Raw genomic sequence first — 56,137 nt, 5'->3', positions numbered from 1 at the left:
GGTGGTGATGCCGAGGCGGCGGACTTCTTCCGGCAACCGTGGCTCGGCCTGGCCGACACGGTTCTGGACAAGCTGCTGTGCCTGATCGGGGTCGGTGCCGAGCTTGAAGGTGACGGTCAGCGTCATCAAACCGTCGGTCGTCGCCTGGCTGCTCATGTAGAGCATGTCCTCGACGCCGTTGATCGATTCCTCCAGTGGCGTCGCCACGGTCTCGGCAATGACTTTCGGGTTGGCGCCGGGATAGTTGGCGCGAACGACGATCTGCGGCGGCACGACATCGGGATATTCCGAGATCGGCAGGATCGTCATCGCGATCAGGCCGCCAAGGAAGATGATAAAGGACAGAACGCCCGCGAAAACCGGGCGATCGATAAAGAACCTGGAGATATTCATGGCGTGATCCGCCCTTGTGCTGAGATGCCGGAGAAAGGCTTAGTTGGTTATCGAGGCTTGCTGCTGAGGATCGGCAGCCGGCTTCATGGAGACCATTTCAGGTGCCACGAGCGCGCCGGGACGGATGCGTTGCAGGCCGTTGACGACGATGCGTTCCTGAGCTTTCAGGCCCGCCGTCACCACCCGCAGGCCATCGGATTTCATGCCGACGGTGATCTCGCGGTATTCGGTGGTGTTGTCCGGCTTGACGACCATGACGTATTTCTTGTTCTGGTCGGTGCCGATGGCGCGTTCATGAACCAGCACAGCGTCTTCGGACTTTGCCTGGCCCATGCTCAGACGGGCAAACTGTCCCGGCATCAAAGCGCCATTGGCATTGTCGAACACGGCGCGGACACGGATCGTGCCGCTCTGGGGATCGACGCTGTTGTCCACCAACTGAAGCTTGCCGCTGACGTCCGACGATCCGGCAACATCCATTCGGACCGGCACGCGGTCGATGAAGTTGCGGGCGTTTACGCCCTCCGGCAATTCGGCGAGTATGGTTGAGACGATCCGCTCGTCGGCCTCGAAGCTCGCATAGATCGGGCTCAGGGAAACCAGCCGGGTCAGGATCGGCGAGGACGGACCGGCGGCGATCAGGTTGCCTGCGGTGATCTCGATCTTGCCGACGCGGCCGGTGATCGGGGCGCGGATTTCGGTGTATCCGAGATTGAGCGCTGCCGATTGCAGCACGGCGCGGGCGGCGCCGACGTCTGCTTCTGCGCTTGCCAGGCCATTCATGCGCTGATCGACTTCGCTTTGCGACACTGCATTGGAGGCCAGCAATTGCCTGCCGCGCTTCAGCTCGACGCGCGCCAGCGAAGCGCGTGCTTCGGCTGCGGTCACGCTGGCTTGGGCGCGGGCGACCTCGGCCTGGTATGGGGCGGGGTCGATGGTGACGAGCAGGTCGCCCTTATCGACGATGGCGCCTTCCTGGAAGTGAACCGACTGGATGGCGCCGGCAACGCGGGAACGCAACTCGACATGATCGACGGCTTCCAGGCGGCCAGAGAACTCACTCCACTGGGTTACGGACTTCGCTTCGACGACCGCGACGGAAACAGGTATGGCAACGGGCGCTGCGGTCGAGGCATCAGCCGCGTTGCCGCTTCCCGCCGGGCTTCCCAGCAGATCGAAATAGATCGTCGGCGAAATGGTGGCGACCGCGAGCACAAGGCCGGTGGTGAGAAGCTTGGTTTTGAAAGTTCCGAATGACATGGCGGTTATCCTGAATTTCTGCCCCGGGTGTGGGCTGCCTTGTGTCCAACGTGGGAGGCGAAGGATTTGGGCGAGGGTTGCATTGACGTTCAATACCGTTCGGTATAGAAATAAGTTCTGAAGCCGATCACTGTCAATCGAATTATATACCGATCGGTATAAAAAAATTCGGGAGGGCCCACCCCATGGGACGGCCAAGAGAGTTTGATGTCGATGATGCCCTTGAAACGGCGATGGAGCTGTTCTGGCGAAAGGGCTACGAAGGCACGTCTCTGACTGACCTGACCGAAGGCATGGGCATTACCAAGCCGAGCCTCTATGGCGTCTTCGGCAATAAGGAAGGCCTCTTCCTCAAGGCCTTGGAGCGCTACGAGCGCACCAAGATGAACTTTTTCCATGAGGCTCTGAAGGAACCGAAGGCACGCGATGTTGCCGGGAAAATCCTCAGAGGCTTTGCCGATTCCCAGACCGCGGCAACTGGTCCGAGCGGTTGTATGGGGATCAATGGTGCGCTCGCCTGCAGCGAGGCCGCCGCCGAAATCCAAAAATGTCTGATTGAAAACCGCCAACGCGGCGAGCGTGATCTGGGCAGACGGTTCGAGCGTGCAGCGAGCGAGGGTGACCTTCCGGCCGGGCACGAGCCTTACGATCTTGCCCGCTATATCATGACCATCTCGCAGGGAACCGCCATTCAGGCGGCTTCTGGTGCTGACCGGCCGGCGCTCTACCGCGTCATCGATATGGCGCTGCAGTTTTGGCCCAAAACCGTCGAGCAGAACTGAATCAAGCGGTTACCGAGGTTCCATATACAACATGGTCGGTGTTTCGGCGACATCGTCACTCGTCCGTCATCTTCCCGCTGCGTGATTCCAGCCGATACCGGTTGCCGGGATAGACCAGCCGGGCAAAAGAGACGACGCGTTTCGACGACCACGTGCGGCGGCGAATGAGCAGGCAAGGCTCGGTGCGAAGGATAACCAGCAGCTTACATTCCCATGGCTGCGGCATGGCGGCTTCAACGATATGCTCGGAGCCGCTTAACGGGGCTTCCGCTGTCAAATAAGCATTCGGCGTCTGCGCCGTAAAGTCCTGTTCCAGGTAACCTGGTGCTGCTTCCGGGTTGACGAAGCGGTCTTCGATCTGGACCGGAACGCCGTTTTCGCTGTGGACGATCAACGAATGAAACACCGGTGCACCGATCGACAGACCGAGCGCATCGGCAACGTCCGGTGCGGCTGTTTCCTGCGCCAGAACCACCACGGACGCCTGATGCGTATGGCCCCGCTCGTCGATCTCCTCGGCGATGTTGCGCACCTCGAACAGTTCGGAATAGCCCTTGCGCTCGGCCACGAAGGAGCCGACGCCCTGAATGCGTACCAGTTCACCTTCGCTCGCCAGTTCCCGCAGCGCCCGGTTGGCCGTCATCTTGCTGACGCCGAGTTCGGCAACCAGTTCGTTCTCCGAGGGCACCCGGTGTTTCGGCGGCCATTCGCCGCTCTGGATGCGGTCAAGGATCATCTGCTTGACACCGGCATAGAGCGGCGAGCCGTCATTGTCGCTGGTGTCCCACTTTAACGGAGCGTTCTGGTCGTTGCTTCGTTTCATATGCTTATTCCTTGGGCGGAATTAATTTTGCATTCAAATGCAGCCGCCCACTTGCATACCATAAAAATTAGCATATGGTACCATATACAACATGGATGTTCAGAGGCATTTTTCAACCTCGTTCTCCATCAGTTATTGTAAAGCCGGCGCAGATCGGTGGGCGTTGTTGAAGATAAACCTCAGAGGAACGTGAACATGAACCTGTCAAAATTTCTGATGGCTGGTGCCGTCGCATTCGCAACCCTTGCCGCTCCGATGGCTCAGGCCAAGGACTGGAAGACCGTTACCATCACGCTTGAAGGCGCCTATGCGCCGTGGAACCTGACCAATCCGGACGGCACGCTCGGCGGTTTCGAGCCGGAACTGGCCAAGTATCTCTGCGACCACATGAAGGTCGAGTGCACGCTGGTTGCCTCCGACTGGGATGGCATGATCCCGGCGCTAAACGCCGGCAAGTTCGATGTGATCATGGATGCCTTGTCGATTACCGAAGAACGCAAGAAGATCATCGACTTCACCATTCCTTATGCCCATACGCACGCCGCTTTTGCGACGCTGAAGGATAGCCCGCTGGCAAATGCTGCCGGCACCGGCACGGTCGTGAAGCTCGATCCGGGTGCGACTGGCGTCAAGGAAGTCGAAGCGATGAAGGCAGCCTTTGCCGGCAAGACAATCGGCATCCAGGCGGCCACCGTCTATTCCAAGTTCATCTATGACAATTTCGGCGATGTCGCCACCGTTCGCGAGTATAAGACTGGCGCCGAGCGCGACCTCGATCTCGAAAGCGGACGTATCGACCTCGTTTTCGACGATGCCGTCTATCTGATTTCTGCCTTTGAAAAGTCCAACGGAACGCTCGGCTTCACCGGGCCCGAAATCGGCGGCACGATCTTCGGCAGCGGCGAAGGCCTTGGCATCCGTCAGGCCGATACCGATCTGCGCGACATGTTCAACAAGGCGATCGAGGCAGCCCTTGCCGACGGCACGATCAAGACCCTGTCGATGAAGTGGTTCAAGACCGACGTCACCCCCTGATCCCAAGTTTGCCCGCCGCTTGCTATTTTGCCTGTGGCGAGCACACTTGCTGCGGCAGGCCGCTCTTTAAAGAGGTGCGGCCTTCCATATCCACTTGAAGATCGGGAATCCGGCCTTGCCGGGAACAACGGGACGCCTGCGGCATGGCTTTACTTCAAATGATCGGATTTGGCCCCACCGGCTGGGGTGGGTTGCTGCTTGTGGCAGCCCTGATGACGCTCTGCGTCACCGCCGTGGCTCTGTTGATCGGCGCTATCCTGGGTACGCTCGTTGCTTGGGCGAAGCTCTCGGGCAGCCGGGTCATGAGAACGATCGGCGGCATCTACACCACGGTGTTCCGTGGCGTTCCCGAGTTGCTGATCATCTACCTCGTCTATTTCGGCGGCTCGAGCGCCGTCACGGCCATTGGGACGGCGATGGGCTATGAGGGCTTTCTTGGCCTTCCGTCCTTTGCAGCCGGCGCGCTTGCCGTCGGCATCATCTCCGGCGCCTACCAGGCCGAGGTGTTCCGCGGCGCTTACCTGGCCATTCCCAAAGGGGAGCTAGAGGCGGCGCAGGCGATCGGCATGAACCGCGGTTTGCGTTTCCGCCGCATCATCGGGCCGCAGGTGTTTCGTTTCGCCATTCCGGGGATCGGCAATGTCTGGCAGCTCAGCCTCAAGGATTCGGCGTTGGTCTCTGTCACCGGCCTTGCCGACCTGATGCGCACCAGCCAGGTCGCAGCCGGATCGACGCGGCAGCACTTCCTGTTCTTTATTGTCGGCGGTTGCCTCTATCTGATCATGACCAGCTTCTCCGACCGGATTTTCAACAGCGCCGAAAAGCGCGCCAATCGCAGCATGCCGACCAGCCTCGGCCAGGCCTGATCAAGGAGACGCGCGATGGACATCGCCTTCATGTTCGAGACCATGAAAACGCTGCTGGCCGCTCTGCCGATGACGCTGGCGCTGTTTTCCCTTTCCGTCTTCTTCGGCGGCATACTGGCGCTTCTGATCGTCTGGATGCGCGTCAGCGGCAATGCCGCCGCCCGCAACTTTGCCAAGGGCTACATTTTCATCTTTCGCGGCTCGCCGCTGCTGATCCAGATGTTCCTGATCTTCTACGGTCTCGGCCAATTCGGTTTCATTCGTTACAGCTTCCTGTGGCCGGCTTTGCGCGAGCCGTTCGTCTGTGCCGTTCTGTCGCTGGCGCTCTGCACGGCCGGTTATTCCGCCGAAATCTTCCGCTTTGGCCTTCGGGCCATTCCGGCCAAGGAGATCGAGGCGGCGCGGTCCATCGGCATGTCCGGGTTTCTTCTGACGCGCCGCATCCTCGCACCGATCGCCTTTCGTCACGCGCTTCCAGCCTATTCTACCGAGGTGGTGATGATGGTGAAATCGACGGCGCTCGCCAGCCTTGTGACCGTCTGGGAAGTGACCGGCGTCGCCCAGCGGCTGATCGCCCAGACCTATCGCACGATGGAAGTCTTTCTGTGTGCTGCCATCATCTACCTGCTTCTGAATTTCATCATCCTGCAGGCGATGGCGCTGCTTGAATACAAGCTGACCCCGCATCGCCGCGCTGCTCCTCTTTTCCCGGTTCCGCAACGATGAACGCCGCGACCCCCAACCAGACTGGAACGACCATGGCAGGTACGACCCGGCTTTCCGTCCGCAACATCCGCAAGAGTTTTGGCACGCATGAAGTGCTGCGCGGCATCTCACTCGAGGCCCGCGACGGCGATGTAATCTCGCTGCTTGGCGCCAGCGGCTCCGGCAAGTCGACCTTCCTGCGCTGTATCAATCTCCTGGAAATTGCCGATCACGGCGAGATTTCCGTCGATGGTGAGCTGATCCAGATGCAGCAGCGCGGCGGCAAGAATGTCCCGGCCAACCGCCGTCAGGTGGACCGGATCCGTTCCGAACTCGGCATGGTGTTCCAGTCGTTCAATCTCTGGTCCCATATGACGATCCTCGAAAATGTCATCGAGGGGCCGGTACATGTGCTGAAGCGCCCGCGTGCCGAATGTATAGCGGAAGCGGAGGTGCTTTTGGAAAAAGTCGGCATCGCGGAAAAGCGCCATGCCTATCCCGCGCATCTGTCAGGTGGCCAGCAGCAGCGTGCGGCCATTGCCCGCTCGCTGGCGATGAGGCCGAAAGTGATGCTGTTCGACGAGCCGACCTCGGCGCTCGATCCGGAACTTGTCGGCGAAGTGCTGCGCGTCATGCGTTCACTGGCCGAAGAGGGCATGACCATGCTGGTCGTCACCCATGAAATGAGCTTTGCCCGCAACGTCTCCAACCGGGTAATCTTCATGAAATCCGGCGAGATCGACAGCGACGGCGCGCCGGAAGACTTGTTCGGCTCAGGCGGTTCGCCCAGCTTCCGTCAATTCATCGGCAATTTCGGAGGCTGATCGTGCAGGACATCATACTCGACGCGGCGCTCGATTGGCGCGCCGTGGCGGCGGTTGCCGATGGGGCAACGCTTTCGCTCTCTACCGCTGCCAAACAGCGGGTCGAAACGGCGAGCCGCATCGTATCGGCGATCGTCGAAAGCGGCGTGCGGGCCTATGGGGTGAATACCGGCGTCGGCGCGCTGGCCGATACGGTGGTCGACCGCCCGTCGCAGAGCCGTTTGTCGCGCAATATCATTTTAAGCCATGCCTGCGGTGTTGGTCCACTGCTGCAGGCGCGGGAGGTCCGTTCCATCATCGCAGCGCAGATCGCCAATTTTTCCCACGGCCATTCTGGCGTGCGCCCGGCGATCGTCGATCTGCTGCAGATCTTTCTGCGCGAAGACTGCATTCCCGAAGTGCCGTCCAAGGGCTCGGCCGGGTATCTCAGCCACAATGCCCATATTGCGCTGGTGCTGATCGGCGAAGGCAGGGTACGGCTGAAAGGTAAGCCGGTGACCGGTGCCCAGGCATTGGAGACGCTTGGCATCACGCCGCTGGTTCTGCAGGCAAAGGAAGGCTTGAGCCTTGTCAACGGCACGGCCTGCTCCACGGGGCTTGGCGCTGTGGCTCTGGCACGGGCGGAGCGGCTGCTGGATTGGGCCGATGCCATCGCAGCGCTGACCATTGAAGCGCTCGGCTGCCAGATGACCGCATTCGACGCTGATGTGCTGGCCCTTCGCAAGTCGATAGGGATCGAGAAGGTCGGCAGGACTTTGCGCACGCGCCTCGCCGGTAGTGGATTGATTGAAGCAGCGAGAGGTGCGCGGACGCAGGATGCCCTGAGCCTGCGTTCGGTCCCGCATGCCCATGGCGCGGGATGGGACGTATTCGATTTTGCAAGCATGGTGGTCAATCAGGAGCTGGCTTCCGTCACCGACAATCCGGCGGTGTCCGGCACGCCGGACGCGCCGGTGGTTTCCTCCGAGGCGCATGCCGTGGCGCCGGCGCTCGGACAGGCGCTGGACAGTCTCGCCATTGCGATTGCCCAGATATCGATGATGAGCGAGCGCCGCATCGATCGCCTCGTCAATCCGCTGGTCAGCGATCTTCCCGCTTTCTTGGCCGTCGATCCGGGCGCCGGGTCCGGCTTCATGATCGCGCAATATACAGCGGCGGCCCTTGCTGCGGAAAACCGACGTCTCGGTGCTCCGGCAAGCCTTGATGGCGGCATCACCTCGGCGCTGCAGGAGGATTTCCTCGGGCATCCGACGGCTACCGCCAACAAGCTGCTGGCGGTGATCGACAATGCCGAGCTAATTCTTGGTATTGAGTTTGCCGCCGCCGCACAGGCGCAGGATTTCAAATCCAGTGTCGCGGCGCGGGCTAAAGGAACCGATCTGCTCTATCGCCATATCCGCGCCGATATGCCAACCTATGCCGACGACCGGTCGCTCGGCTGGGATCTGGAAAAGGCCCGCGATCTGCTGCGCGCATCGCCGCCTCCACATATCTGAAACTTCCGAAAGGATACTGCCATGACCGCCCATTTCGACGTTGCCGTTGTCGGCCTTGGCGCCATGGGCAGTGCTGCCATCGCGCATCTGGCCGCTCGTGGCGTAAAAGTGATCGGCATCGATGCCTATTATCCGGCGCATGCGCTCAGTTCGTCGCATGGCGATAGCCGCCTGATACGGCTCGGTTATTTCGAAGACCCATCCTATGTGCCGCTGCTGCAGCGCGCCTATGCCAAATGGCGGGCGCTGGAAGCGCGGCTGCGCGAGGATATCCTGACAATCACCGGCGTGCTGCAGATCGGCAAGCCCGACAGCAAGATCGTCAGCGGCACGAAGAAGAGCTGCGCGCTGCACAATCTGCCGCTGGAAACGCTTGATCCCAAGGAGATGCGCCGCCGCTTCCCGGTGTTTTCGCTGGATGCAGACGAGATCGCGCTGCTCGATCCGCAGGGCGGTTATCTGCGGCCGGAAGCGGCCGTGAGGGGGCATCTGAAACTTGCAGCCGCCGATGGCGCGGCGTTGCATTTCGGCGAGAAGGTGACGGCGATCGAGCCGGGCGAGGGCGGGGTTGTCATCGTTTCGGATACCGGACGCTATCACGCCAGCAAGGTGATCGTCGCGACGGGCTCGTGGATCGGCGAACTGGTGCCTGATCTGCGCGATCATGCGGTCCCGATTAAGCAGGTGGTCTCCTGGTACCAGCCGGCCGATGGTTTCGTGACCATGCCGCAGCGTATGCCGGTGTTCATTCGCGACGAGGGCGAGAACGGCTCGTTCTTCGGCTTTCCGGCGATCGGCGTCGACGGCGTCAAGGTCGGCCGTCATGCGCATTTCCGCGAACCGATCGATCCGAACCAACCCAATCCGGCCGTCAATGACAAGGACACGGATCTGCTCGACAGCTTCCTCAAGCGCCGGCTGCCGGCCGCTGCCGGGCTTCGCGTGCGCTCCACTACCTGCCGTTATACGATGCTGCCGAGTGAAGATTTTCTGCTCGACCTTTTGCCGGGCGACAAGCGCATCGTCGTGGCATCCCCCTGCTCCGGTCACGGGTTCAAGTTCACCAGCGTCGTCGGCGAAATCCTTGCCGATCTGGCGCTGGAAGGCGGCACGGACCTGCCGATTGGCGCTTTTTCGTTTGCGGCGATGGACCGGTTTCTGGCTGCGCGGGCGGCATAATATGACGTACACGTTTGAACCCGCAGCAGAAACCTTCCTTGGCCTGCCAGCTGCGGCCGAGGTCCGGCCGGGTTCCGTTGCGATTTTCGGTGCCGTGCATGGAACGGCCTACCCCTACACCATTTACGGCGCTTCCGTCACAGCATCGCCAGACGCCGTCCGCCGGGCGATCACGGCAGCCTCCGTGCATATCGACCATTGGGATTTCGATTTCGACGGTCCGTTGTTGAACGACGGCACTCTGGATGTGGTTGATCTTGGCGATGTCGCCACCAAACATGATGACAACCCTGGCAATCGCAAAGCGATCGAGGCGGCGACGCGGGATATCCGCTTGGCGGGCGCCATTCCGATCCTGATCGGTGGTGACGATTCGGCAGCGATCCCCTTCATGCGCGGCCTCGCCGATGTCGATAATCTTCATATCCTGCAGATCGATGCGCATATCGACTGGCGCGACCGGATTGGCGACGAGACGCTCGGCTATTCCAGTACGATGCGGCGTGCCTCCGAACTGCCGTTTGTGCGCTCCATGACCCAGGTCGGCATTCGCGCCGTGGGTAGCGCGCGCCGCGAAGAGGTTGAGACGGCAAAGGCGTGGGGTTCGCGGCTGGTGACGGTGCGCCAGGTGCGAGCAAGCGGCGTGGCCGAGATCGCTGATGCCATCCCGCGTGATGGTGCATTGCTCATCCATATAGATGTCGATGCGCTCGATCCGTCGATCTGCCCGGGCGTCAATGCAACGTCGCCCGGAGGTCTATGGCTCGAGGAAGTCACTGATCTCATCGCCTCGGCAATGACTGGCCGCACACTCGCCGGCTTCTCGATCGTCGAGTTCCAGCCGAAAGCCGATGTCAACGATATGACCGCGACGGTTGTTGGCCGGTTGATCTGTCACGTGCTTGGCAATCTGGCTCGAAAGAATGGCCGTTAGACGGGGCTGATGCGGATCAGGTAGGCTTCCACCGGCATATCGGAACTGATGCGGCAAAATCCTTCGATGATGGCGCAGTCGAGTCGGACCAGTTCCTCGGCGTGCCCACCGCTATCGATACGCAGATTGCCAAGTGATAGAAGCATCGTCACGCCGCCTTCGGCATCGAGAGGATGGTCACCTTCGAACACGCGCCGTTCCACCCGGTGTGCCCACTGGCCCCGTCGGGTCATCACGTTGAGATCGACGATCGTGCCCGATACCAACCTTGCCGAGGTCGCTACATCGGCCGGAAACGCGAGTGGTTCCGACGCCCGGGTCAACACGACAGGCTCCTGTCCGGCGATATCCAGTTCCATGCCTTGGCCTTCAAGGATCGACAGGGTCCGGTCGATGCCGGTGAAGACGGAAAACGGCCCGTCAGTTGCCACCGTTGCCATGCTGACGCGCCAGCCGAAGCTGGTGAGATCGGCCTCCGGCGGAAACACCGCAATCTCCACCGTCTCGCCGCCGCCGTTTTTCCACGGCATGCGGCGATGGTTTTTCGAGCGAAGAACGTGCATGGCCATAATCCTTGAAGCTCGGTTCCCGTTGTCTGGCGTGCTCAGCCAAATCCGGCGTCTTCCATCGGCAAAGACAGCAGAGGAAGCGCTATCCTTCTACAGGGCTTCCTGGACATCGTAAAACGCCGAGGTCCGGGATTGTTTTTTAGTTCCCCAGAATACCCGGTAACCTTAGCCCCTTTTCCTTGGCGCAGTCGATGGCGATGTCATAGCCCGCATCGGCGTGGCGCATGACGCCGGTGGCCGGGTCGTTCCAGAGCACGCGCTCCAGACGGCGGGCCGCATCGTCGGTGCCGTCGGCGCAGATGACGACGCCGGAATGCTGCGAGAAGCCCATGCCGACGCCGCCGCCATGGTGCAGCGACACCCAGGTAGCGCCCGATGCGGTGTTGAGCAGCGCGTTCAAGAGCGGCCAGTCGGAAACGGCGTCGGAACCGTCCTTCATCGCTTCGGTCTCGCGGTTCGGCGAGGCGACGGAGCCTGAGTCAAGGTGATCGCGGCCTATGACGACCGGGGCGGAGAGTTCGCCGGTCCTGACCATCTCGTTGAAGGCGAGGCCGAGGCGGTGGCGATCGCCGAGACCGACCCAGCAAATGCGCGCTGGTAGACCCTGGAAGGCGATGCGCTCGGCAGCCATGTCGAGCCAGTTGTGCAGGTGCTTGTTGCCGGGTGTCAGTTCCTTCACCTTGGCATCCGTCTTGCGGATATCTTCCGGATCGCCTGAGAGGGCTGCCCAGCGGAACGGGCCGATGCCGCGGCAAAACAGCGGGCGGATATAGGCCGGCACGAAGCCCGGAAAAGCGAAGGCGTTTTCGAGGCCCTCATCCTTGGCGACCTGGCGGATATTGTTGCCATAGTCGAAGGTCGGGACGCCCATGTCCTGGAAGGCGATCATCGCTTCGACATGTTCGCGCATCGAGGCGCGGGCGGCCTTTTCGACGGCCTTCGGATCGCTTTCACGCTTTTCCTTCCACTCTCCCATCGTCCAGCCCTTCGGCAGATAGCCATTGATCGGGTCGTGGGCCGAGGTCTGGTCAGTGACCATGTCAGGGCGGATGCCGCGGCGGACCATTTCCGGCAGGATTTCGGCGCAGTTGCCGAGCAGGCCGACTGACTTGGCTTCGCCGGCAGCGGTCCAGCGAGCGATCATCTCCATCGCCTCATCCAGCGTTTCGGCCTTTTCGTCGACATAGCGGGTGCGCAGGCGGAAATCGATCGAGTCGGGATTGCATTCGACCGCAAGGCAGCAGGCGCCGGCCATGACGGCAGCGAGCGGCTGGGCACCGCCCATCCCGCCGAGACCGCCGGTCAGCACCCATTTGCCCTTGAGATTGTCGTCGTAATGCTGGCGCCCGGCCTCGACGAAGGTCTCGTAAGTGCCCTGAACGATGCCTTGCGTGCCGATATAGATCCACGAGCCGGCCGTCATCTGGCCGTACATGGCAAGGCCCTTCTTATCCAACTCGTTGAAATGATCCCAGGTCGCCCAGTGTGGCACGAGGTTGGAGTTGGCGATCAGAACGCGCGGCGCATCCTTGTGGGTGCGAAACACGCCGACCGGCTTGCCCGACTGCACCATCAAGGTTTCGTCTTCGTTGAGGTCGCGCAGCGTTTCGACGATCTTGTCGAAATCGGCCCAGGTGCGGGCGGCGCGGCCGATGCCGCCATAGACCACCAGCTCATGCGGGTTCTCGGCTACTTCCGGGTCGAGGTTGTTCATCAGCATGCGAAGCGGCGCTTCGGTCATCCAGGACTTTGCCGTCAGTTCGGTGCCACGGGCGGCGCGGACGTCGCGGATGTTGTGACGAGGATTGGTCATTTTGTTCCCCTTTTGGTGTGTGACAGTGTCAGCGCCGTTGTTTCGATGCGCGTGAGAATCTCTTTGAGGTGAATGCGAAGTTTGGCCGCCTTGGCCTTGTCATAGGCGAAGGGTGGGGCTTCAGTGCTCAGATGCGTGGACTGTGCCAGCTCCATCTGGATCGTTTGAACGCCGTTTTCCTGATCGCTGTAATGGCGTGTCGTCCATCCGCCCTTGAAGCGGCCGTTGAGGATGCTGGTATAGCCTTCTGCTTTCAAAACGACATCGACGGTTGCGTCCTGAATGGCCGGATCGCAGGTCTTGCCCATATCAGTGCCGACGTTGAAGTCAGGCAATGTGCCTTCGAACAGGAAGGGGATGTCCGACCGGATCGAATGGCAGTCATAAAGCACGGCGATGCCGTGGATCGCCTTCACCCGCTCGATTTCGGCCGATAGCGCCGCGTGATAAGGTGCGTGGAAATCGGCGAGGCGGGCGGCAATGTCGGCTTCGTTCGGCTCCTCGCCATCCTTCCAGATCGGGACGCCGTCGAAATCCGTTTCCGGAATGAGCCCGGTCGTGTTCTGGCCGGGATAAAGGCTGACGCCTTCCGGATCACGGTTGGCGTCGAGGACGTAGCGATGGAAGGTGGCGCGCACCGTCGTCACATCAGGCAGCAGGCCATCGTAGAGGTGATGGATGTGCCAGTCGGTATCGGTCAGCAGCCGGCCGGTGTCGTTGAGCCGCTCCCAGATCGCCGGCGGAACATCGGTGCCGGTGTGGGGAAAGCCGAGGATGATCGGCGATGTGCCCTGTTTGACTTCGAAGACGTTCATATCAGGCCTCCAGGACCGGAAGGATACCGGTGGACACGGCGGCGTTCAAAGCGCCTGTCGCGATAAGATCACTGGCTGCCTTGAGGTCGGTTGCCATGTAGCGGTCGACTTCCAGCGTCGCGACGACGGAGCGGATCGCGCCGATGGCATTGGTCAGCTCCGGGCTGGTGACAAGCGGGGCGCGGAAGTCGATGCCCTGAGCGGCCGTCAGCGCCTCGATACCGATGATGGCGAAGAGGTTATCGGTCATCTGCAGCAGGCGGCGGGCGCCGTGGCAGGCCATCGAGACATGGTCTTCCTGGTTGGCCGAGGTCGGGGTCGAATCAACCGAGGCCGGATGTGACATCTGCTTGTTTTCCGACATCAGCGCTGCCGACGTGACTTCGGCGATCATCAGGCCGGAGTTGAGGCCCGGCTTCTTGGCGAGGAACGCCGGCAGGCCGTAGGAAAGGGCCGGATCGACCAGCAGCGCGATGCGGCGCTGGGAGATGGCGCCGATTTCGCAGATGGCGAGCGCGATCTGGTCTGCGGCGAAAGCCACCGGCTCGGCGTGGAAATTGCCGCCGGAGACGACGGAATTGTCTGACAGAACCAGCGGATTGTCGGTCACCGCGTTGGCTTCGATTTCGAGCGTGCGGGCGACGGAGCGCAAGAGATCGAGGCAGGCGCCATCGACCTGCGGCTGGCAGCGGATGCAATAGGGATCCTGAACCCGCTCGTCACCTTCAATATGGCTTTCGCGGATCACCGAGCCCTTGAGCAGGCTGCGCAGGGCGGCAGCGGCGTCGATCTGGCCCTTGTGGCCACGCAGGGTATGGATATCGGGATGGAACGGCGCCGAGGAGCCCATGGCGGCGTCCGTGGACAGTGCGCCGGTGATCAGTGCCGATTGCGCGGCGCGGTGGGCGCGGAAGAGGCCGGCGAGGGCCAATGCGGTCGAGACTTGCGTCCCGTTGATCAGCGCCAGGCCTTCCTTCGCGGCCAGCACAACCGGCTTCAGGCCGGCACCTTCCAGAGCGGTGCGGCCGTCGAGCTGTTCGCCGTTGAAGAAGGCTTCGCCTTCGCCCATCATCACTGCTGCCATATGGGCGAGCGGAGCCAGATCGCCGGACGCGCCGACGGAGCCCTTTTCCGGGATGACCGGGATGACGCCTTTTTCGAGCATGCCCTCGATCAGGCGAACGAGTTCGAGCCGCGTGCCGGAGGCGCCACGACCGAGCGAAACCAGCTTCAGCGCCATGATCAGACGGACGATGTTTTCAGCCAGCGGCTGTCCGACGCCGCAGCAATGCGACAGGATCAGGTTGCGCTGCAGGGTGGCGACATCGGCGGCATCGATCTTGATGCTCGCCAGTTTTCCGAAGCCGGTGTTGATGCCATAGACCGGCGCGTTGCCGGCGGCGATCTCGGCGATGCGGGCGGCAGCTTTTTCGATGCCCTTGTCGAAAGAGGGATCAAGCCGGGCAGATTCGCCGGTCCAGTAGATGGTTTCGAGGGTCGAAAGCGGGACAGAGCCCGGCTGAAGAATAAGAGTCATAATTCAGTCCTCACCAATGCGCGGAGCCAGGCTCACGCGTCTCCAATTTCAATGTCCGTTGCGGACGCGCGCATGCAGCGGATTAAAACCCATGCGGTAGACAAGTTCAGCCGGTCGCTCGATGTTCCAGATGGCGAAATCGGCCCATTTTCCGGGTTCGAGCGTCCCCACTTCGTCGACGAGCCCGAGCGCCCGTGCCGCCTCCCGGGTCACGCCGGCGATGCACTCGGTAACCGTCATGCCAAACAGCGTTGCTGCCATGTTCATGGTCAGGAGCAGCGAGGTCAGTGGCGAGGTGCCCGGATTGTTGTCGGTGGCGATCGCCATGGCGACGCCTGCCTTGCGGAACAGGTCGACAGGCGGCTTCTTCGTCTCGCGGATGAAATAGAACGCGCCGGGCAGGATGACGGCAACGGTGCCGCTCTTTGCCATCGCCTCTGCGCCGGCTTCATCGGTATATTCGAGATGATCGGCCGACAGCGCGCCATATTCGGCGGCAAGTGCTGCGCCATGCAGATTGGAAAGCTGGTCGGCATGCAGCTTGACCGGCAGGCCGTGGGCTTTGGCCGCATCGAATACCAGTCGCATTTCGTCGGTCGAAAAGGCGATGCCTTCGCAGAAGCCATCGACCGCATCCGCCAGACCTTCAGCGGCGATTGCCGGTAGAATCTCATTGATGACCTTGGCGATGTAACCGGCCTTATCGCCCTTGAATTCCGGCGGCAGCGCATGGGCGCCGAGGAATGTGGTGTGAACAGTGACATCGCGCTCTTCGCTCAGCCGGCGCGCGGCGCGAAGCGCCTTGGCTTCATTTTCCAGGTCGAGGCCATAGCCGGATTTGATTTCGACGGTGGTGACGCCCTCGGCCATCAGCGCGTCCAGACGGGGAAGCGTCTGTTCCACAAGCTCGTCTTCGCTGGCTTCGCGCAGCGAGCGGACAGAGGAAACGATGCCGCCGCCAGCGCGAGCGACTTCTTCATACGTGGCCCCGGCCAGCCGCATTTCGAATTCGTTGGCGCGGTCGCCAGCATGGACCAGATGCGTGTGGCAGTCGATCAGGCCGGGGGTGATCCAGCGGCCGCCGCAATCGATGATCTCGGCGGCATTCTCGATCGGGAAGGGCAGGTTTGCTTGGTCGCCGGCGTAGAGGATGCGGCCGTCTTTAACGGCGATGACGCCGTTTTCGACGAGGCCGAGACCCGGCAAGGCGGGGTTCAGGGTCGCCAGCCGGGCGTTGCGCCAGAGGCGATCGCAGGCGGTTGGCCGGGGGCTGCCGGGTGCCGATTTTATGGAAGACATCGTTTTCTAGCCTTTCCTTTTCGTGCTATTATGTATAGACATAAAGAAAATGAGCGCAAGTGGTTTTTTGACCGAAGCAGTCAGGAAGGGATGAGGCCTTGACCAGCATTCATGTGAAATCGGCTCTGACGCCGGCGGGTTGGCAGAAGGATGTGCGGCTGACCATCAAGGATGGCCGGATCGCTTCCGTCGAGGCGGGCGCGGAGGGGCAGGAAGGCGACGAGCGCCATGATATCCTGGTTCCGGGCATGCCGAACCTGCACAGCCACGCCTTTCAGCGCGGCATGGCGGGCCTTGCGGAAACACGCGGTCCCGGCGCCGACAGCTTCTGGAGCTGGCGCAATGTGATGTACCGGTTTGCCCTGACGATGACGCCGGATCATGCCGAAGCCGTTGCCAGCCAGCTCTATATGGAAATGCTGGAGGCGGGTTTTTCGCGCGTCGGCGAATTCCACTATCTGCACCACGATATCGATGGCCGCGCTTATGCCGATATTGCCGAAATGGCGCAGCGGATCGTCTCGGCCGCTTCCCAGACAGGGATCGGCTTGACACTTCTCCCGGTTTTTTACGCCCATTCGACCTTCGGCGGCGCGGCACCGAACGAAGATCAGCGCAGGTTCATCAATAATATCGAGAGCTTCGAGCGGTTGCTCGAGGGTTGCCGTTCTGCAGTCAAGGATTTGCCGGATGGCCGCGTTGGCGTCGCGCCGCACAGCCTGCGGGCGGTGACGCCGGACGAGCTGTCCGCCGTCGTCGCGATGGCAAAGGACGGGCCGATCCACATCCATGTGGCCGAGCAGGTCAAGGAAGTGGAGGATTGCATTGCCTGGTCCGGGGCGCGGCCGGTCGAATGGTTGCTCGACAATGCCGGGCTCGATGGCCGCTGGTGCCTCATCCATGCGACCCACATGACCGATGATGAAACTCGCTGGATGGCTGAGAGCAAGGCGATTGCCGGCCTTTGCCCGATCACCGAGGCCAATCTCGGCGACGGCACGTTCAATGCGGTCGTCTTCGGCGAAGCGGGCGGCAAGTTCGGCATCGGTTCGGATTCCAACGTGCTGATCGGTCTTCCGGATGAACTGCGCCAGCTTGAATATTCGCAGCGCCTGGCCCACCGCTCCCGCAACGTTCTGGCTGCTCCCGGCCAATCGACCGGACGCGCGCTGTTTGACGGGGCTATCGACGGTGGCGGAATTGCGCTGGCCTCAAAGACCGGGATCGCCGCTGGCAATCCGGCCGATTTCGTCACCCTACGGGCGCCGGATGGGGATCTTGCCGAAGACGCGGTGCTGGATTCCTGGCTGTTTGCCAATGGCACGAAGCCGGACAATGTCTGGGTGGCGGGCCGCAAGCAGGTCGAAGGCGGTCGCCATCACAGGCGTGATGAGATATCGGCCAAATTCCGCAGCGTCATGCGCGAACTGTTGGCCTGAAGGTTCCGGTTCGCTACCACGTCTTTTCCAGACAAGCGGCGCTGAAAAGTTTCTGCTAGGACCGAACGGGATGTGTTGAAGGTGAGAACGTGGTGAAATTGCAGGATATCGATCAGGCCGTTGATGGGTCACTTGCCGAAAGTGCAGGCGACCTGTCGCTGCATCAGCGCATCCTCGGCGATATCGAGGACCGCATTCTGTCTGGCGAATGGCAGCCCGGTTTCCGCATTCCCTTCGAAGTCGATCTGGCCGACCAATATAAATGTTCGCGAATGACCGTGAACAAGGCGCTGACGCAACTGGCAAAAACCGGGTTGATCGAGCGACGGCGCAAGTCCGGCAGTTATGTCACGCAGCCGCGGGCGCAATCGGCGGTGCTGGAAATTCGCGACATCAAGCTGGAAGTCCAGTCGCTCGGCCTTGCCTATGGCTACCGCCTGCTGAGCAAAACCCGCCGCCGCAGTACCACTGATGACAAACACAGGCTCGGTCTAAACGCTACAGCTTCAATTCTGGAGGTGAACTGCACGCATTTCGGCGGCACAAGGCCGTTTTGCTTCGAGCAACGCCTGATCAATCTGACGGCTGTGCCGGATGCGGCAGCGGAAACCTTCGATGTCGAGGCGCCGGGGCCCTGGCTTTTGAACCGCGTGCCCTGGAGTGCTGCCGAACACACGATCCGGGCCATCGCTGCCGATGAGGTAATTGCAACGGCCCTGGCAGTTCCGAGCGGAACGCCGTGCCTGACAGTCGAGCGTCGGACATCGAGCAACGGCTCCTATGTCACCCACGTTCGCCTGATCTATCCGGGTGAGCGGCACGCGCTCATTGCCAATTTCACCCCATCGCAACCCAAATAGACAGAATGAAAAAGGGCAGCGCCGGATAGCCAGCGCCGCCCCCTTCCATTGGTATCTTACTTCTTTGGCTTTGCGCCGGAGAGCTTGGGAACTTCCTTCTGGGTCGTCGCGGCGAAAGGGGTTGCTGTCTTGACAGCTTCCTTGTCCTTCTTCGGCTTCCTGACTTCCTTGTTGCTCTTTGCCTGTCCCTTGGCCATGTGCTGTCCTTCCTCGTTCGATCTATGGAGGGTGAGCACGGCGGCTCTACCCTTTGGCGTCTTCCAGATTATCTTCCGTCGTTACCCGTTCGTAGGTCTCGCCTTCGGTGCGAATCCGATATTGCGGCGAACCATCCCGGATGGGCAATGTTGCGAGAATGCGAAAAATCGTTTCGTCGCGCAATGACAAACCGACGGTACTTTTCATCCGGACCTTTTGTCCGATGGAAAAGCGGTGCAGCCGGGACTTGGGCTGTCCTCTGGGCGGGGCGGAGTTGGTAGGCATGGCCGTTCTCCTTGACGTCAAAAATGGAAATGAAAAAAGCGGAGCCTGGCCCCGTCTTGGTCATATCCGCTTTTTTCAAAGAGCGTCTGCCGGGTCGGGAGTTGCCAGTCCATCCGTGGTCAATTCCTGCCGAGTGCCGGCCGGAAACGTTCATATCGCGTATAATAGACGTGCCCGAGCCCCATGGCGATACCAGGGGCGGGACAATCGAAAATTTGGATTGAGATTGGCGGGCCGGGATCACCCGGCACCGCGAGTAGCCAAGCTTTGGCCAAAGAACGATTACGGATGAGGTTAGCGTCAAGCCGTTGCCGTTATCTGCTCATTTGCCTGTACTGGCATCAACGCCAAATTCGAGGCTCATCTGGATTAGTTCATCCCAGAGGCTTCCGGCAAAACCGCGCAGCACAAGAAGCTCAAAGCTTTCCGGTCCCGTCCGGGAAATCAGCGCCGAGATATGGCCGATCAGGGTCATCGCCGAATGGCCAACCGGGAAATTCGAAAGAGCGAGATCGACCGCCGTACCCTTGGCAAGGACCGCTTCGATGGACATGCCGCTGATGCCGATCCGGACGCGGCCGTGGCCTTGATCGGAAATGGACGCCTTACCATCCATAAGCGGTGTCTTGCCGAGAATCTCCGCTGCGGAGAGGGGAGCATCGCCGATGACGAACCATTGTCCGGGGCCATAGGGCCGCACGGCATGCGGGGTGCCATCGCCAATTCGCGGGATCAGGTCTGTCAGATCGCCGCTTCCGCGGGAGCTGAGAACGTGCAGCACGTGACCTTCCGGCAGAGCCGTCAGCGTGATCCGGCTGTTGGTTGACGGTGCGCCATACGAACCGGACTTGGCATCGGCAAGGGCAGGGCGGTGGAGGAGCGCAAAATCAGCCATGGAGCTTTCCGTTTTCCGGATCGAAGAACACCGGGCTGCACAGCACGGCTTTGGTATATTCGTTTTTCAGGTCATTCCAGACAGTCACATGCTCGCCGTGGCGCTTCGGGCCGTGCTTGACCAGAGCCAGGCCGATGGTCGAACCAAGGTTGGGCGAGTAGCAGCTGGAGGAGACGTAGCCTTGGTCGTTTTCAAGCGAAGGGACAGCGCCGTCGGAGAGGATATGCGAACCTGTCTTGAAGGTGGTTGCCGGATCGAGCGGCTTCACACCGACCAGCGAGAGCCGGTCATCCGCTATCAAACCTTCCCGTGACAGCATCGCTTTGCCGATGAAGTCAGGTTTAGCCGCCGATACCATTTTTGCAAAGCCGAGGTCCGACGGGATGACGGTGCCGTTGATTTCGGAATGGGTGACATGGCCCTTCTCGATGCGCATGACGCCCAGCGCCTCGACGCCATAGGGGCAGATGCCGTGCGGCGCGCCTGCGTCCATGATCGCGTCGGCGATCGCTTCGCCGTAGCCGGCAGGAACCGCAAGCTCGTAGGCCAGTTCGCCGGAAAACGAGATGCGGAACAGCCGGCCGGTCAGCGCGCCGCCGCAGAGTGAAACTTCTTTGGCGCCGAGGAACGGGAAGGCCGCATCGGACATGTCATCGTCCACCAGCGTTTGCAGGATCATCCGGGATTTCGGTCCGGCAACGGCGATCTGCGCCCATTGATCGGTCGAGGAGGAGAACTGAACGTCGAGATCGGGCCATAGCGCCTGAGCACAGAATTCCAGATGGTTCATCACGCCTGCCGCGTAGGCCGTGGTCGTTGTCATGAAGAAATGGGTTTCGCCCAGACGGCTGGTCGTGCCGTCGTCATAGATCATCCCGTCTTCGCGCAGCATCAGGCCGTAACGCGCCTTGCCGATCGGCAGCTTCAGGAAAGCGTTGCAATAGATCCGGTTGAGGAATTCGGCGGCCTCCTTGCCGAAAATCTCGATCTTGCCGAGGGTGGAGACATCGCAGATGCCGGCATTCTTGCGGACATTCAGCACTTCGCGATCTACGCTTTCACGCCATGTCGTTTCGCCTGACTTCGGGAACCAGGAGGAGCGGTACCAGAGGCCCGTTTCGACGAAGACTGCGCCATTCTTCTTGGCCCAGTCATGCAGCGGCGACTTGCGCACCGGCTGGAAGTGTTTGCCCTTGGAAGCGCCGGTCAGCGCACCGAAGGAGAGCGGCGTGTAGAACGGCCGGAACGTCGTCGTGCCGACATCGGCAGGCGAGACTTTTCGTGCTTCGGCCAGAATGCCGATGGCGTTGATATTCGACAGTTTGCCCTGATCGGTTGCCATGCCATTGGTCGTGTAGCGCTTGGCAAGCTCGACATGGCCATAACCTTCGCTGACCGCGAGGCCGAGGTCCTTGAGGTGCACGTCGTTCTGATAATCGACAAAGGCCTTGCCCTTCGAGCCACGAACCCGCCAGAGCGGCCTGGAAACGCTTGCCGTATCGGCCGCCGCAGCGAAGGCGGCGGTGGCGTTGGATATATCGAGCGCCTGCAGGACTGAGGCGGCTTTCGCGGCACCGTCTGCAAGGCAGGCTTCGATACTGCCAATGCCGGCGGCGGCGCCCGCGACGATCAAGCCCTCCTGCATTTCCGGAGCGAGGAACGCGGCCTTGGCATCCGACCAGACCGGTTTTGCGCCGCGATGGCAGGCGAGATGAATGATCGGGCTCCAGCCGCCGGACATGCCGAGTGCGTCTGCGGAGATGGTTTCCGGGCGGCCGTTGTTGAGGACCGTCACGCCCTTGACGTGTTTGCCACCATTGGCATCGACAACCACGGCGCCTGCGAGGATACGCGCTTTGCCGGACCATGTATGGGCGGCGTCAGGACGGCTATCGACGATAGCTGCGACGTCAAGACCGGCCGCTTCCAGATCGGCAGCTGTCGCATAACCCGAGGCATCGTTGGTGAAGATGACTGTGCTCTTTCCGGGCGCGATGGCCTGGCGGTTGAGATAGGAGCGCATGGCTCCGGCCATCATCACGCCGGGAATATCGTTGCCGCCGAACACCAGCGGACGCTCTTCAGCGCCAGAGGCGAGTATCGCCTGTTTGGCGGCGATGCGCCAGATGCGCTCGACCGGACGGTTCGGGTTTACCGTGGAGGTGTTCTTCTGCACGCTTTCGACAGCGCCGAAGACATTGCCGTCGTACCAGCCGAAGACAGTCGTCCGGGAGAAAATACGGACATTGGGCATGTCAGAAAGTTCAGCCAGCGTCTGTGCCAGCAGATCGGTGGCGGATTTGCCGCCGATGGGTGCCGTCTCGGAGAGCAGAGACCCACCGGGTTCAAACCCTTCGTCCGCAAGGATGACACGGGCACCGGCACGGCCTGCCGTCAGGGCAGCAGCGAGACCAGAGGGGCCAGCGCCAATCACCAGCAGGTCGCAATGCGCCCAGCATTTTTCGTAGGCATCGGGATCGGGCTGGTAGGTTGCACGGCCAAGGCCTGCTGCCTTGCGGATGATCGGCTCATAGACTCTTTCCCAGAAGGCTGCCGGCCACATGAAGGTCTTGTAGTAGAAGCCGGCGCCGAGGAAGGGCGAGAGCAGGCTGTTGACGGCGCCGAGGTCGAAATCGACCGAGGGCCAGCGATTCTGGCTTTTTGCCGTGAGACCACTGTAAAGCTCGACCAAAGTGGCGCGGGTATTGGCTTCCGTGCGTCCGCCTTCGCCGATCGTCACCAGTGCATTCGGTTCGGCTGCACCGGCCGTCAGAATGCCGCGCGGGCGATGATACTTGAAGCTGCGGCCTACCAGCTGGCGGCCGTTGGCGAGAAGTGCCGAGGCCAGCGTGTCGCCGGCAAAGCCCTGCATCGGCTTGCCGTCGAAGCTGAAATCGAGTGGCTTGGCGCGGTCGATGCGGCCGCCCTTGGAAAGACGGTAGGAACTCATGCGATCTCTCCCTCAGCGCTGGCATCGGTGACCGTGTAGATTGCATGGGTCATCGTATCGCGCTCGACCACCAGCCAGCGGCGGCAGCCGGATGTGTGATGCCAATGTTCCTTGTGGCGTCCGCGCGGATTGTCGCGCAGATAGACGTAAGCGTACCAGGCATCCTCACCGGCATCCGGTGCCGGGCGGGTGATGCCCGCGTCGCCGCGAACGGTGAATTCTTCCTTGGGGCGCGGCCCGCAATGGGGGCAGGCGATCAGGCTGGCCATATGAGGTCCTCAATGCAGATTGGGTTGCGAGCCGACGCCCTTTTCATCGATCATCCGGCCGCGCGCGAAGCGGTCGAGCCGGAAGGCGCGACCGGTCTCATGCGGTTCGTTCTTGGCGATCAGATGGGCATAGCAGAAGCCGGAGGCGGGCGTGGCCTTGAAGCCGCCGTAACACCAGCCGGCGTTCAGGTAGAGATTGTCGATATGCGTGCGGTCGATGATCGGCGAGCCGTCCATGCTCATGTCCATCACCCCACCCCAGGAGCGCAGCACCCGGACGCGCGACAAAGCCGGGATCATTGCAACGCCAGCTTCTGCGACATGTTCGACGGTCGCCAGATTGCCGCGCTGGGCATAGGAATTGTAGCCATCGATGTCGCCGCCGAACACGAGACCGCCCTTGTCCGACTGCGACACGTAGAAATGTCCGGCGCCGAAGGTGACGACATTGTCGATGAAGGGTTTCAGCCCCTCGGAGACGAAGGCCTGCAGCACATGGCTTTCGATCGGCAGTTTCATACCGGCCATGTCGGCGACGGTGGTGGAATTGCCTGCCGCTGCCAGCGCCAGCTTGCCGCAACCGATAAAGCCCTGGCTGGTTTCGACACCCACGACGCTGCCGTTTTCGCGGCGAATGCCAGTGACCTCGCAATTCTGGATGATATCGACGCCGCGACTGTCGGCGCCACGGGCATAGCCCCAGGCCACGGCGTCATGGCGCACCGTACCGCCGCGTTTCTGCATCAGTGCGCCCTGGATCGGGAAGCGGGCATTGTCGAAATCGAGGAAGGGCAGCATCTGGCGCACCGCGTTGCGGTCGAGCAGGTCGGCATCGACGCCGTGCAGCCGCATGGCATTGCCGCGCCGTGTATAGGCGTCGCGCTGTGCGTCTGAGTGAAAGAGATTGAGCACGCCGCGCTGCGAAACCATGGCGTTGAAGTTGAAATCCTGTTCCAGCCCTTCCCAGAGCTTCATCGACAGTTCGTAGAACGGGTTGTTGCCCTCAAGCAGATAATTGGAACGAATGATCGTCGTGTTGCGGCCGACATTGCCGGAGCCGATATAGTTCTTTTCCAAGACGGCCACACTGGTAACGCCGAATTCCTTGGCGAGATAATAGGCTGTGGCCAGGCCATGTCCGCCGCCACCGATGATGATAACGTCATAGTGGTTCTTCGGGACAGGGCTGCGCCATGCTGGCTTCCAGTTCTTGTCGCCGCGCAGGGCATTCAGAAAAACGGCAAAGGCAGAGTAGCGCATGGCAGTGGGATCCCGGTGAACCGGGCCGATCATGACAGGATTGCATTTCGGCACTTGCAGAAAAGAGACGTTTTAAACCATAATTAGGACATGGTGTCAGATGATCTGAAAAACGTCCAGAAGATCGGCTTTATCCTCATCCCGGGATTTGCATTGATGTCCTATGCCTCGGCGGTGGAACCGCTACGCGCCGCCAATTTGCTGGCGGGCCGGGATATTTATGCCCTGTCGGCGCATGTTGTCGACGGGGCTGCCGGGTTGACCTCTTCGGGCATTCCCGTGCCCGCCACGCCGCTTCCGGGCAGAGGCTCAGGGTTCCATACGGTCTTCGTCTGCGCCGGCGGTACGCCAGTCGACTGGAATATACCGGCGGTGCTTGCCTGCCTGCGCCAGCTTGCCCGCGACGGCGTGCGTATCGGCGGCATTTCCGGTGGTCCTTATCTGATGGCGGCGGCGGGATTGCTGGAGGATCGCGACTTCACTATTCACTGGGAACACGCGCCGGCGCTGATGGAAGCTTTTCCGGGCCTTGCTCCCCGTCAGGCGCGCTATGTCCTTGACGGCAATCGCATTACCTGCGGCGGCGGTGTGGCACCGCTCGACATGATGCATGCACTGATTTCCGAACGGATGGGATCGGATTTCGCGCGCCGGGTTAGCGACTGGTATCTGCATACCCATGTGGAAAGCTCGGGCGCGCCCCAGCGTGCCTCCCTAGCCGAGCGCTACGGTGTCAATCATCCGGGCCTTCTCACAGTGTTGGAGAAGATGGAGGCGACGATCGAGGCGCCGCTCGATCGACAGACGATGGCGGCCTTGGCGGGCTTGTCGCCGCGCCATTTGGACCGGCTGTTTTCCAGCCAGATGAGGTCGTCCTTTCTTCTCGAATACCGCAAACTGCGGCTCGATCATGCCCGGCGTCTGTTGCAACAAAGCCCGCTGTCGATCTCGGAAATCGCCTTTGCCACTGGCTTTTCCAGCGCAGGCCATTTCTCCCGCAGCTATCGTGCCGCATTCGGCGAGCCGCCGCGTTCCCAGCGACAAAATGGCAGTGCAGGATCCCGCTGACCGATATTCTTCCCGGTTGAGAAAATTTCACTCTCAGGATAGATTGATGGTCTTGCAATCGGGGGTAGCGCCACATGGCGAAGAAGCAGCCAGTCATCGATATCGGCCGTGTGACGGATGACGAGAAGCCGGCGCTGACGGCTGCCTTCCTGCAGGATCCGCACGCGCTGCGCGAACCGAAGGAAAACAATCTCGAAATCGCCATCGGTCACGAGGTTCGCGCCTTTCGCAAGAAGCTCGGCATCACCGTCACCGACCTTGCCACCGCCACCGGCATTTCGCTCGGCATGCTGTCGAAAATCGAGAATGGCAATATCTCGCCGTCGCTGACGACGCTTCAGTCCCTGTCACGTGCGCTGGGCGTTCCGGTCACGGCGTTCTTCCGCCGCTATGAGGAGCCGCGCAACGCCGTGTTCGTCAAGGCCGGTGAAGGCGTCGAGCTGGAGCGGCGCGGAACGCGCGCGGGCCATCAATACAATCTGCTCGGTCATATCGACAACAACACGGCCGGCGTGGTCGTCGAGCCTTATCTGATTACGCTGACGGCGGATTCCGACACGTTCCCGGCTTTCCAGCACGAAGGCATGGAGTTTCTCTACATGCTGGAAGGCGAAGTGGTCTACCGCCACAGCGACCGGCTTTTCACCATGCAGCCGGGCGACAGCCTGTTCTTCGACGCCGATGCGCGTCACGGCCCGGAGGAACTGGTGAAGCTGCCGATCCGCTACCTGTCGATCATCTCCTATCCGCAAACGCGGAGCAATATCTGAGGACTTTTCAGACCGGAATATTGCCTGATAAGAAAATAAGTTTCTTCACAGTTGAAATCCAAAACGGCAGCTGATATCCATCTTTTCACCAACGAAACGAAGGATTGTCCCCATGTGCGGAATTGTCGGATTGTTTTTGAAGGACAAGAGCCTGGAGCCGCAATTGGGTGCCATGCTGTCCGATATGCTGGTCATCATGACCGACCGCGGACCTGATAGCGCCGGCATCGCCATCTATGGTGCGCCCTCGGAAGGCCGCGCGAAGCTCACTGTTCAATCGGCTGACCCGAAGCACGATTTTGCCGGTCTTGACGCGCTGCTGAAGCCCGTCGATTCCAGCGTTACCGTAGAATTGAAAAGTACGCATGCGGTGATCGAAACCGATGCTGCCAAGGCTGCGGCTGTGCGCGAGCTGCTCGCCCAGGACCGGGTCGGCATCCGGGTCATGGGCTCGGGCGATAGCGTCGAGATCTATAAGGAAGTCGGTCTGCCGAAGGATGTAGTCTCCCGCTTCGGCATTCGTGCCATGGGCGGCACGCACGGTATCGGCCATACCCGCATGGCAACGGAATCGGCGGTTACCACGCTTGGCGCTCATCCATTCTCGACCGGTGCCGACCAGTGCCTAGTGCATAACGGCTCGCTCTCCAATCACAACAACTTGCGCCGGGAACTGGTGCGCGAAGGCATGACGTTCGAGACGCAGAACGACTCGGAAGTCGCAGCCGCCTATCTCACGGCCGAGATGGCCAAGGGCAAGGATCTGGGGCAGGCGTTGACCAGCGCGCTCGACGATCTCGACGGCTTCTTCACCTTCGTCGTCGGCACCAAGTCTGGCTTTGGCGTGGTGCGCGACCCGATCGCCTGCAAGCCGGCCGTGATGGCCGAAACCGATCAGTACATTGCGTTCGGTTCCGAATACCGTGCGCTCGTCAACCTGCCGGGCATCGAGAATGCCCGCGTCTGGGAGCCCGAGCCTGCGACTGTCTATTTCTGGGATCATGAGAAGGCGGCGTAAACATGGACCTCAGCGTAAAACGAGAAAGTCTGGAAGCGATGCGCGTATTCGACCTTGCCACAACGCCATTGCGCGAACTGAACAGCGCGCTTCACACCATCGCGCCCGGCGCCAATGACAGCAATTTTGAAGTCGTCAATCCGCGCGGCAGTCATGCGGTCGCTGTCGGTATCGACCAGCCGGTTACCGTCGAGGTGCGCGGCAGCGTCGGTTATTACTGTGCCGGCATGAACGATGGTGGTGCCGTCACCGTTCATGGTTCCGCAGGCCCGGGTGTCGCTGAAAACATGATGTCGGGAACGGTTGTCATCGAAGGCGATGCCAGCCAGTATGCCGGGGCGACAGGCCGCGGCGGTCTGCTGGTCATCAAGGGCAATGCCGCCTCGCGTTGCGGTATCTCGATGAAGGGCATCGATATCGTTGTCCAGGGCAATATCGGCCACATGTCGGCCTTCATGGGCCAGTCCGGTCATCTGGTGGTGCTCGGCAATGCCGGCGATGCGCTGGGGGATTCGCTCTATGAGGCCAAGCTGTTCGTGCGCGGCGAGGTGAAAAGCCTCGGCGCCGATTGCATCCAGAAGGAGCTGCGCCCAGAGCATATCGAAAAGCTTGCCGAGTTGCTGGAGAAGGCAGGCATTACCGACGTCAAGCCGCAGGAATTCAAGCGCTACGGCTCGGCCCGCACCCTCTACAATTTTAACATTGATAACGCTGATGCGTACTAAGGCAGGGAACCGTTCATGAGCTATCACAACCCCTATACCCCGCCGCGCAAGTCAGCGACCTTCGACGACTATACGCTTGCCGAAATCCGCCGTGCGGCTGCCACCGGCATCTACGATATTCGCGGTGCCGGCACCAAGCGCAAGGTTCCGCATTTCGACGACCTGTTGTTTCTCGGTGCTTCGATCTCGCGTTACCCGCTCGAAGGCTATCGCGAGAAATGCGATACATCCGTCGTGCTCGGTGCGCGCCACGCCAAGAAGCCGATCGTGCTGAAGACCCCGATTACCATTGCCGGCATGAGCTTCGGTGCACTCTCGGGCAATGCCAAGGAAGCGCTCGGCCGTGGGGCGACGATCGCCGGGACATCGACCACCACCGGTGACGGTGGCATGACGGACGAGGAGCGCGGCCACAGCCAAACGCTGGTCTACCAGTATCTGCCGTCGCGCTATGGCATGAACCCCAAGGATCTGCGCCGCGCCGATGCAATCGAGATCGTTGTCGGTCAGGGTGCCAAGCCCGGCGGCGGCGGCATGTTGCTCGGCCAGAAGATTTCCGATCGCGTCGCCAATATGCGCAACCTGCCAAAGGGCATCGACCAGCGCTCGGCCTGCCGCCACCCAGACTGGACCGGTCCGGACGATCTGGAAATCAAGATCATGGAATTGCGCGAAATCACCGATTGGGAAAAACCGATCTACGTGAAGGTCGGCGGCGCGCGTCCTTATTATGATACGGCCCTCGCCGTGAAGGCCGGTGCCGATGTGGTCGTGCTCGACGGCATGCAGGGCGGTACGGCGGCAACGCAGGACGTGTTCATCGAGAATGTCGGTATGCCGACGCTCGCCTGTATCCGCCCTGCCGTTCAGGCGCTGCAGGATCTTGGCATGCACCGCAAGGTGCAGCTGATCATCTCCGGCGGTATCCGCTCAGGGGCCGACGTCGCCAAGGCTTTGGCGCTCGGTGCTGACGCTGTTGCCATCGGCACGGCAGCACTGGTTGCCATCGGCGATAACGATCCGCACTGGGAAGAAGAATACCAGAAGCTCGGAACGACAGCCGGTGCCTATGACGACTGGCACGAAGGCAAGGACCCGGCCGGCATTACCACGCAGGACCCGGAGCTTTCCAAGCGCCTCGATCCTGTCGCTGCCGGGCGCCGTCTTGCCAACTATCTCAAGGTGATGACGCTCGAAGCTCAGACGATTGCCAGGGCCTGCGGCAAGAACCATCTGCACAATCTGGAGCCGGAAGACCTCGTCGCACTGACGCTTGAGGCTTCCGCCATGGCGCAGGTGCCGCTCGCCGGCACCAGCTGGATCCCAGGCAAGGGAGGCTTCTGACCCAAACATAGCTTAGGCCGTTGCACGATCTTCAAAGATAGGCAGCGGCCTTTTTACGAAAAAGTGTCTGAATAATCCAAAGGGGAACACAGTGACACTCGATCTTGCTAGCTTTGCCAAAGACCGTGGCATCAAATATTTCATGATCAGCTATACCGACCTGTTCGGCGGCCAACGGGCGAAGCTCGTCCCGACTGAGGCGATTGCCGACATGCAGAAGAACGGCGCGGGTTTTGCCGGTTTTGCCACCTGGCTCGACCTGACGCCCGCCCATCCGGATCTGTTCGCGCTTCCGGATGCATCCTCCGTCATCCAACTCCCTTGGAAGAAGGACGTTGCCTGGGTTGCTGCCGACTGCGTCATGGAAGACCAGCCGGTAGACCAGGCGCCGCGCGTCATGCTGAAACGGCTGGTCGCTGAAGCTGCCAAGGAAGGCCTTCGCGTCAAGACCGGCGTCGAGCCGGAATTCTTCCTGATCTCGCCGGATGGAGGCAAAATTTCCGACGAGTTCGATACCGCCGAAAAGCCCTGCTACGACCAGCAGGCCGTCATGCGCCGCTATGACGTGATCGCCGAAATCTGCGACTATATGCTCGAACTCGGCTGGAAGCCCTACCAGAACGACCATGAGGATGCGAATGGCCAGTTCGAGATGAACTGGGAATATGACGACGTGCTGCAGACGGCCGACAAGCACTCGTTCTTCAAGTTCATGGTGAAAACGGTCGCCGAGAAACACGGCCTTCGCGCCACCTTCATGCCCAAGCCCTTCAAGGGGCTGACCGGCAATGGTTGCCATGCCCATATCTCCGTCTGGGATCTGGAAGGCAAGACCAATGCCTTTGCCGACAAGGAAATGCCGTTTGGTCTTTCGGCGCAGGGCAGGACCTTCCTCGGTGGTATCATGCAGCACGCGTCGGCACTTGCTGCGGTCACCAATCCGACGGTCAACTCCTACAAGCGCATCAACGCGCCACGTACCATTTCCGGTGCGACCTGGGCGCCGAATACGGTCACGTGGACCGGCAACAACCGCACGCACATGGTCCGCGTTCCAGGCCCCGGCCGGTTCGAGTTGCGTTTGCCGGATGGTGCGGTCAATCCGTACCTGCTGCAGGCGATCATCATCGCTGCAGGCTTGAACGGCATCCGCAAAAACGCCGATCCGGGCCGTCACTGGGACATCGACATGTACAAGGAAGGCCACACCGTTACCGGCGCACCGCTGCTGCCCTTGAACCTGCTCGATGCGCTGAGGGAATACGACAAGGACGAAGAACTTAAGGCCACGCTTGGCCAGAGTTTCTCCAGCGCCTACCTGAAGCTCAAGCACCGGGAGTGGAATGCCTACGCATCGCATTTCACCGACTGGGAGCGGCAGACGACGCTCGATATCTGAGCGTTAGGCCACGTTCCAACACCAGAAGAGACGGCGTGGCCTGTTCCTGCTATCCGATGTCGCTAAACGGATGGACGGGCAGGCCGACGCCGCGCTAGCTTCCGTTCCACGATGCTGGGCCGGGAGGGCCAGCCAAGACCCAAAGCGAGAGACTGAAACCGATGAAGAGCTACGTTCTGACCGTATCGTGCAAATCCACCCGTGGCATCGTCGCGGCGATCACCGGCTATCTGGCCGACGAGGGCTGTTACATCACCGACAGCTCGCAGTTCGATGATATGGAGACCGGCCTGTTCTTCATGCGCCTGACCTTCATCAGCCAGGAAGGTGCTACGCTCGACACGCTGAAGGCCGGGTTTGAGGCGGTAAAGACCCGCTTTGGCATGGAAGCCGATATTCTCGACAGCGAGCATCGAATGAAGGTGCTTTTGATGGTGTCGCGCTTTGGTCATTGCCTGAACGACTTGCTCTATCGCTGGAAGATCGGCGCGTTGCCGATCGAGATCGTCGGTGTCGTCTCCAACCATTTCGAATACCAGAAGGTCGTCGTCAATCATGACATCCCGTTCCATCATATTCCGGTGACCAAGGCCAACAAGCCGCAGGCCGAAGCCCGGATCACGGATGTGGTCGAACAGACCGGCACGGAACTGATCGTGCTGGCCCGCTACATGCAGATCCTGTCGGACCAGATGTGCCAGAAGATGTCGGGCAAGATCATCAACATCCACCACTCGTTCCTGCCGTCGTTCAAGGGTGCCAATCCCTACAAGCAGGCCTATGAGCGCGGCGTGAAACTGATCGGTGCGACGGCACATTACGTCACTGCCGATCTCGACGAAGGCCCGATCATCGAGCAGGACATTGCCCGCATCACCCATGCACAGTCGGCCGAAGATTATGTCTCGATCGGCCGCGATGTCGAAAGCCAGGTTCTGGCGCGCGCCGTGCACGCCCATATCCACCACCGCACCTTCATCAACGGCAACCGCACCGTCGTCTTCCCGGCAAGCCCGGGAAGCTATGCGTCGGAGCGCATGGGCTGAACCTCAGCCTCCCATCGCATTTCTTCGCATCCCCGAAAGCCCTGTGCGTTCGGGGATGTTTCATATCTGGAGATGTGTGGTGCGGTTTAAACCGGCGGTGCAATCTCGATCGGTGTGCCGTCCGAAAAGCGGCTGAAGCGAAACGGGGTGGGATCGACGATCGGCGTGGTCCCCATGACCAGATCGGCAGTGAGGTGGCCGGCGCCCGGACCGATACCGAAGCCGTGGCCCGAAAACCCTGTCGCGATAACCAGGCCGGGAAGGCTGTCGAGAGTGGAAATGACCGGGACCGCGTCCGGTGTAACATCGATCAGGCCGGCCCAGATCTGCTCCACCTTCGCGTCACGCAGGACCGGCAGGGCTTCGGTGGCCGCCCGCAGCGCGTTCAAGGCGGATCTGCCATCCGGATTCGGGTCGAGAATACGATGCCGTTCGAATGCGCCGGGCCGGTCGAGGGGAACCGCGGAAATTTCGAACAGTTCCTGAAAGCTTCGGGCGCTGAGGCCGAGTTGCACCGCGTCGCCCTCGGCTTTCCTGGCGGCCTGGAAATCGCGGAAGAAGGCAAAACTGTCCGGCACCAGCGCATGCATATTGATGCCGCCGTTGGCGATGGTGTAGCCGCCGTCCAGCCGTTTCCGGTAGGCATAGGTCGCGGTGGCGCCTGCGCCATCCGGCCCCCGGTTCACCGCGCTGGTGCGCAGCACCGAGTTGCGCACTTTCAGTTGCGGCAGCCGGACATCGAGCCCTTTGCAGAACAGCCGCGACCAGGCGCCGCCGGCAAGCACCACTGCTGAAGTCTCGATACGGCCTTTTTCGGTGATCACGGCGCTGATGCGGCCCGCGCTTTTTTCGATGCCGCGCACGGCGCAGCCTGTCAGGATGCGGGCACCGGCCCGGCGCGCGCCCATTGCAATCGCCGGCAGTGCCTTTTGCGGCTCGGCCCGGGCATCGCTGGGCGTGTAGAGCGCGCCCTTGTATCGCCGCCCGGCGCCCAGCATCACGGCAGCTGTTTCGTCGGGGCCGATCTGGCGGGTGTCGAGGTCATGGGCTTGGGCAAGCTTCAGCCAGACATCGCGGTTGGCGATATCCGTTTCGGTCTCGGAGATATAGACAATACCCGAGCGGTGAAACCCGGTGTGTCCGCCGACGCGCGCATCCAGCCCGTCCCAGATTTTCAAGGCTTCGATGGCGAGTGGAATTTCGCGCCGGTCGCGGCCCATGACCCGGACCCAGCCCCAGTTGCGGCTGGACTGTTCGCCGCCGAGAACGCCTTTTTCGCAGAGCACGACGTCAACGCCGCGCTCGGCAAGGAACAGCGCCGTGCTCACCCCGATAATGCCGCCGCCGATGATGACGACGTCGGCTTTTTTGGGCAAGGCGTAGTCAGTTTCACTGTGGTCGAGGGGTGGGCCGGGCATGGGGAGGGTTCCGCGCGTCGAAGGAGGAGATCTCCGATGTGCACGGTAAATTGCCGTTGTTCAAGTCGCAAAGATTGGCCGGTGTTAGGCCTGCGTCCTGCGGTCAGGCGGGCAGTGAAAAAGCGTCGCTCTCACCTTCGACAAGGTCTTCTGGCCAAACTTTCCTGAGTTCCGCATCCGGATAGAAATGGTTGAAGGCTGGCATGGTGGCGAGCAATGCTTCAGCCAACGCGATGCCGAGATCGCGGCGCGATAGCGTAAAACCGGTCAGGCTTGGCGACAGGAAATGCGATTGCGGGCTCTGTCGGCCGATGATGGCGATATCGCGTCCGGGCTTGAGGCCGGCTTCGCTCATGCCGCGATAGAAGCCGATGGCAATCGTCTCGTTGACCAAAAGGATTGCGGTTGGCCGGTCTTTCATGGCCAGCAGTTGCTGGGCGACGTGATAGCCGCCCGCTTCGTTCGGTTTCGAACTGAAGACGAGATCGGGATCGAGCGTCAATCCGTGCGCTGCAAGGGCTCTGGCGCTTTGATCGACGAAGAGATGACCAAGGTTGATGTCGTCATGCGGCCGCGTCACGGCGATGCGCCGGTGACCTTTGGCCACCAGCCGGTCGATCGAGGTCTGCGCCATGCCTTCGAAGTCGAGATCGAGCCAGGGCTGGCCGACATCCGTCAGGCTGCGTCCCAAAGTAACAAACGGGATCTTGCGTTTGGCGAGAAATTCGAAGCGCGGATCGTGCCGCTGCGTGGCTGACAAAATGAGACCGTCGGCAAAACCGCGGGCGACGACACGGCGAAGATAGTCGTCCGGGTCTTCTTCCGACGAGCAGAGCAGGGCGACCAGATCAAGGCGATGGCGGGCAAAGACGGTCTGGACGCCATCGAACACACTCATGAAGAACGTATCACCCTGACCTGTGATCTCGGTGCCGGTCTGCATCATGAAGCCGATGATGTTGGTCGTGCCCTGGCGCAGGCTGCGGCCGGACTGGTTGGGCACATAGCCGAGTTCGGCGGCGGCTTCGAGAACCTTGCGGCGCGTTTCCTCATTGACATCGGGCCGCCCGTTCAAAGCGCGGGAGACAGTGCCGATGGAAATATCGAGATGTTGTGCAAGCCTGCGTATGCCCGTCATTTCAGCTGCTTTCAACGCGTGATTCCGGTGATCCGATGTCCATCTATTGACACGTTTCAAAAATCGTTCATAGTTCCGTAAACGTTTACGGCGGCCGAAAAGGAGCGAAAACCGTAGACTTGGAGGAGGAGAATTCCAATTTGCGTGCAGTTCTGTGCGGGTGCGGAGCCATGGCCAAAGGCTGGCTCAAGGCGATCGCCGAAAACCCTGAAATTCGCTCGGCGGTTGATGTCGTCGGGCTCGTCGACGTCAATCCGGCGGCGGCAAAAGCGCTGGCCGCTGAATTCGGTCTCACGGATGCCGTCATCGGTTCCGACCTTGCCGACGTCCTGGCAAAGACCTCTGCCGATATCGTTTTCGATGTCGTCATCCCGTCCGCGCGTGGCGATGTGGTGGGAACGGCGCTCGCCCATGGCTGCCACGTGCTCAGCGAAAAGCCGATGGCGGCGTCGATCGAGGCTGGCCGCACACTGATTGCCCAGGCCGAGGCCGCCGGGAAAATCCATGCGATCGTCCAGAACCGCCGGTTCATTTCGGGCATTCGCCGCATCCGCCGTCTGGTGGAGAGCGGTGCGCTCGGCGAATTGACGGCCATTCATTGCGATTTCTTCATCGGCGCGCATTTCGGCGGGTTCCGCGAGGAGATGGACAATGTGCTGCTGCTCGACATGGCGATCCACACGTTCGACGCTGCCCGCTTCGTGGCGGACAAAGTGCCGGTGGCAGTCTACTGCCACGAAAGCAACCCGCGCGGCTCCTGGTATGCGCATGGCGCCGCCGCCAATGCGATCTTTGAATTTTCCGACGACGTGACCTTCACCTATCGCGGTTCCTGGTGCGCCGAAGGGGCCAATACCAGCTGGGAAAGCCAGTGGCGGATCATCGGCACCAAGGGCACCTTGCTCTGGGATGGTGCGGACGATTTCAAGACCGGCGTAGTTGCGGGAACCGAAGGGTTCTTTCGTCCGATCGAAGCTATCGACGTGCCGCAGCCGGCAGACGAGGCACAGACCCACGGTCATGCCAGCGTCATAGCAGATTTTCTGAACGCCATCCAATCCGGCGCCAAGCCGGAGACGGTCAGCAACGACAATATCAACAGCCTTGCCATGGTGTTTGCGGCGATCGAGAGCGCCCGCATCCGGCAGCGCGTGACCTTATGAAGAACAGGACAGTTTGATGAGCAATCCGGCAAAAGCCATCCGCATCGGCACCATGATCAGCGCATCCGCAGGCAAGGCGGCCGAGCGTATCGGCAAGGTGGCAGACATGGGCTTTGAAAGCTTCGAACCCTTCTTCTGGCAGACAACCAATGGCCAGAACCTCGCCGAACTCGGCAAGCGCTGCGTCGAGGCGATCGGTGATCGCGACATCACCATTTCGACGCTCGGCATGTTCGGCAATCCGCTGGAGACCACCGATATCGATCGCGATACGCTGCAGGGCTGGAAGGACTGCATCGACAACGCCCACCATTTCGGCGCCACCTGCGTTGCGGGCTTCACCGGCCGCATCCGCAACAAGCCGCTGACGGACAGCCTGCCGCGCTACAAGGAAGTCTGGAGCGAGCTTGCCAAGCGCGCCGCCGACAAGGGTGTGAAGATCGCATTCGAGAATTGCGCCATGGACGGCAACTGGGCAACCGGCGACTGGAACATCGCCCACAACCCGGATGCGTGGGAACTGATCTTCAACGAAACGCCGGATGACAATATCGGGCTCGAATGGGAGCCGTGCCACCAGATGGTCTATCTCATCGACCCGCTGCCGCAGATCCGCAAATGGGCAAGCAAGATCTTCCACGTGCACGGCAAGGACGCGACGATCCGCTGGGACGTCATCCGCGAGCACGGTATTTTCGGCAAGGAAAAGTTCGTGTTCATGCGCACGCCGGGTTTTGGCGATACCAACTGGACGGACGTGATTTCCGAGTTGCGGCTTGCCGGCTGGTCCGGCTCGATCGATATCGAGGGCTGGCACGATCCGGTCTATCGCGATGCGCTTGAAATGACCGGCCAGGTTCATGGCCTCAATTATCTGAAAACTTGCCGGGGCGGCGATTTCGTCGTTGATCCCGCCTGAGTGGCCAGGCTGCCTGACCGATCAGGCGGCTTGATTGGGACTGAAATGAACTGAAGAAGGCCGGCATGGAGGATGACGGCCGACAGGATAACCACAAGGAGGAAAATTATGGGTATTCGCAAATATGCAGTCATTGGTGCGTTGGCGCTTGCAGGCGTGTCGATGTTGGGTCTTTCCGCCAAAGCGGAAGATGTGAAGCTGACAGTCTGGTCGCTTGACCGTGACATTCAACCGGCGCCGCATCTGGTGGCCGATTTCAACAAGCTCAACAACGGCATCCAGATCGAGTACCGCCAGATCCAGTTCGACGATGTGGTCAGCGAGGCGATGCGCGCCTATTCGACCGGTCAGGCGCCGGATATCATCGCCATCGACAATCCGGAGCATGCACTGTTTTCATCGCGCGGCGCCTTCCTCGATCTCACCGACATGATCTCGAAATCGACGGTGATCAAGCCGGAGAACTACTTCCCCGGGCCGCTGAAATCGGTCGAGTGGGATGGCAAATATTACGGCGTGCCGAAGGCGACGAACACGATCGCGCTCTACTACAACAAGGATATGTTCAAGGCGAAGGGTCTCGACCCGAACAAGCCGCCGCAGACCTGGGATGAGCTTGTCGGGGATGCGCGCAAGCTGACCGATCCGGCGGCCAACGTCTATGGCCTGGCCTTCTCCGCCAAGGCGAGCGAGGAAGGCACCTTCCAGTTCCTGCCCTGGGCGCAGATGGGTGGCGGCAGCTACGAAAACATCAATTCCGAAGGTGCGGTGAAGGCGCTGACGGTCTGGAAAACGATCATGGATGAGAAGCTTGCCTCGCCGGATACGCTGACCCGGGGCCAGTGGGATTCGACCGGTACCTTCAATTCCGGCAATGCCGCCATGGCAATCTCCGGTCCGTGGGAACTCGACCGCATGACGCAGGAGGCAAAATTCGACTGGGGCGTGACGCTGCTGCCGGTGCCGCAGGACGGTGCCGAACGCTCTTCGGCCATGGGCGATTTCAACTGGGCGATCTTCGCTTCGACCAAACATCCGGAGGAAGCATTCAAGGCACTCGAATTCTTCGCCTCGCAGGATGATAAGATGTTCAAGAACTACGGCCAGCTTCCGGCCCGTTCCGACATCTCCATCCCGGAAACCGGTCAGGCGCTCAAGGATGCCGGCCTCAAGGTGTTCCTCGAACAACTGAAATACGCCAAGCCGCGCGGTCCGCATCCGGAATGGCCAAAGATCTCCAAGGCGATCCAGGATGCCATCCAGGCAGCGCTGACCGGCCAGTCGAGCCCGAAGGACGCGCTTGATCAGGCGGCCGAAAAGATCAAAGCTGTTCTGGGCTGAGCTTGCTTTCTCTCTTCTCCCCAGCGGGGAGAAGATGCCCAATGGGCAGATGAGGAGCGGCAGCGACGCTTGCTTTCGCGAAAGCCATAAGCAAACGGCTGCGCGGGCCGCCCCCTCATCCGGCCCTTCGGGCCACCTTCTCCCCGCTGGGGAGAAGGGAAAATAGCCGATGGCCTGCGCCATCATCATTTCCTCCCGGAAGGGGTTGTCTTGCGCGCCAATGCGTCAGGCAACCCCGTTCGGAGCATCGGAGGCCCTATGAAGCGGCTGCTTTCCAGCATCCGGGATGGCAACGGTTTCGATATCGTGCTCGTCGCCTTTCCACTCGGTTTTCTATTCCTGATGGCGGGTCTGCCGCTGCTCTACAATATCCTGATGAGCTTTCAGGAAGTCGACATGTTCAGCCTCGGCACGTTGCTGCGGCCCTTCGTCGGTTTCAAGAATTATCGGGACCTGTTTGCCCAGCCGGAGACATGGCCGATCCTTGGCAATACGGCGATCTTCGTGATCGGTTCGATTGCCGGCCAGTTCCTGATCGGCTTCGGGCTGGCGCTGTTCTTCTGGGTGAATTTTCCGGGTGCTTCGTGGCTGCGCGGCCTGTTCCTGGTATCCTGGGTAATGCCCGGCCTCGTCGTCGGCGCCATCTGGAACTGGATACTGTCGGGCGATTTCGGGGTGCTGAACTTCATGCTGAGGGAAACCGGCATCATCTCAGGCAATATCTTCTGGCGCTCCGACCCGAACTATTCGCTCTATGCCGTCATCATGGCCAATGTCTGGTTGGGCACGGCCTTCAACATGATCCTCCTGTCCGTTGGTCTGGCGAGCATTCCCGGTGATCTCTATGAGGCCGCCGAACTCGACGGCGCCAATGCCTGGCAGCGCTTCTGGACGATCACCCTGCCGATGATGCGCTCGACCATCGGCGCGATCATTTCGCTCGGCCTGATCTTCACCCTGCAGCAATTCGACCTCTTTGCCGCAATCACATCGGGCGGACCGAACAATTCGTCCAACGTCACGCAATACTGGGCCTGGGACCTGTCGTTTAGGCAATATGACTTTGCCAAGGGCGCGACGATTTCCGTCATCATGATCGTCTTCGTGATGTTTGCCTCGGTCGTCTATGTCCGCTCTACACGTCATGAGGTGCGCGGATGAGCGACACCAACCGCAACCGCCTAATGCTGGTGATCGCCCTTATCATGGCGGCAATCTATCTGTTTCCACTTTACTGGATGTATATCACCGCGCTGAAAAGCGGCTCGGAGATGTTTGCCACACCACCGAGTTTCTGGCCATCGGAGCCGCAATGGGGCACCTACACCTTTGTCTGGGAAAGCCGGGGCATGGGCCGCTATCTGTGGAACTCGCTGATCATCGCCTTCGGCTCGGTCACCCTGATCACCGTTCTCGGCGTCGGCTGCGCCTATGTGCTGGCGCGCTATCGCAATGTCTGGGTTGATATCGGGCTGTTCCTGATCCTGATGCTGCAGGTTCTGCCGGCATCGCTGATGATCACGCCGATCTTCGTCGGTTTCTCGCAGCTGGGCATGCTGAACTACCCGCGTCTGGCCGTGATCATCGCCATTGCCGCCAAAAGCATGCCGTTCTTCGTCGTTCTTGTCCGCGCCACCTTCATGGCGGTGCCGCAGGAACTGGAAGAGGCAGCACTGGTCGATGGCAATTCGCGCGTGGGCGCCTTCTTCAACATCGTGCTGCCGCTTGCCCGCAACGGCATTCTCGTCAGTGCCATCCTGATCTTCATGCAGGCCTTTGGCGAATTCGTCTATTCGAAATCGATCATCCAGGCGGTGGAACTGCAGCCCGCCAGTGTCGGTCTCAACTCGTTCATGGGGCCGAACACCAATGAATGGAACAATATCATGGCCTATGCCACGATCTACGTGACCCCCATTCTCGCCATTTTCGTGCTGTTGCAGCGGCGCATCGTCTCCGGCCTTACTTCGGGAGCCATCAAATGACCAAGCAGATCGAGCTCTCGGGCGTCAACAAATATTACGGCGCCTTCCATGCACTGAAAAACATCGAGCTCAGCATCGAGAAGGGCAGCTTCGTCGCGCTCGTCGGTCCCTCCGGCTGCGGCAAGTCCACGCTGCTGCGCTCGCTCGCAGGGCTTGAAAGCATCTCAACGGGTGACCTGAAGATTGCCGGCGAGCTGATGAACAATGTGCCGCCGCGCAAGCGCGACATCGCCATGGTGTTTCAATCCTATGCGCTCTATCCGCATATGACGGTGGAGCAGAACCTCACCTACAGCCTGCGCATTCGCGGTGTTCCGAAGGCGCAAGCCAGGAAGGCGGCGGAGGAAGTGGCGGCGACCACCGGGCTGTCGCAGCTTCTCGGCCGCTATCCGCGCGAACTGTCGGGCGGCCAGCGCCAGCGTGTTGCCATGAGCCGGGCGATCATTCGTCATCCGAAGGCCTTCCTGTTCGATGAGCCGTTGTCCAACCTCGATGCCGCGCTGCGTGTCCATATGCGCAAGGAAATCCGCACCCTGCATGACCGGCTGGGTGCGACATCCGTCTACGTGACCCATGACCAGATCGAGGCGATGACCATGGCCGACCACGTCGTGGTCATGAAGGATGGCGTCATCGAGCAGCAGGGCGCGCCGCTCGACCTATACGACCGGCCAGCCAACAGGTTTGTCGCCGGTTTCATCGGCTCACCGGCGATGAATTTCGTGCCCGCCGTGGTCGGGGAGGACGGCCGTTCTCTGGCGGTCGATGTCGGAGAAAAGCAGACCATCGTTCTTGACCGGCAATTGCAGCCCGGCCGCAAGGTAACGGCGGGGCTGAGGCCCGAGCATCTGCATTTCGTCGAGCCGGGGCAGGGCGTTTTCCGCCTGCCGGTCGGCATCGTCGAAAGCACCGGCTCGGCGACGTACATAACAACATCGACTGCTGCGGAGGTGACGATCGTCGAAACCTCGCGCCGGCAGGTTCGGACAGGAGATGTCATCGATGTATCGATCCGTCCGGCCGATGTGCATGTGTTCGATGTCGAGACCGGATTGCGGGTTTGAAGGCGGCAGCCACTCTGGAGTGAAGGCGGCGCTATACATCGGCAGGCGGGCGCGATAATCTTTTATCGATCCAGCCAGGGCACGTAGAACCGCATGACACAGATAGATCACAGCAGTCTCCACCCCGTTTTGCGGGTCGATTTCCCCCATGCCGAACGGTTGGGCCGAGGCAAGATCGAGTTGCTCGAGCATATCCGCGAAACCGGATCGATCTCGGCTGCGGGCCGTGCCATGGATATGTCCTACCGGCGGGCCTGGCTTTTGGTGAGCGCGCTCAATAGCATGTTCAGGCAGGAGGCTGTGGAATCGCAGCGTGGTGGAAAACAGGGCGGCGGTGCGGTTTTGACGCCCTTCGGTGAGGCGTTGATCCGTCAGTTCCGCGCGATGGAGGAGAAGGCACAGGCGGCGCTGGCATCCGAACTGGCCTGGTTGCAGGACAATCTCAGCGCAAGCGCGCCGGAGATCAGAGATCCAGAGCCACGCTCTTGATAATGGCATGAACCGGCTTGCCGGTATGCAGTCCGAGCAGGTCGCGCGACAGCGCCGTTACCCGCGAAACGATCGTCACGTCACCGCAATCCAGCCGAACATCGACCATGCCTTGCGCCGGTTCCCCGATCTCGATGATCGTTGCGGGCAGAATGTTGAGCGCGCTCAGCCCTTCCGGCCGGCTGGTTGCCAGCATGACGTCGCGAGCGGCGATTTGCAGCCGCACGCTCTTGCCGATGGCAGCATGCAGGTCCGGCACACGGATTTCAGCCTTTCCTGCACGGATGACGGTGATTTGATGTTCTGCGTCCGTCGCCTCGACTATGCCGTCGATCACCACGCCGGCTTCCCGCCGGCTGATGGTCGAGGAGGGTTGGCTGAGGATGGTTGCTGCGTCACCTGACGCGCTGACGCGGCCGTTTTCCAGAATGATGACCTTTGTCGCCAGCCGGGCGACCTCGGCGACCGAGTGGCTGACATAGATGATCGGAATATCCGCCTCGTCGCGCAATCGCTCCAGATAGGGCAGGATCTCCGCCTTGCGTTCCTCGTCGAGCGCGGCCATGGGCTCGTCCATCAGCAGAAGGCGCGGATTAGACAACAGCGCCCTGCCAATGGCGATACGCTGCTTTTCGCCGCCGGAGAGATTAGCCGGTGCGCGGTCCAGCAGGGCGCCGACGCCGAGCAGATCGACGATCCGGTCGAAATCCGCTCCGCCATGGCTGCGCCGGGCAAACCATCGGCCATAGCCGAGATTGCGCCGGACGCTCAGATGCGGAAAGAGGCGGGATTCCTGAAAGACATAACCGAAGCGGCGTTTGTGCGCGGGCACGAAAACACGGTTGTCACCGTCGAAAAGCACGTCGCCGTTGAAGGTCAGAGACCCGCTCCCGGGCCGCATCAGCCCGGCGATGATGTTGATCAGCGAGGTCTTGCCGGAGCCCGAGCGACCGAAGAGGGCGGTCACTCCCTTGTCCGCCGAGAATGCCGCTTCGACGGAAAACGCGCCAAGCCTGTGGCGGATATCGACCTCAAGGCTCATGCCGCGTCAACCTTCTTCGCTGCGAGATTTGCGAGAATTTCCGACACCATCAGGGCAGCCATGGAAATGACGATGGAAATGAGGGTCAGGCGAAATGCACCCGCATCGCCACCGGGAACCTGGGTAAAGGTATAGATCGCCGAAGACAGTGTCTGGGTTTCTCCGGGAATATTGGAGACGAAGGTGATCGTCGCACCGAATTCGCCCATCGCCTTGGCAAAAGCGAGGACCATGCCGGCGATGACGCCCGGCAGCACGAGTGGCAGCGTGACGGTGAGGAAGACCCAAATTGGTCCAGCGCCTAGTGTCGATGCCGCCTGTTCCAGCCGGCGGTCCACAGCCTCGATCGACAGGCGGATGCTGCGCACCATCAACGGAAAAGCCATCACCGCGCAGGCAAGAGCAGCGCCGGTCCAGCGGAAGGAAAAGACTATGCCGGTATATTCGGCGAGAAACGCACCGATCGGGCCGCGTTTGCCGAACAGAACCAGAAGAAGAAAGCCGGTAACGACCGGTGGCAGGATCAGGGGAAGATGAACCAGGCCATTGAGGATGGATTTCCCCCAGAAACGCCCGCGTGCCAGAAGCATGGCAATGCCGATGGCAAACGGCAGGCTGACGATCATGGCGACGAAGGATACGCGCAGGCTGAGGCGGATCGCCGTCCATTCCGCGTCGCTTAAAGCCAACCAATCCAAATGCCTATGCTCCGTCCCCAGCGGTCAAACGATATGCGCTCCATCCATTGGCGGATAGAGCGCATCGTTGTCTTATTTCGGGTAGTTTTATTTCAGGCCAACTTACTTCAGGATCGTGAAGCCCTGGGCTTCGAATAGAGCGGCCGCCTTGGCAGACTTGACGAAGCCGACATAGGCGGCGGCGTCCGGATTCTTGCTGTCGGCGGTAATTGCAATCGGGTAGACGATCGGTGGATGGCTGTCTTCCGGGAAGGTGCCGGCAATCGTCACGCCTTTGTCGGCGGCCGCATCCGTCTGGTAGACGATGCCGTAGGGCGCTTCGCCTTTGGAAACCAGTAGAAGCGCTGCACGGACGTTTTCAGCGCCGGCGACATTCTTTTCGACCGACGACCAGATGCCGAGCTTTTCAAGCGCCGTCTTGCCGTATTTGCCGGCCGGAACGGAATCGACGGCGCCCATGGCGAGCTTTTCGTCGCCGAGCAGGGCCTTCAGATCAAGCCCCTGCTTGATATCGACCGGGGCAGCATCCTTTTTGCCGGTGACCAGCACGATACGGTTGCCGAGCAGGTTGGCGCGGGTATGATCCTTGATCAGCTTCTTTTCAGCGACGTAGTCCATCCAGGCAAGGTCAGCTGAAATGAAAACGTCGGCCGGTGCGCCGGATTCGATCTGCTTGGCGAGTGCCGAGCTTGCCGCGTAGGAAACGGTGGTTTCCTTGCCGGCTTCCTTCTGCCATTCGGCATTGACGGCATCGAGCGCGTTCTTGAGGCTTGCCGCGGCAAAGACCGTGACCTTTTCGGCAGCGGCGGCAGGCTGGACGAGCGACGTGCCGCCGATCCAGAGTGCAACGGCGGCAGTTCCGAGAAATTTCAGCAAGGTTCGACGTTCAGTGCGCATGCGGTCCCCCATTGGTTTCGAGATATCCCTTTAGATATAACGGTATAATTCGATTGGCCAGCGTTATATTGATCAAAATATATTGAAACTCATTCGTCTCAACCTGCGCCGTGCTGCTTGCCATCGACGGGGCTGACGTTAAATTCGGCGGCACAGGATTGACCGGAATGAACAGGGTAGGGAATGCCATGGAATCGACTGTGAAGATCGAGGAGAGCTGGAAGGCGGCTTTGAACGCGGAATTCTCCAGCCCTTACATGGCCGAGTTGAAAAAATTCCTGGTAGAGGAGAGGAACGAGGGAAAGCAGATTTTCCCCAAGGGGCCGGAGTATTTTCGCGCCCTCGACCTGACGCCGCTCAACAAAGTGCGCGTCGTTATCCTCGGTCAGGACCCCTATCACGGCGAGGGGCAGGCGCATGGGTTATCGTTCAGCGTCAAACCCGGCTTGCGTTCGCCGCCATCGCTGGTGAACATCTACAAGGAGTTGCAAAGCGATCTCGGTATCCCGCCCGCCCGTCACGGTTTCCTGGAAAGCTGGGCGCGGCAGGGCGTCTTGTTGCTCAACAGCGTGCTGACGGTCGAACGGGCGATGGCGGCATCACACCAGGGCAAGGGCTGGGAAAAATTCACCGATGCGATCATCCGGGCTGTCAACGATCAGGAGCATCCGGTCGTCTTCATCCTCTGGGGAGCCTATGCGCAGAAGAAGGCGTCTTTCGTCGACCAGTCGCGCCATCTGGTGATCCGCTCGCCGCACCCGTCGCCGCTTTCGGCCCATAACGGTTTTTTCGGCACCAAACCCTTTTCCAAGGCCAATGACTTTCTCGTCTCGAAAGGACGCGAACCGATCGACTGGGCTCTGCCCGCCAATCCGGAGATGCTGGCTTAGGTCAACGTCTGGGAGGATGGTGGTTCGGGTTTCTTGGCATTCCGCCGGGCAACGACGCTTTCGCGCCAGACGGTGAAAATACCGGCGCAGACGACGATCACCGAGCCAAGGATCATGTTGAGGTTCAGCGTCTCGCCGAAGATCGAGACGCCGATGATCGAGGCGAAAACCAGCTGGAGATAGGTCAGCGGTTGAACCTCGGACGCGTCCAGAAGTTCATAGGCCTTGATCAGGAAGAAATGGCTGGTCGTTCCGGTGATGCACAGAAGCAGCATCCAGGCCCAGTCCTGCGGCGCGAGCGTCGTCCAGTAGAAAGGTCCGACAAGGGTGATCGCAACAGCACCGGCAACGCCGGTGTAGAAAAAGCTCGTCATCGCGCCGTCGTCGCGGCTGACCAGCCGTGTCGAGATGACGTAGATCGCAAAGATCAGCGCCGAGGAGATCGGGATCAGGAAATTGATGTCGAAGCTGCTGTCGTCGGGTTTCAAAATCAGCAACACGCCCAGCAACCCGACGATGATCGCCGTCCAGCGCCGCCAGCCAACGCGCTCGCCGAGCAGCGGCATGGAAAGAAGCGCCACGAACAGTGGACCGGAGGAGAAAATCGCCTGCGAATGGGCAAGACCGACCCTTGAGAAAGAAATGATGACGATAACGATCTGTGCGACCAGCAGGATGCCGCGCAGAATCTGCAGGATCGGGCGTTTCGTCCTTGCCGTGACGGATAAGCCGCCGCGCGAACGGGCTGCCAGGGCGATGGCGAACGCGGCAAAGGCCCAATAGCGGATCATTGTTATGAAGACCGGAGGGTAGAGGCCGCCCAGATGCTTGGAGATCGCGTCCTGTATCGAGAAGATGACAAGGGCAAGTAGGACGAAGATGTAGCCGGTTCGCTTCGAGGTCATGACATCGGTCATACACCGGCTGTGCCGGAGCCTGCCACGCGATTTTGGCGATGCAGTACGGATTGTTTTACATCGGCGTTTTCCAGCAACACGGCGGTGTCGATCACCGCCGTGTTGCCTGATGGGATCAATCCTCCCGGAATGTATGCTGAATCTGTTCAGTCAGCGGCTTGGCGAGATACGAGATTACGGTGCGGTCGCCGATCTTGATGAAGACCTCGGCCGGCATGCCCGGGTAGAGGGTAAGCCCCTTCAGGCCCGCCAGACTTTCCGTTTTCGGCTTGATGCGTAGCGGGTAATAGCTCGAGCCTGTCCGCTGGTCCGTAACCAGGTCAGGTGCGACGGTGACGACTTCCGCGTCGACGATCGGGGTGGTGCGTTGGTTGAAGGCGCTAAAGCGGATTTCCACCGGCTGGCCGACACGGATCTGGTCAATGTCATGGGTGGCGATCTTGGCTTCGACAGTCAGGCCGTCCGAGCCGGGGACCACAACCATCAGTACTTCGCCCGGATTGATGACACCGTTCACAGTATGGACAGCCAGCTGATAGATCCGGCCGTCCAGTGGCGCACGGATATCCAGGCGCTTCAACTGGTCAATGGCGGCGACCCGGCGGTCCTCGTATTCGGCGATCTTTGCCTCGACGTCCGTCAATTCCTTGGCGTTTTCGGTGCGGCGGTCCTCGTCTAGCTGTAGTATCTGCAGATCGACTTCGCTCGACTTTCCGGCGGACTGGGCGCGTGCGGCGAGACGGGCGCCACGGTCGCCGTCGAGTTGAGCCCGGTCACGTTTCAACTCAACCACTCGCTGCATTGGAATGAGACCCTTGCCGTAGAGCTTTTCGAGCCCTTTGAGCTCTTCATTGATGAGCTTCACCGCGTCCTCGATCGCAGCCAGCTGGACGGTCAGCCCCTTTGTCTCGTCGGCAAGCTGGTCCTTGCGTGACGCAAGCTGGGCTTTCATGCCAACAAGCGCGTTTTTCCGGCTGACGAACAGCGTGCGTTCGCTCTCCTCAAGGACACTGCCGGGAGTACTCGTGCCCGACGTCAATTCGTCCAGATTCTCCGGGATCTTGAAATCGTCGGCCCCCAGTTGCTCCGCCAGCAGACGGGCTTTGCGGGCATAGAGCTGCGCCAGCGTATTGCGGACGATCGACATGTTGGCACGCACGGTGGTGCCGTCGAGCTTGATCAGGATCTGGCCCGCCGTGACGGTGTCGCCTTCCTTGACCAGCACTTCGCCAACGATGCCACCGGTCAGGTGCTGGATCTTCTTGACGTTGTTCTCGACGACGACTGTGCCACTCGCGACGATCGCGCTCGACAGTTCGGTGGTCATTGCCCAGCCGCCGACCCCGACGATCAGCGCAAACGCCAGGACCGATACGGCGGTGATGTGCCGGCCAAGCGAGCGGCGCGAGGTTACGGGCTTTGTTACGATATCGTTCACGATGCGGAATCCTGTCCTTCACTCACGATTTTCAGCGAGGCTGTTTTGGCTATTTGAGGCTGCTGGCTTTCCTTGCGCAGGATCTGCGCGAGGATTTCGTCCTTCGGCCCGAAGGCCTGCATGCGGCCCTCGTTCATCATCAAAACCATGTTGGCAGCGGCAAGTGCGCTTGGCCGGTGAGCGATGACGATGACGATACCGCCGCGCGCGCGCACGCTCATGATCGCTTCGCTGAGGGCTCGTTCGCCCTCCGCGTCGAGATTGGAATTGGGCTCGTCGAGGACGACGAGGAACGGTTCATCGTAAAGAGCGCGAGCAAGGGCCAGGCGTTGGCGCTGACCAGCCGACAAGGCCGTGCCGCCTTCGCCGATCTCTGTCTCATAGCCGTTCGGCAGTTTGAGAATGAGATTGTGGACACGCGCTGCCCGAGCCGCTGAGACGATGGCATCCGGCGAGGCGTTTTCGATGAAGCGGGCGATATTCTGCGCCACCGTGCCGGCGAAAAGTTCGACGTCCTGTGGCAGGTAGCCGATGGAGCGGCCGAGCCGGTCACTGTCCCATTGGTCGAGTGCCGCACCATCAAGGCGTACTGCCCCGCGAAATGAGGGCCAGATGCCGATCAAGGCACGTGCGAGCGAGGATTTACCCGAGGCGCTCGGGCCGATAACACCAAGCGCCGTACCGGCGGATATGGTGAAATTGACTTCTGCAAAGGTCAGGCGCTGTGCGCCGGGGGGGCCGCCGGCCAGATTTTCAACGCTGAGCTTCTCTTTCGGTACTGCCAGTTCCATTGGCGCGTCGCGTTCCGGCAGGGCCTGCAGCAAATCCTTTAGCCGCTGCCAGCTCTGACGGCAGGAAACAAACCCGCGCCAGTTGCCGATGGCCAGTTCCACCGGGGCCAGCGCCCGCGCCGTCAGGATGGAGCCGGCAATAATGATGCCAGGAGATGCCATTCCTTCGATGACGAGGACCGCGCCTGTTGCCAGAACTGCAGACTGCAGCGCCATTCTAAACACCTTGGACAAGGCACCATAACCGTTGCCGACGTCGGAGGTTGTGCGGTTATGTTCCCGATAAGTGTCGTTACGATGTTCCCAGAGCTGCGACATCCGGCCCATCATGCCCATGGCCTGCATGACTTCGGCATTGCGTTGCGAGGCTTGAGCAAAGGCGTTGCGCTGGTTGCCTGCCTCGGATGCTCTCTTTGACGGGCCTTCCGTGCCGCGATTGGTCAGGAAGGTCAGGATGATGAGAATAATCGAACCGACGATCGCAACGACGCCGATCAACGGATGGAACAGGAAGCAGATGCCGATGTAGAAGGGGAGCCACGGCAGATCGAAGAATGCGGCTGGGCCGCTGCCCGACAGGAATGAGCGAACCTGGTCGAAGTCCCGCAACGCCTGCAGGCCATCGCCCTGGGTGCGCAATTTCAACGGTGCCTGAACCACTGCTCGATATATACGCGCGCTCATGGCTTCATCGAGTGCGCCGGCAACGCGCACGAGCATGCGGCCGCGCATCATTTCGAAAGCGCCCTGGAATGCATAAAGCAGCAGTGCGAGCAGGCAAAGCGCAATGAGCGTGGGGATGCTTCTGCTCGGAATAACCCGGTCATAGACTTCAAGCATGAAGAAGGAGCCGGTGAGATAGAGGATATTGACCAGCGCACTGGCGACAAAGATACCGATGAAGCCTGCCTTGCAGTTCCACAGCGCCTCGCCTGGGTCGGATGCGCTGACTTTATTTTTCGAATGATTCGTCACTGTTGAGGTCCTTACGAGGCGCTTTGCGTCTCAAATGGAATGCACAATGCGCGACTATCTCTCTGAAGTCGCATTCCCGGGAAACATGTCACCTGGGGGGCATAAATGGAGCGTCGCCAACGGGCGGCTATCGGCGCCTATGTAAATGAATTTTCGCTAATGTAAACGAATTTGTCGTCGTTAGAGGGACAGAAATTGATTCATAGCATAGTTTTCGAGTCGCTTGGTGAAAGTATTTTTGCTTTCTAAACAATTACTTAGATTTTTCCAAACTCCCTGTCGCCTTGCGCTCCACAGAGCAATCGGACAAAGACGGTAAATCTTCGAAAAGGCTGAAAAATGAGAAATATCCTGATCGTCGGCATCGGTACCGGTAATCCCGAGCATCTCACCGTTCAGGCAATCAATGCTCTGAATGCAGCGGCCGTCCTGTTCATTCCGACCAAGGGCGAAGCGAAGGCTCAGCTAGCCGAAATCCGCCGTGATATCGTCTCGCGCCATGTCACGAGACGGGACAACCGGGTCGTGGAATTCGAGGTTCCCGTTCGCCAGATTGCGGGGCGCTCTTATTCGCAGAGCGTCGATGAGTGGCACGCCGCGATTGCAGCAACCTACGAACGTCTTCTGCTTGAAGTGCTTGAGGAGGGGGAGACCGGCGCCTTTCTCGTCTGGGGTGATCCTATGCTCTATGACAGCACCATCCGGATCATTGAGCGTGTTCGGGCGTTGGAGACGGTGCAATTCGACTATTCGGTCATTCCCGGCATTACCAGCATTCAGGCGCTTGCCGCCAGCCACAGGATCCCGCTCAATCTCGTTGGCAAGCCCGTGGAGATCACCACTGGCCGGCGCCTGTCCGAAAGCTTTCCGCAGAAAAGCGAGACGGCCGTCGTCATGCTTGATGGCGAGCAGGCGTTTATGAAGATCGAGGATCCGGACGCGCGGATCTACTGGGGCGCCTATCTTGGTACCGAGCAGGAGATCATCATTTCAGGACGCCTTGCCGACGTGAAGGAGGATATCCTCAAAACCCGGGCGGCGGCGCGGGCACAGCATGGCTGGATCATGGATATCTACCTTCTGCAGAAGGGTGCGGATTTCGAAGAATAGCGGCGAAAGCGGTGCTTCGTTTTGACTTGGTACACGGCATGGCGGCCGGTTTGTCTGTGTTGTAGAGTGCTGTTGTCACGGGCAAATGGTGGCCTGGGACTTTGGATTTGCTTTTTTAAGACTGGAGATGGCTAGCTGCCTGTCATGACGTTCTGTGCCGCACCATCCGATAGATCAATGCAAGCCACGCAGATCGCGCCGATGCGCCGCGGTGCGTGTCCATCATTGTCAACGCCGATGATGACGGGCGACGGTCTTTTGGTGCGCTTGCGGCCCAAAAAATCGGGGTTTGCGCTCGCGGAACTGACGGCGATAGCCGATGCGGCTGCTTTGTGTGGAAACGGCATCCTCGAGATCACGGCGCGCGGCAATCTGCAAATCCGTGGCTTGACCGCGCAGACCGTCCCGCTTCTGTCCCAAAAAGTCGCCGAGGCTGGGATAGCGATCGCAGAGGGGCTAGCGATTGAAACGCCGCCGCTGGCCGGACTGGATCCAACTGAAATTGCCGATGCTGTTTCCGCTGCTGAGCGGTTGCGTGATGCTGTGGCTGCACATCAGCCGCCTTTGGCCCTGGCGCCGAAGCTATCGGTCGTCATCGATGGCGGCGGCCAGTTGAATCTGGGTGCAGTCACCGCCGATATTCGGTTGCGCGCGGTTCGGACCAATGGACAAGTGCTTTGGCTGTTGTCTCTTGCCGGTACGGAAACGACGGCAAGGCGGATTGCGGCGCTGGAAGAAGCGGCTGTCGTCCCGGCAGTGATGGATATTCTCAAAAACCTTGCTGCGATCGGCAGGGACGCCCGCGCCCGTGATATCGTCGGTGCGGTTGCAACCCGCTGGGCAACGACACTCAATCTCGACGAGATCGCGCCCATGGTGCCCGCACCGAACGCTGCCGGTATTCATGATCTTGGGAAAGGTTGCTCTGTTCTCGGCATCGGCCTGCCATTCGGACAAATCCACGCGCTGGGTGTTGGCACATTGCTCGAAGCGCTCGAAATACTGGGGGCGACGGAAATCCGGCTGGCGCCCGGCCATGCGCTGATGGTGCTGGGTATTGCGCCTGACCGGATCGGTGCGGCGCAGGCTTTGGCTCTCGGTCATGGCCTGCGGGCCGTTCCGCGGGATCCGCGAAATCACATCGCTGCCTGCGCTGGTCTTGGCGCCTGCGCCTCGGCGCGGATCGATACGCGAGCCGTGGCGCAAATGGTTGTCGATACCGCACCGGCGCTGCTCGACGGATCGCTGACGGTGCATGTTTCCGGCTGCGCCAAGGGCTGCGCCAAGCCATCTGCCTCGGCTCTGACGATCACGGCTGCGCCAACAGGCTACGGACTTGTCGTAAATGGCCCAGCATCGGCAGTGCCAACCGCTTATATCGAAGAAAACAACATAAGAACCGCGCTTGAACACCTCGACAAGCTGGTGTCTGAGCGGAAACAGGGTGGCGAATCGGCCCGATCCTGCCTTACACGGCTCGGAGCGGATGGGATCACAGCCGCGGTTCAACAGGGATAGAGATGCCTGATTACGATTATATCCGGGATGGCGATGCCATCTACGAACGCTCGTTTGCCATCATTCGCAGCGAAACAAATCTGTCCCGGTTTTCCGAGGAAGAGGCAGATCTCGCCGTTCGCATGGTGCACGCCTGCGGGCTGGTGGATGCCGCGCAATATTTCGAGTTCTCTCCCGGCTTCGTCCCGGCTGCCCGCCAGGCCCTGAAGAACGGCGCGCCGATCTTCTGCGATGCCTTCATGGTCTCCCATGGCATCACCCGCGCCCGCCTGCCGGCCGATAATGACGTGATCTGCACCTTGCGCGAACCGCAGACGGCGGACATCGCTCGCGAGATCGGCAATACCCGCTCTGCCGCTGCCTTGAAACTGTGGGTCGAGCGTCTCTCCGGATCGGTTGTTGCCATCGGCAATGCGCCGACGGCACTGTTCTTCCTGCTGGAACTGCTGCGCGACGGCGCGCCAAAGCCGGCGGCGATCATCGGCATGCCGGTCGGCTTCGTCGGTGCGGCGGAATCAAAGGATGCGCTGGCCGAAAATTCCTATGGCGTGCCCTATGCCATCGTGCGCGGCCGTCTTGGCGGTAGCGCGATGACGGCAGCTGCGGTCAATTCGCTGGCGAGGCCGGGCCTGTGAGCGCCGCCTCGACTGGCCGGCTGATTGGGGTCGGCACTGGGCCCGGCGATCCGGAGCTTCTGACCCTCAAGGCCATCAAGGCGCTGGCGGCGGCCGACGTGCTCGCCTATTTCGCTAAGGAAGGCAGGCGCGGCAACGGACGCGCGGTTGTCGATGGGCTGCTGAAGCCCGGTCTGCTCGAATTGCCACTTTATTATCCGGTCACTGTCGAGATCGACAAGGACCACGACGACTACAAGAGCCAGATCACCGGCTTCTACGATGCGTCGGCAGCGGCTGTTGCCGAACATCTCAATGCAGGCAAGACGGTCGCCATCCTCAGCGAAGGCGATCCGATGTTCTACGGCTCCTACATGCATCTGCATGTGCGGCTTGCGGGGCGTTACCCGGTCGAGGTCATTCCGGGCATCACCGCCATGTCCGGCTGCTGGTCGCTCGCCGGCCTACCGATCGTGCAGGGGGACGATGTGCTTTCCGTGCTGCCGGGCACGATGGGTGAAGATCAGCTGACCCGCCGCCTCGGCGATACCGAGGCAGCCGTGATCATGAAGGTTGGCCGCAATCTGCCGAAGATTCGCCGGGCGTTGACGGCCGCTGGAAAACTTGGCCAGGCCGTTTATGTCGAGCGCGGCACGATGGCGAATTCCGCGATGATCCCGCTGGCTGAAAAAGCCGACGACGTCGCACCTTATTTTTCGCTGGTGCTGGTTCCCGGCTGGAGCGGCAGGCCATGAGCGGCACGCTTTATGTGATCGGCACAGGTCCGGGCGGTCCACAGCAGATGACGCCCGAGGCCCTCGACGCGGTCTCGAAGTCGACCGATTTTCTCGGCTACGGCCCCTATCTCGACCGGCTGTCGCTCCGCCCGGATCAGAACCGTATTGCGTCGGACAATCGCGAGGAACTCGACCGGGCGCAGGCGGCCATTATTCGTGCCGTCTCGGGCACCGATGTCTGCGTCGTCTCCGGCGGCGATCCCGGCGTCTTTGCCATGGCCGCCGCCGTCTGCGAGGCGATCGACAACGGGCCGGGCGAATGGCGCACGATTGATCTCGTCATCGTGCCGGGGGTCACCGCCATGCTCGCCGTTGCTGCCCGCATCGGCGCTCCGCTCGGCCATGATTTCTGTGCCATCTCGCTGTCGGACAATCTGAAGCCCTGGGATGTGATTACCCGCCGTTTGAAGCTGGTGGCGCAAGCAGGCCTGGTGATTGCACTCTATAATCCGATCAGCAAGGCGCGGCCCTGGCAGCTCGGCGAAGCGTTCGATATCCTGCGTACCGTGCTGCCGGCGGAAACGCCGGTAATCTTCGGCCGCGCGGCTGGCCGTCCCGACGAACGCATGCTGGTCATGCCGCTCGGGCAGGCGGACGCACAAAAGGCGGATATGGCGACCTGCGTGATCATCGGCTCGCCGGAGACCCGGGTCATCCCGCGTCCGGGCAAACCCGATCTGGTTTATACGCCGCGTTTCATCTCCGGGGAGAAATGGTGATCGACAAGGCCGAGCGCGTCATTGACAGTTTCAACCGTGCGGACATCGTCCGGTTGCTGGCGCTCAACCATGACCACCGCGATGCCGAGAGTACGGGCCGCAGTGATCTTGCCATAGGTGGCGGTTCCACCACTGTTCTTGGCGACGATGACCTCGATCCGGTTGTCGATCAGAAGTTCCCGTTCAGCGGCTTCCTCGAAGGGGCCGGTCGCCAGCATATAGCGCGCATGGGGTACGCCGAGCTGCGGCATGACGGGATCGACGCTGCGGATCAGATACTGGTGCTGGGGCGCGGTTTCGAAATGGAAAGCTTCCTGTCTGCCGATGGCGAGGAAAACGCGTTTCGGCGCGGCGCCGAGAGCCTCGACTGCGTCTGGGACAGAGCGAACACGGGTCCAGCGATCGCCGGGTTCCGGTTTCCACGCGGCGCGGCGCAGAGCAAAAAGCGGAATTCGGGTGCGGCCTGCCGCGATCGCCGCATTATGCGAGATGCGTGCCGCAAAGGGATGGGTGGAATCGATCAAAAGATCGAAATTTTCAGCCTTCAGAAACTTGGCAAGTCCGTCGCTGCCACCGAAGCCACCGCTGCGGGTGGGAACAGGCTGGGCCATGGGCTCTGCCGTGCGTCCGGCGAGCGAAAGCAGGCTGTCGCAATCGTTGCGTTCAGCCAGCGCAGTAGCCAGTTGTCGCGCTTCGGTCGTGCCGCCAAGGATCAGGATACGGTGTTTGCCCATGGGTGACGATCAGGCCTCTTCTAACGGCAACATTCTGCCCTGGCTGACAATCGTCGGCCTTGGTGAAGACGGTTTAACCGGTCTCGGAGACGAGGCCAAGCGCTGCATCGCCAGTGCCTCGGTGGTTTTTGGCGGGGCCCGCCATCTCGAGCTTGCCGCACCAGTGATTGCCGGCCAGTGCCATCAATGGCTGAGCCCGTTCGAACGTTCAGTAGAGGCCGTGGTTGCGCTGCGCGGAACGCCAGTCGTGGTGCTGGCGTCCGGGGACCCCTTCTTCTTCGGCGTCGGGGTGACGCTTGCGCGGCAGATCGCTCGCTCGGAAATGCGTGTCCTTCCCGCTCCGTCCTCGTTCAGCCTGGCGGCATCCCGCCTCGGTTGGGCGCTGCAGGATACGGTAATCGTGTCCCTGCATGGCCGCCCGCTCGATCTGATCCTGCCGCATTTGCATCCGGGTTCGCGCATACTGGCGCTGACATCGGATGTGCGTGGTCCGTGCCAGCTTGCGGAACTGCTTGCCGCGAGCGGGTTCGGGCAATCCCGGCTGACGGTGCTAGAGGCGCTGGGCGGCGCTCAGGAGCGCGTCACGTCGCACATCGCCGCGGAATTTTCGCTGACGGGTCTCAACCCGCTGAACATCTGCGCGGTCGAGGTCGTGGCTGAAATGGGCGCGCGTATTCTGCCGCTGGCATCCGGCCTCAATGACGGGTTGTTCGAGCATGATGGTCAGATTACCAAGCGTGAGGTTCGCGCGCTGACGCTGTCAGCGCTGGCGCCGCGACGGGGTGAACTGCTTTGGGATGTCGGCGCGGGTTCCGGATCGATCGGGATCGAGTGGATGCTGTGCGATCCGGCAATGCATGCGATTGCCATCGAAGGTTCTGCAGATCGCGCCGCACGCATCAAGCGGAACGCGGCGAATTTCGGTGTGCCGGGTTTGACTGTCGTCCATGGTACAGCGCCCGAAGCCCTTGCCGGGTTGCCATCTCCGGACGCGATCTTTGTCGGTGGTGGTGGCAGCGAAGAGGGCGTGATGGCCGCGGCGATCGCCGCTTTGAAAACCGGTGGCCGGTTGGTCGCCAATGCCGTCACGACGCAGATGGAGGCGGTGCTTCTGCAGCATCAGGCACGGCTTGGCGGATCGCTGATCCGTATCGACATCGCCCGGGCATCTCCCGTCGGCGCCATGACCGGATGGCGTCCCGCAATGCCGGTGACACAATGGTCATGGGTCAAGCCATGATGCAGGTAATTCAAAAGGACAGAGCATGACCGTTCATTTCATCGGAGCAGGCCCAGGTGCTGCAGATCTGATCACCGTGCGCGGCCGCGATCTCATCGCCCGCTGCCCGGTCTGCCTCTATGCCGGTTCGATCGTCTCGCCGGATCTGCTGCAATATTGCCCGGAAGGTGCGCGCATCGTCGATACGGCGCCGATGTCGCTTGACGAGATCGAGGCTGAATATGTGAAGGCTGCCGCGGCCGGGCATGATGTTGCGCGGTTGCATTCGGGTGACCTTTCGGTCTGGAGTGCCGTTGCCGAGCAGATCCGCCGGCTTGAGAAGCATGGGCTTGATTACACGATGACGCCCGGCGTGCCGGCGTTTGCCGCCGCTGCCGCAACGCT

55 protein-coding genes (2 of these 55 cut by a window edge) are annotated in these 56,137 nt (G+C 60.8%); 32 read left to right on the top strand and 23 right to left on the bottom strand.

Translation table 11 applies throughout. The features are described from left to right. On the bottom strand, positions 1–393 hold the 5' end (the start) of the coding sequence (locus ACP7E0_RS20385; protein WP_426127295.1) for an efflux RND transporter permease subunit. The gene continues 2,838 nt to the left of window position 1, outside the view; only the first 393 of its 3,231 coding nucleotides appear in the window; the start codon lies at positions 391–393; its stop codon lies off the left edge, out of view. Positions 394–432: 39 nt separating this feature from the next. Continuing rightward, entirely contained in the window at positions 433–1,653 is a 1,221-nt protein-coding gene (locus ACP7E0_RS20380) for an efflux RND transporter periplasmic adaptor subunit (protein ID WP_426127293.1), read from the bottom strand. A 185-nt stretch (positions 1,654–1,838) separates the two neighbouring features. Between ACP7E0_RS20380 and ACP7E0_RS20375 the strand changes: the two genes are divergently transcribed. Then, positions 1,839–2,435, top strand: a complete 597-nt coding sequence (locus ACP7E0_RS20375; protein ID WP_426127291.1) for a TetR/AcrR family transcriptional regulator — start codon at positions 1,839–1,841, stop codon at positions 2,433–2,435. A 55-nt stretch (positions 2,436–2,490) separates the two neighbouring features. Here the strand turns inward: ACP7E0_RS20375 and hutC (ACP7E0_RS20370) are convergent, their stop codons facing one another. Next, positions 2,491–3,258, bottom strand: a complete 768-nt coding sequence (gene hutC, locus ACP7E0_RS20370) for a histidine utilization repressor (RefSeq protein ID WP_426127290.1) — start codon at positions 3,256–3,258, stop codon at positions 2,491–2,493. A gap of 195 nt (positions 3,259–3,453) precedes the next feature. On the opposite strand from hutC (ACP7E0_RS20370), the gene ACP7E0_RS20365 reads away from it, so the two are divergent. The 7 genes from ACP7E0_RS20365 to ACP7E0_RS20335 all read left to right on the top strand — a co-directional run bounded on the left by ACP7E0_RS20365 (position 3,454) and on the right by ACP7E0_RS20335 (position 10,297). Beyond that, entirely contained in the window at positions 3,454–4,293 is an 840-nt protein-coding gene (locus ACP7E0_RS20365; RefSeq protein WP_426127288.1) for a transporter substrate-binding domain-containing protein, read from the top strand. Between the two features lie 143 nt (positions 4,294–4,436). After that, positions 4,437–5,159 carry an ABC transporter permease gene (locus ACP7E0_RS20360; protein WP_426127286.1) on the top strand — a complete coding sequence of 241 codons (723 nt, stop codon included), beginning with the start codon at positions 4,437–4,439 and terminating at the stop codon, positions 5,157–5,159. Positions 5,160–5,174: 15 nt separating this feature from the next. Continuing rightward, positions 5,175–5,885, top strand: coding sequence for an ABC transporter permease (locus tag ACP7E0_RS20355; protein WP_426127284.1), 711 nt, complete (start codon positions 5,175–5,177; stop codon positions 5,883–5,885). Positions 5,886–5,917: 32 nt separating this feature from the next. Then, on the top strand, positions 5,918–6,688 hold the full coding sequence (locus ACP7E0_RS20350; protein ID WP_426127283.1) for an ABC transporter ATP-binding protein: 771 nt from the start codon (positions 5,918–5,920) through the stop codon (positions 6,686–6,688). Between the two features lie 2 nt (positions 6,689–6,690). Next, complete coding sequence (locus ACP7E0_RS20345; protein WP_426127281.1) at positions 6,691–8,184, top strand: HAL/PAL/TAL family ammonia-lyase; 1,494 nt, start codon at positions 6,691–6,693, stop codon at positions 8,182–8,184. 21 nt (positions 8,185–8,205) lie between these two features. Continuing rightward, entirely contained in the window at positions 8,206–9,363 is a 1,158-nt protein-coding gene (solA, locus tag ACP7E0_RS20340; protein ID WP_426127280.1) for an N-methyl-L-tryptophan oxidase, read from the top strand. 1 nt (position 9,364) lies between these two features. After that, positions 9,365–10,297 carry an arginase family protein gene (locus tag ACP7E0_RS20335; RefSeq protein ID WP_426127278.1) on the top strand — a complete coding sequence of 311 codons (933 nt, stop codon included), beginning with the start codon at positions 9,365–9,367 and terminating at the stop codon, positions 10,295–10,297. Here ACP7E0_RS20335 and ACP7E0_RS20330 read toward each other — a convergent pair. The 5 genes from ACP7E0_RS20330 to hutI all read right to left on the bottom strand — a co-directional run bounded on the left by ACP7E0_RS20330 (position 10,294) and on the right by hutI (position 16,330). After that, positions 10,294–10,860: a HutD/Ves family protein gene (locus tag ACP7E0_RS20330; RefSeq protein WP_426127276.1), complete on the bottom strand. Its 567-nt coding sequence runs from the start codon at positions 10,858–10,860 to the stop codon at positions 10,294–10,296. The two genes, ACP7E0_RS20335 and ACP7E0_RS20330, sit on opposite strands and share 4 nt — an antisense overlap. Before the next feature lie 145 nt (positions 10,861–11,005). Then, positions 11,006–12,679, bottom strand: a complete 1,674-nt coding sequence (gene hutU, locus ACP7E0_RS20325; RefSeq protein WP_426127275.1) for a urocanate hydratase — start codon at positions 12,677–12,679, stop codon at positions 11,006–11,008. Next, complete coding sequence (gene hutG, locus ACP7E0_RS20320) at positions 12,676–13,494, bottom strand: N-formylglutamate deformylase (protein WP_426127274.1); 819 nt, start codon at positions 13,492–13,494, stop codon at positions 12,676–12,678. Before hutG ends, hutU begins: the two co-directional genes overlap by 4 nt. Position 13,495: 1 nt before the next feature. Then, complete coding sequence (gene hutH / locus ACP7E0_RS20315; protein ID WP_426127272.1) at positions 13,496–15,031, bottom strand: histidine ammonia-lyase; 1,536 nt, start codon at positions 15,029–15,031, stop codon at positions 13,496–13,498. Between the two features lie 48 nt (positions 15,032–15,079). Further along, complete coding sequence (gene hutI, locus ACP7E0_RS20310) at positions 15,080–16,330, bottom strand: imidazolonepropionase (RefSeq protein WP_426127271.1); 1,251 nt, start codon at positions 16,328–16,330, stop codon at positions 15,080–15,082. 98 nt (positions 16,331–16,428) lie between these two features. Here hutI and ACP7E0_RS20305 point away from each other — a divergent pair, with 98 nt between their 5' ends. Together ACP7E0_RS20305 and hutC (ACP7E0_RS20300) are read left to right on the top strand one after the other, a co-directional pair. Continuing rightward, positions 16,429–17,769 (top strand): formimidoylglutamate deiminase, encoded by a 1,341-nt coding sequence (locus ACP7E0_RS20305; RefSeq protein WP_426127269.1) that lies wholly within the window; start codon positions 16,429–16,431, stop codon positions 17,767–17,769. 98 nt (positions 17,770–17,867) lie between these two features. Continuing rightward, positions 17,868–18,629, top strand: coding sequence for a histidine utilization repressor (gene hutC, locus ACP7E0_RS20300; RefSeq protein WP_426127348.1), 762 nt, complete (start codon positions 17,868–17,870; stop codon positions 18,627–18,629). Positions 18,630–18,685: 56 nt separating this feature from the next. Here hutC (ACP7E0_RS20300) and ACP7E0_RS20295 read toward each other — a convergent pair whose 3' ends face one another. The 6 genes from ACP7E0_RS20295 to ACP7E0_RS20270 all read right to left on the bottom strand — a co-directional run bounded on the left by ACP7E0_RS20295 (position 18,686) and on the right by ACP7E0_RS20270 (position 24,486). Beyond that, positions 18,686–18,826 carry a hypothetical protein gene (locus tag ACP7E0_RS20295; RefSeq protein ID WP_200953611.1) on the bottom strand — a complete coding sequence of 47 codons (141 nt, stop codon included), beginning with the start codon at positions 18,824–18,826 and terminating at the stop codon, positions 18,686–18,688. A gap of 46 nt (positions 18,827–18,872) precedes the next feature. After that, entirely contained in the window at positions 18,873–19,112 is a 240-nt protein-coding gene (locus ACP7E0_RS20290; protein WP_113247230.1) for a hypothetical protein, read from the bottom strand. A gap of 322 nt (positions 19,113–19,434) precedes the next feature. Then, positions 19,435–20,007, bottom strand: a complete 573-nt coding sequence (locus tag ACP7E0_RS20285) for a sarcosine oxidase subunit gamma family protein (RefSeq protein ID WP_426127266.1) — start codon at positions 20,005–20,007, stop codon at positions 19,435–19,437. Then, positions 20,000–22,957: a sarcosine oxidase subunit alpha gene (locus ACP7E0_RS20280; protein ID WP_426127264.1), complete on the bottom strand. Its 2,958-nt coding sequence runs from the start codon at positions 22,955–22,957 to the stop codon at positions 20,000–20,002. The genes ACP7E0_RS20285 and ACP7E0_RS20280 overlap by 8 nt, the downstream gene beginning before the upstream one ends. Beyond that, entirely contained in the window at positions 22,954–23,226 is a 273-nt protein-coding gene (locus tag ACP7E0_RS20275; protein ID WP_426127262.1) for a sarcosine oxidase subunit delta, read from the bottom strand. Before ACP7E0_RS20275 ends, ACP7E0_RS20280 begins: the two co-directional genes overlap by 4 nt. Before the next feature lie 9 nt (positions 23,227–23,235). Further along, positions 23,236–24,486 carry a sarcosine oxidase subunit beta family protein gene (locus ACP7E0_RS20270; protein WP_426127260.1) on the bottom strand — a complete coding sequence of 417 codons (1,251 nt, stop codon included), beginning with the start codon at positions 24,484–24,486 and terminating at the stop codon, positions 23,236–23,238. A gap of 90 nt (positions 24,487–24,576) precedes the next feature. Here ACP7E0_RS20270 and ACP7E0_RS20265 point away from each other — a divergent pair, with 90 nt between their 5' ends. The 7 genes from ACP7E0_RS20265 to purU all read left to right on the top strand — a co-directional run bounded on the left by ACP7E0_RS20265 (position 24,577) and on the right by purU (position 31,856). After that, positions 24,577–25,554 (top strand): GlxA family transcriptional regulator, encoded by a 978-nt coding sequence (locus tag ACP7E0_RS20265; protein WP_426127258.1) that lies wholly within the window; start codon positions 24,577–24,579, stop codon positions 25,552–25,554. A 74-nt stretch (positions 25,555–25,628) separates the two neighbouring features. Beyond that, entirely contained in the window at positions 25,629–26,324 is a 696-nt protein-coding gene (locus ACP7E0_RS20260) for a helix-turn-helix domain-containing protein (protein ID WP_426127256.1), read from the top strand. 112 nt (positions 26,325–26,436) lie between these two features. After that, the gene (locus tag ACP7E0_RS20255; RefSeq protein WP_426127254.1) at positions 26,437–27,342 is read left to right on the top strand and encodes a class II glutamine amidotransferase; all 906 of its coding nucleotides are present in this window, start codon (positions 26,437–26,439) and stop codon (positions 27,340–27,342) included. Positions 27,343–27,380: 38 nt separating this feature from the next. Then, on the top strand, positions 27,381–28,067 hold the full coding sequence (locus ACP7E0_RS20250; RefSeq protein WP_426127346.1) for a protein GlxC: 687 nt from the start codon (positions 27,381–27,383) through the stop codon (positions 28,065–28,067). A 15-nt stretch (positions 28,068–28,082) separates the two neighbouring features. Continuing rightward, positions 28,083–29,411: an FMN-binding glutamate synthase family protein gene (locus ACP7E0_RS20245; RefSeq protein ID WP_113247224.1), complete on the top strand. Its 1,329-nt coding sequence runs from the start codon at positions 28,083–28,085 to the stop codon at positions 29,409–29,411. Positions 29,412–29,502: 91 nt separating this feature from the next. After that, the gene (gene glnT / locus ACP7E0_RS20240; protein ID WP_426127251.1) at positions 29,503–30,810 is read left to right on the top strand and encodes a type III glutamate--ammonia ligase; all 1,308 of its coding nucleotides are present in this window, start codon (positions 29,503–29,505) and stop codon (positions 30,808–30,810) included. Positions 30,811–30,971: 161 nt separating this feature from the next. Then, positions 30,972–31,856: a formyltetrahydrofolate deformylase gene (gene purU, locus ACP7E0_RS20235; RefSeq protein WP_426127249.1), complete on the top strand. Its 885-nt coding sequence runs from the start codon at positions 30,972–30,974 to the stop codon at positions 31,854–31,856. A gap of 86 nt (positions 31,857–31,942) precedes the next feature. Here the strand turns inward: purU and ACP7E0_RS20230 are convergent, their stop codons facing one another. Further along, positions 31,943–33,274, bottom strand: a complete 1,332-nt coding sequence (locus ACP7E0_RS20230) for an NAD(P)/FAD-dependent oxidoreductase (protein WP_426127247.1) — start codon at positions 33,272–33,274, stop codon at positions 31,943–31,945. 103 nt (positions 33,275–33,377) lie between these two features. Beyond that, positions 33,378–34,412: a LacI family DNA-binding transcriptional regulator gene (locus tag ACP7E0_RS20225; RefSeq protein WP_426127245.1), complete on the bottom strand. Its 1,035-nt coding sequence runs from the start codon at positions 34,410–34,412 to the stop codon at positions 33,378–33,380. 170 nt (positions 34,413–34,582) lie between these two features. Here ACP7E0_RS20225 and ACP7E0_RS20220 point away from each other — a divergent pair, with 170 nt between their 5' ends. The 7 genes from ACP7E0_RS20220 (at position 34,583) to ACP7E0_RS20190 (ending at position 41,373) form a co-directional block, all read left to right on the top strand. After that, a complete protein-coding gene (locus tag ACP7E0_RS20220) occupies positions 34,583–35,575 on the top strand; it encodes a Gfo/Idh/MocA family protein (protein WP_426127243.1) in 993 nt (330 codons plus the stop codon). A gap of 16 nt (positions 35,576–35,591) precedes the next feature. Further along, positions 35,592–36,494, top strand: coding sequence for a sugar phosphate isomerase/epimerase family protein (locus ACP7E0_RS20215; protein WP_426127241.1), 903 nt, complete (start codon positions 35,592–35,594; stop codon positions 36,492–36,494). A 108-nt stretch (positions 36,495–36,602) separates the two neighbouring features. Continuing rightward, positions 36,603–37,835, top strand: coding sequence for an ABC transporter substrate-binding protein (locus tag ACP7E0_RS20210; protein ID WP_426127239.1), 1,233 nt, complete (start codon positions 36,603–36,605; stop codon positions 37,833–37,835). A 258-nt stretch (positions 37,836–38,093) separates the two neighbouring features. Further along, on the top strand, positions 38,094–38,996 hold the full coding sequence (locus ACP7E0_RS20205) for a carbohydrate ABC transporter permease (RefSeq protein ID WP_426127237.1): 903 nt from the start codon (positions 38,094–38,096) through the stop codon (positions 38,994–38,996). Beyond that, positions 38,993–39,820, top strand: coding sequence for a carbohydrate ABC transporter permease (locus tag ACP7E0_RS20200; protein ID WP_426127235.1), 828 nt, complete (start codon positions 38,993–38,995; stop codon positions 39,818–39,820). Before ACP7E0_RS20205 ends, ACP7E0_RS20200 begins: the two co-directional genes overlap by 4 nt. Continuing rightward, positions 39,817–40,884 carry an ABC transporter ATP-binding protein gene (locus tag ACP7E0_RS20195; RefSeq protein WP_426127233.1) on the top strand — a complete coding sequence of 356 codons (1,068 nt, stop codon included), beginning with the start codon at positions 39,817–39,819 and terminating at the stop codon, positions 40,882–40,884. The genes ACP7E0_RS20200 and ACP7E0_RS20195 overlap by 4 nt, the downstream gene beginning before the upstream one ends. 93 nt (positions 40,885–40,977) lie before the next feature. Continuing rightward, positions 40,978–41,373 carry a winged helix-turn-helix domain-containing protein gene (locus ACP7E0_RS20190; RefSeq protein ID WP_426127232.1) on the top strand — a complete coding sequence of 132 codons (396 nt, stop codon included), beginning with the start codon at positions 40,978–40,980 and terminating at the stop codon, positions 41,371–41,373. Here the strand turns inward: ACP7E0_RS20190 and modC are convergent. The 3 genes from modC to modA all read right to left on the bottom strand — a co-directional run bounded on the left by modC (position 41,348) and on the right by modA (position 44,010). Beyond that, on the bottom strand, positions 41,348–42,415 hold the full coding sequence (gene modC / locus ACP7E0_RS20185) for a molybdenum ABC transporter ATP-binding protein (protein WP_426127230.1): 1,068 nt from the start codon (positions 42,413–42,415) through the stop codon (positions 41,348–41,350). The genes ACP7E0_RS20190 and modC overlap by 26 nt on opposite strands. Next, positions 42,412–43,113 carry a molybdate ABC transporter permease subunit gene (gene modB, locus ACP7E0_RS20180; protein WP_426127229.1) on the bottom strand — a complete coding sequence of 234 codons (702 nt, stop codon included), beginning with the start codon at positions 43,111–43,113 and terminating at the stop codon, positions 42,412–42,414. Before modB ends, modC begins: the two co-directional genes overlap by 4 nt. 102 nt (positions 43,114–43,215) lie before the next feature. Next, positions 43,216–44,010 carry a molybdate ABC transporter substrate-binding protein gene (modA, locus tag ACP7E0_RS20175; protein WP_426127228.1) on the bottom strand — a complete coding sequence of 265 codons (795 nt, stop codon included), beginning with the start codon at positions 44,008–44,010 and terminating at the stop codon, positions 43,216–43,218. A gap of 188 nt (positions 44,011–44,198) precedes the next feature. Between modA and ung the strand changes: the two genes are divergently transcribed. Then, positions 44,199–44,900, top strand: a complete 702-nt coding sequence (gene ung, locus ACP7E0_RS20170; RefSeq protein WP_426127344.1) for a uracil-DNA glycosylase — start codon at positions 44,199–44,201, stop codon at positions 44,898–44,900. Here ung and ACP7E0_RS20165 read toward each other — a convergent pair. The 3 genes from ACP7E0_RS20165 to ACP7E0_RS20155 all read right to left on the bottom strand — a co-directional run bounded on the left by ACP7E0_RS20165 (position 44,897) and on the right by ACP7E0_RS20155 (position 49,021). After that, on the bottom strand, positions 44,897–45,805 hold the full coding sequence (locus ACP7E0_RS20165) for a DMT family transporter (RefSeq protein WP_426127227.1): 909 nt from the start codon (positions 45,803–45,805) through the stop codon (positions 44,897–44,899). The two genes, ung and ACP7E0_RS20165, sit on opposite strands and share 4 nt — an antisense overlap. Before the next feature lie 127 nt (positions 45,806–45,932). Then, positions 45,933–47,255 carry an HlyD family type I secretion periplasmic adaptor subunit gene (locus ACP7E0_RS20160; RefSeq protein ID WP_426127225.1) on the bottom strand — a complete coding sequence of 441 codons (1,323 nt, stop codon included), beginning with the start codon at positions 47,253–47,255 and terminating at the stop codon, positions 45,933–45,935. Next, positions 47,252–49,021 (bottom strand): type I secretion system permease/ATPase, encoded by a 1,770-nt coding sequence (locus ACP7E0_RS20155; protein ID WP_426127223.1) that lies wholly within the window; start codon positions 49,019–49,021, stop codon positions 47,252–47,254. The genes ACP7E0_RS20160 and ACP7E0_RS20155 overlap by 4 nt, the downstream gene beginning before the upstream one ends. Positions 49,022–49,360: 339 nt before the next feature. On the opposite strand from ACP7E0_RS20155, the gene cobF reads away from it, so the two are divergent. The 5 genes from cobF to ACP7E0_RS20130 all read left to right on the top strand — a co-directional run bounded on the left by cobF (position 49,361) and on the right by ACP7E0_RS20130 (position 53,779). Beyond that, positions 49,361–50,131, top strand: coding sequence for a precorrin-6A synthase (deacetylating) (gene cobF / locus ACP7E0_RS20150; protein ID WP_426127221.1), 771 nt, complete (start codon positions 49,361–49,363; stop codon positions 50,129–50,131). Between the two features lie 144 nt (positions 50,132–50,275). Beyond that, positions 50,276–51,649, top strand: coding sequence for a precorrin-3B synthase (gene cobG, locus ACP7E0_RS20145; RefSeq protein ID WP_426127219.1), 1,374 nt, complete (start codon positions 50,276–50,278; stop codon positions 51,647–51,649). Positions 51,650–51,651: 2 nt separating this feature from the next. Continuing rightward, positions 51,652–52,284, top strand: a complete 633-nt coding sequence (locus ACP7E0_RS20140; RefSeq protein ID WP_426127217.1) for a precorrin-8X methylmutase — start codon at positions 51,652–51,654, stop codon at positions 52,282–52,284. Further along, positions 52,281–53,018 (top strand): precorrin-2 C(20)-methyltransferase, encoded by a 738-nt coding sequence (locus ACP7E0_RS20135; RefSeq protein ID WP_426127215.1) that lies wholly within the window; start codon positions 52,281–52,283, stop codon positions 53,016–53,018. Before ACP7E0_RS20140 ends, ACP7E0_RS20135 begins: the two co-directional genes overlap by 4 nt. Beyond that, positions 53,015–53,779 (top strand): precorrin-3B C(17)-methyltransferase, encoded by a 765-nt coding sequence (locus ACP7E0_RS20130; protein ID WP_426127213.1) that lies wholly within the window; start codon positions 53,015–53,017, stop codon positions 53,777–53,779. The genes ACP7E0_RS20135 and ACP7E0_RS20130 overlap by 4 nt, the downstream gene beginning before the upstream one ends. Here the strand turns inward: ACP7E0_RS20130 and ACP7E0_RS20125 are convergent. Continuing rightward, positions 53,743–54,513, bottom strand: a complete 771-nt coding sequence (locus ACP7E0_RS20125; protein WP_426127211.1) for a cobalt-precorrin-6A reductase — start codon at positions 54,511–54,513, stop codon at positions 53,743–53,745. The two genes, ACP7E0_RS20130 and ACP7E0_RS20125, sit on opposite strands and share 37 nt — an antisense overlap. On the opposite strand from ACP7E0_RS20125, the gene cbiE reads away from it, so the two are divergent. Together cbiE and cobM are read left to right on the top strand one after the other, a co-directional pair. After that, the gene (cbiE, locus tag ACP7E0_RS20120; RefSeq protein ID WP_426127210.1) at positions 54,512–55,753 is read left to right on the top strand and encodes a precorrin-6y C5,15-methyltransferase (decarboxylating) subunit CbiE; all 1,242 of its coding nucleotides are present in this window, start codon (positions 54,512–54,514) and stop codon (positions 55,751–55,753) included. The two genes, ACP7E0_RS20125 and cbiE, sit on opposite strands and share 2 nt — an antisense overlap. 25 nt (positions 55,754–55,778) lie before the next feature. After that, positions 55,779–56,137, top strand: partial view of a precorrin-4 C(11)-methyltransferase gene (gene cobM / locus ACP7E0_RS20115; RefSeq protein ID WP_426127208.1) — the beginning only. It continues 406 nt past the right edge of the window; the window shows 359 of its 765 coding nt (coding positions 1–359); its start codon is at positions 55,779–55,781; its stop codon lies off the right edge, out of view.

It is taken from the genome of Pararhizobium sp. PWRC1-1, assembly GCF_049897905.1.
In the GTDB taxonomy this organism is placed as follows: domain Bacteria; phylum Pseudomonadota; class Alphaproteobacteria; order Rhizobiales; family Rhizobiaceae; genus Pararhizobium.
The sequence above is the reverse complement of the archived record's forward strand: the minus strand, read 5'-3'. Positions and strand labels throughout refer to the sequence as shown.

What these genes read in the sequence shown, in the direction of transcription:
- ACP7E0_RS20380 (WP_426127293.1), bottom strand. Translation starts at nt 1,653, where the DNA reads ATGTCATTCGGAACTTTCAAAACCAAGCTTCTCACCACCGGCCTTGTG.
- ACP7E0_RS20375 (WP_426127291.1), top strand. Translation starts at nt 1,839, where the DNA reads ATGGGACGGCCAAGAGAGTTTGATGTCGATGATGCCCTTGAAACGGCG.
- hutC (WP_426127290.1), bottom strand. Translation starts at nt 3,258, where the DNA reads ATGAAACGAAGCAACGACCAGAACGCTCCGTTAAAGTGGGACACCAGC.
- ACP7E0_RS20365 (WP_426127288.1), top strand. Translation starts at nt 3,454, where the DNA reads ATGAACCTGTCAAAATTTCTGATGGCTGGTGCCGTCGCATTCGCAACC.
- ACP7E0_RS20360 (WP_426127286.1), top strand. Translation starts at nt 4,437, where the DNA reads ATGGCTTTACTTCAAATGATCGGATTTGGCCCCACCGGCTGGGGTGGG.
- ACP7E0_RS20355 (WP_426127284.1), top strand. Translation starts at nt 5,175, where the DNA reads ATGGACATCGCCTTCATGTTCGAGACCATGAAAACGCTGCTGGCCGCT.
- ACP7E0_RS20350 (WP_426127283.1), top strand. Translation starts at nt 5,918, where the DNA reads ATGGCAGGTACGACCCGGCTTTCCGTCCGCAACATCCGCAAGAGTTTT.
- solA (WP_426127280.1), top strand. Translation starts at nt 8,206, where the DNA reads ATGACCGCCCATTTCGACGTTGCCGTTGTCGGCCTTGGCGCCATGGGC.
- ACP7E0_RS20335 (WP_426127278.1), top strand. Translation starts at nt 9,365, where the DNA reads ATGACGTACACGTTTGAACCCGCAGCAGAAACCTTCCTTGGCCTGCCA.
- ACP7E0_RS20330 (WP_426127276.1), bottom strand. Translation starts at nt 10,860, where the DNA reads ATGCACGTTCTTCGCTCGAAAAACCATCGCCGCATGCCGTGGAAAAAC.
- hutU (WP_426127275.1), bottom strand. Translation starts at nt 12,679, where the DNA reads ATGACCAATCCTCGTCACAACATCCGCGACGTCCGCGCCGCCCGTGGC.
- hutG (WP_426127274.1), bottom strand. Translation starts at nt 13,494, where the DNA reads ATGAACGTCTTCGAAGTCAAACAGGGCACATCGCCGATCATCCTCGGC.
- hutH (WP_426127272.1), bottom strand. Translation starts at nt 15,031, where the DNA reads ATGACTCTTATTCTTCAGCCGGGCTCTGTCCCGCTTTCGACCCTCGAA.
- hutI (WP_426127271.1), bottom strand. Translation starts at nt 16,330, where the DNA reads ATGTCTTCCATAAAATCGGCACCCGGCAGCCCCCGGCCAACCGCCTGC.
- ACP7E0_RS20295 (WP_200953611.1), bottom strand. Translation starts at nt 18,826, where the DNA reads ATGGCCAAGGGACAGGCAAAGAGCAACAAGGAAGTCAGGAAGCCGAAG.
- ACP7E0_RS20290 (WP_113247230.1), bottom strand. Translation starts at nt 19,112, where the DNA reads ATGCCTACCAACTCCGCCCCGCCCAGAGGACAGCCCAAGTCCCGGCTG.
- ACP7E0_RS20285 (WP_426127266.1), bottom strand. Translation starts at nt 20,007, where the DNA reads ATGGCTGATTTTGCGCTCCTCCACCGCCCTGCCCTTGCCGATGCCAAG.
- ACP7E0_RS20280 (WP_426127264.1), bottom strand. Translation starts at nt 22,957, where the DNA reads ATGAGTTCCTACCGTCTTTCCAAGGGCGGCCGCATCGACCGCGCCAAG.
- ACP7E0_RS20275 (WP_426127262.1), bottom strand. Translation starts at nt 23,226, where the DNA reads ATGGCCAGCCTGATCGCCTGCCCCCATTGCGGGCCGCGCCCCAAGGAA.
- ACP7E0_RS20270 (WP_426127260.1), bottom strand. Translation starts at nt 24,486, where the DNA reads ATGCGCTACTCTGCCTTTGCCGTTTTTCTGAATGCCCTGCGCGGCGAC.
- ACP7E0_RS20265 (WP_426127258.1), top strand. Translation starts at nt 24,577, where the DNA reads ATGGTGTCAGATGATCTGAAAAACGTCCAGAAGATCGGCTTTATCCTC.
- ACP7E0_RS20260 (WP_426127256.1), top strand. Translation starts at nt 25,629, where the DNA reads ATGGCGAAGAAGCAGCCAGTCATCGATATCGGCCGTGTGACGGATGAC.
- ACP7E0_RS20255 (WP_426127254.1), top strand. Translation starts at nt 26,437, where the DNA reads ATGTGCGGAATTGTCGGATTGTTTTTGAAGGACAAGAGCCTGGAGCCG.
- ACP7E0_RS20250 (WP_426127346.1), top strand. Translation starts at nt 27,381, where the DNA reads ATGCGCGTATTCGACCTTGCCACAACGCCATTGCGCGAACTGAACAGC.
- ACP7E0_RS20245 (WP_113247224.1), top strand. Translation starts at nt 28,083, where the DNA reads ATGAGCTATCACAACCCCTATACCCCGCCGCGCAAGTCAGCGACCTTC.
- purU (WP_426127249.1), top strand. Translation starts at nt 30,972, where the DNA reads ATGAAGAGCTACGTTCTGACCGTATCGTGCAAATCCACCCGTGGCATC.
- ACP7E0_RS20230 (WP_426127247.1), bottom strand. Translation starts at nt 33,274, where the DNA reads ATGCCCGGCCCACCCCTCGACCACAGTGAAACTGACTACGCCTTGCCC.
- ACP7E0_RS20225 (WP_426127245.1), bottom strand. Translation starts at nt 34,412, where the DNA reads ATGACGGGCATACGCAGGCTTGCACAACATCTCGATATTTCCATCGGC.
- ACP7E0_RS20220 (WP_426127243.1), top strand. Translation starts at nt 34,583, where the DNA reads ATGGCCAAAGGCTGGCTCAAGGCGATCGCCGAAAACCCTGAAATTCGC.
- ACP7E0_RS20215 (WP_426127241.1), top strand. Translation starts at nt 35,592, where the DNA reads ATGAGCAATCCGGCAAAAGCCATCCGCATCGGCACCATGATCAGCGCA.
- ACP7E0_RS20210 (WP_426127239.1), top strand. Translation starts at nt 36,603, where the DNA reads ATGGGTATTCGCAAATATGCAGTCATTGGTGCGTTGGCGCTTGCAGGC.
- ACP7E0_RS20205 (WP_426127237.1), top strand. Translation starts at nt 38,094, where the DNA reads ATGAAGCGGCTGCTTTCCAGCATCCGGGATGGCAACGGTTTCGATATC.
- ACP7E0_RS20200 (WP_426127235.1), top strand. Translation starts at nt 38,993, where the DNA reads ATGAGCGACACCAACCGCAACCGCCTAATGCTGGTGATCGCCCTTATC.
- ACP7E0_RS20195 (WP_426127233.1), top strand. Translation starts at nt 39,817, where the DNA reads ATGACCAAGCAGATCGAGCTCTCGGGCGTCAACAAATATTACGGCGCC.
- ACP7E0_RS20190 (WP_426127232.1), top strand. Translation starts at nt 40,978, where the DNA reads ATGACACAGATAGATCACAGCAGTCTCCACCCCGTTTTGCGGGTCGAT.
- modC (WP_426127230.1), bottom strand. Translation starts at nt 42,415, where the DNA reads ATGAGCCTTGAGGTCGATATCCGCCACAGGCTTGGCGCGTTTTCCGTC.
- modA (WP_426127228.1), bottom strand. Translation starts at nt 44,010, where the DNA reads ATGCGCACTGAACGTCGAACCTTGCTGAAATTTCTCGGAACTGCCGCC.
- ung (WP_426127344.1), top strand. Translation starts at nt 44,199, where the DNA reads ATGGAATCGACTGTGAAGATCGAGGAGAGCTGGAAGGCGGCTTTGAAC.
- ACP7E0_RS20165 (WP_426127227.1), bottom strand. Translation starts at nt 45,805, where the DNA reads ATGACCTCGAAGCGAACCGGCTACATCTTCGTCCTACTTGCCCTTGTC.
- cobF (WP_426127221.1), top strand. Translation starts at nt 49,361, where the DNA reads ATGAGAAATATCCTGATCGTCGGCATCGGTACCGGTAATCCCGAGCAT.
- cobG (WP_426127219.1), top strand. Translation starts at nt 50,276, where the DNA reads ATGACGTTCTGTGCCGCACCATCCGATAGATCAATGCAAGCCACGCAG.
- ACP7E0_RS20140 (WP_426127217.1), top strand. Translation starts at nt 51,652, where the DNA reads ATGCCTGATTACGATTATATCCGGGATGGCGATGCCATCTACGAACGC.
- ACP7E0_RS20130 (WP_426127213.1), top strand. Translation starts at nt 53,015, where the DNA reads ATGAGCGGCACGCTTTATGTGATCGGCACAGGTCCGGGCGGTCCACAG.
- cbiE (WP_426127210.1), top strand. Translation starts at nt 54,512, where the DNA reads ATGGGTGACGATCAGGCCTCTTCTAACGGCAACATTCTGCCCTGGCTG.
- ACP7E0_RS20125 (WP_426127211.1), bottom strand. Translation starts at nt 54,513, where the DNA reads ATGGGCAAACACCGTATCCTGATCCTTGGCGGCACGACCGAAGCGCGA.